Source organism: Shewanella donghaensis (assembly GCF_007567505.1).
Taxonomy (GTDB): domain Bacteria; phylum Pseudomonadota; class Gammaproteobacteria; order Enterobacterales; family Shewanellaceae; genus Shewanella; species Shewanella donghaensis.
This window is the reverse complement of sequence record NZ_CP041783.1, coordinates 4037001-4094671: the sequence shown is the minus strand read 5'-3', so window position 1 is coordinate 4094671 and position 57671 is coordinate 4037001. Positions and strand designations below refer to the sequence as shown.

Sequence of the window (57671 nt, the reverse complement as noted above, 5' to 3'; positions counted from 1 at the left end):
ATTGATAATGTGCCTCAATTAGGTGGACAAATAAAAACTTGGATTAAAGCGAGAGGGACTGAAGACGGTGCATTAGCAATCCCAACTGGTGACCGTCAGCTAAGTTATGCAGCCAGTGACGATCCCGCGCGAAGATTTATAAGCTTGGTTGATGAACTATACGATCAACATGTGACACTCACTGTTTGCTCTGCTTTTGACGTCGATGAATTATATCAAGGTTCTGCATTAGCTTTTGAGTTTAGACGAACCATTAGCAGGCTCATTGAAATGAAACAATGGCAATCAACTCATCCTAAATAGAAATAGACGCTGACATTTAATAAAGAAGCTGAGACTTGATTCAGGCGCTAATCACAACTTAATAGCAGAAACTGTTATGCCGCAAATTTGATAACATCTTTGAATCTAGCCATGAAGTTCTCAAATGAAGCATTATCTGGGTAATCAAATTGGTATTTGTTATGAAAGAATATGGTTAGAGAAGTACGCCCATCGCTGAGAGTTATCGTGTATCCATCAAAACCTGTTTCGGCATTAAGACCACATAATTGGTAACTCGAGGTGCTACCCACTTCAGCAGGTATTTTTTCGCCCATATCAGTAATCTTATTAAACACTTTCAGCGCTTCATAAATGTCTATTGAATTTTTCATATCCACCTCATAAAAGTATAACAACAACACGCGATGAGTCAGCGTTATCACGACGCTTTCAAAACCATCAATACGGTAAAAAGTCATTAATGGTTCAATGTGGACAGTCTAGAATAATCAAAGAAGAGAACAGTGAGGAGACTCGAATATTTACCAATCAAGTCGTAATAATATGTATCAATTTGAATCAGTTATCGATTGTGATGAGCCAGTTTAACTTCATACATGGCTTTGTCTGCAGCATCTAAGTATTGGCAAATATTCAACGCTTGTTTTGATTTTCTACACGCTATACCTACGCTGTAGGCTAAATCAAATGATTCAGTACTGGTATTGTTATAATTTATTAGTGCACGTTTAAAACGCTCTAAGGCAAATCTAATGTGCCCTTCGGAAGATTGACCAAACAAGACTAAAAACTCGTCACCACCAAATCGCGCAATGACATCAGAATCTCGAAATTCTTGGGTCAATAATGAAGCGAAGGAGACTAATGCTCTATCACCGGCATCATGACCGTATGTGTCATTGATACCTTTAAAGTAATCTAAATCAAAAAACACCAAATTACTGTCAATACCATTTCTATCCCAAGTTGAAAGTGCTTGTTTAGCTAACTGTTCAAAACCTCTGCGATTTGAAATACCCGTTAATTCATCAAGCGTTGTTTGCTGTATTGAAGTTAATTCCGACACAACCATCAGCGCCAAGTCTTCCAAAGCGATTTTATCTTCTTCAGAAAAATCACGCGGGTTCTCATCAATAAGACACAATGTGCCCACTCGCATACCATCGGGCATGGTCAGAGGATGTCCTGCATAAAATCGAATAAAAGGCGCTTCTGTTACTAAAGGATTATCACTAAACCTTTCATCTAATAAGGTGTCATTAACGACGAAAACTTGAGGGTTATGAATGGCGTGACCACAAAATGATATATCTCTTGGAGTTTCACTCGCCACTAATCCTTCACAAGACTTGAACCATTGACGGTTCTCATCTACCAAACTCACCAAACAAATAGAGACTGAAAATAATCGCTTAGCCAAACGCGTTATGCGATCAAAGCGCTCTTCTGCTGCAGTATCTAAAACATTTAGACCTCGCAAGGTTTCCAAGCGAGTCTTGTCGTTATTATGAATAGGTGCGTTCAACATATGATTAGCTTTGTTCCCCAAATAAACGTTTAAGTCTGACTAGATAAAAGTAACTTACATAACTAGTTACTTTTGGAGCTAGCCACTTTTAAAACAAGTGACTTTTATAACAAATACATTAATGTTTTATTGTTAGACTTTCAGACTAGCAGGTAAATCAGGGGATCACACAATAAATAGCTTTATATTAGCCGTAAGTTTCATCCCCCCCCTACTTCTACATCATTCATTAACACCTAAGATATGTTGGTAAATATTAATGATTTCACTGACGTTTCTCATTGCCATTTCAGCATCAATTTCACCTTTTTTACGCTGTAATGTCAGACGATGATTCTCATCTCGAAGCCAGCAATACGTCTGCGTGAGATGTTGAGCTGTCATCATAGGTAAGATTTCAAGCTCTGCTAACACTTGAAAAATTCGCACGTTATCAGACCAAATGGACAGTTCATGATTGGTATTTGCATATGCGAGTACCAGATATTGTGCAATAAACTCAATATCTGCAATACCACCAGCACTTTGTTTTAAATCAAATTTATCTTTAGTGACTTTTAATAGGTGATCTCGCATTTTAGTTCGCATATCACGCACTAACTTAGCTAATTCAGGTAGCTTGCGTTCATGGGATAAGATTTCAGTTCTAATCTCACTAAAGCGTGCTGCGAGTTGATGATCGCCATAGACAAAGCGTGATCGAACCAACGCTTGATGCTCCCAATTCCAGGCTTCTTCGCGCTGATATTCTCTATATTGCTCTATCTCACTAACCAATAATCCAGAAGCGCCTGAAGGCCTTAAGCGCATATCAACTTCATATAACTCACCCGAAGTGGTACGAGTGGCAAATAAGTGCACAATTCGTTGGGCCAGCTTTAAATAAAAATGACCATTATCGATTGGTCTTTTACCATCAGTGGCACCTGGTCCTTGGTGATTATGCAAAAACACTAAATCTAAATCGGAGCCATAACCGAGTTCAATGCCACCTAATTTGCCATAACCAATAATCGCAAAGCCCATTTTCTCAGGGCTCGTACCTTCCGGTGTTCCATGCCTAGAGGCCACTTGATGCCATGCTTGTAAAACGACTTGCTCAATAATGGCTTCTGCAAGGAAAGTTAAGTGATCGCTTACCTCCATTACAGGTAATACCCCTGTGACATCAGCCGCCGCAATTTTTAATTGCTGAGACAACTTAAATTGACGCAACGCTTCCATTTGCTGTTCCATATCATCTTCAGGAACACGTAGAAGGTATTGCCTCAACTCACTTGGATAATCATCAATAGAGGTTGTATCGTAGAGCTGTGATGGGTCAATCAACTCATCTAATAGCATCGGGAAGTTAGCTAACTCTTCTGCAATCCATGGGCTTGCACAACAGAGGCTTATGAGTTGCTGACGAGCACCTGGATTTTCACACAGTAATTCAAGATAAGTCGTGCGGGTTAGAATTTTATCTAACACCCCTGATACTGCTTTAAATGCATCACTGGGAATGGGTTGGTCTAATAATTCAGCCAATAATTTAGGCATGAGTTTTTCGAGTGTTTCACGCCCTCTTGGGCCAATAGAGCGTTTTAAGAAATTTGATCGCCAGTCATATAATGTCGGCCATAAATTATCGTCATCAACAAGGTGTTCAGCAAACAAGGCCAGGGCATTTTCTTCATCAGTAATATGCCATAACTGGCTGGTCCAATGATCCGAAGAATCTTGCTCATGATCACCGCCCACAGTGTCATTGAAATGACGATGAATATTAGCCATAGCTTGCGCAATTTTACTGCGTAAGACTTGCTCATCAGTCTCATGCATGGCATGACATAAACGTCGCCAGTCAGTTGAATTATCCGGCAATGTTTGGGTTTGTTTGTCATCAATAGCTTGCAACAGATTTTCTACTCGGCGCAGCAGAATATAGCTATGTTTTAATTCATCAACGGCAAGATACTCTAGCTGACCCAGGTTATATAAAGTATCAATAGCCCCGAACAAGCTTTGTTGTCGTAATGAAGGCTCTCGCCCACCACGAATTAACTGAAAGCTTTGCACCACAAACTCCACTTCACGAATGCCGCCTGCGCCTAACTTAATATTGTCAGTTAATTTTCTGCGTCTTACTTCTTGAGCAATAAGTTGCTTCATTTTTCGAAGTGAGTCGATCGCAGAAAAGTCGATATATCGGCGATAAACAAAAGGTCTCAATAAATCATGTAAATCATCGCTAAATTGTGTCCACGGCCCCAGCACGCGAGCTTTGACCATGGCATAACGTTCCCAATCTCGGCCTTGCTCTTGATAGTAATCCTCAAGACCACTAAAACTCACCACTAAAGGACCACTTTCGCCATAAGGTCGTAAACGCATATCAACGCGAAAAACAAAACCGTCAACGGTAATTTGATCTAACAAACAAATGAGGCGTTGCCCCATTTTGATAAAAAATTGCTGATTAGCTTGAGCACGGCGACCACCAATAGTCTCGCCATGTTCAGGGAAGGTAAAAATAAGATCAATATCAGAAGAAAAATTGAGCTCGCGGCCACCCAATTTACCCATACCAAGAATGAGTAACGGCTGTGGATTACCTTCTTCATCAGTAGGCGTGCCTATTTGTTGGCACATATCAGTATAAAGCCAATCACGCGCAGCGATAACTAACGCTTCCGCCAAAGCTGATAAATCCAATAATGAACTTTGCACATCTGAATAATTTAAAAAGTCTCGCCAAGCGATGCGCACCATTTGGAAGTTACGAAAATTTCTGAGCGTTTTTTTAACCGAATCTTCAGTCGTTAAGACAGATAACAGCCGCTTTAATTCATCTGAAAATAACTGTCTATCGACCTCGGTTAATAGGCCATTGAATAACAATTCGATCCACTCAGGGTTGCGACACAATTGCTCTGCAACATAATCACTCAATCCTAAGACCGATTTTAATTCGTTTTGCTGTGCTTTATTTAGTTTTTCGGTGACTTCAGGCCATGTATCACATAGCCTTAACCAGTAACGTTCTGCTATTTCGACGAGTTCTGCAGATAAGACGTTGTTACTTTGGCTGTGCATGTTTATACGATCCCTTTGGCATTTTACATAAGACATATTAATTACAATTCGACATATTATGTCAAGATGTGCTATATAATTAAAAGTACTACATTATTAATTGTTAATCATATTGTATATACGATTAAGACTACTATATCCTTTGCGACAGAAATACCAAACCATATAAGTATTTAGTCAGTTAAACGCAGATATTTATGCGGTTTGATATTATATTTGTATATGCATCTCATACTATTTGGAGAACACATGGCTGGCATGCTTCCTCGTGTCCTTGCTGTATTTTCAACTTTGATATTGTGCATCACTTTATCAGGCTGTGGTGATGACAGACCTGAAAAGATTGCCCAATACCAACAGTTGTCACAGCAGCGATTGTCTCAACTCGATTCCATGTTAAAAACGGGTGAGCTTCGTAACGCGACATTATTGACACAATACACTCGCTTACTTAAAAGCAGTAAACCTGATTTAGTGCCGTTACTGGATGAGCTCGCACGCGATGCGACGTCGAGTGGGCCTATGTATCAGTCATTGAAGCGCAGAACCAGTGAACTTGCTGATTCAGCTAATTTCGTCGACTTAGACCAGCAACTTGAAGAAGCACAAAATATTTACCAAGCAGCGGATTCAAGCCTGTTCAACGACATGCTTTCTGATCCTGTTAACGTGGTAGCGGATTTATCTGGCGGCCAACTAGCGAGAGTCAACTCTATTAGCCGCGAAGCTGCAGCTTTAGCCAATGGCAGCGAAGATTTTGGCGCTGGCAGTCAATTGGTGGGTAACCCTGCTTACGGTGGCTGGCAAACCAACTCAAGCGGAATGTCTATCTGGGCATGGTACGGAATGTACTCTATGTTCTCAAATGTGATGAATCCAGTTCGCTATGACCGTTGGTCAAATAATCGGGGCTACAGCTATTACAATGATGTCGGCCGTTATCGCTATACTTCACCAAAGCAAGCGAGTTCGCAAAACCGTACATTTGAAAACACCAAAAAAGCCTATAATTCTCAAGGTAAGCAGTTTAATAGCCCGTACTCAAAATCACGTACCGGTTCAACCAGTTTATCGAGACAAAGTACTTCTGCGCCTAAAGCAAGTACTGCCGGTACTAGAACAGCAAGTAGTTCGAGTAAGTTTCGCTCAAATTATTCGAAAGACAGTAGTTTCCGTAATTCATCAAACCGCACTACACGCGGTGTACGCCGAGGCAAATAAGGAATAACCATGACATTTTTCAATGACTTCGGGCTCACTTTAGATCTAGCGATTATTTTAGCTATTGATCTTACCATCGCTGTAATTCTGCTTGCGTTAATGCGCTACTTGCAGGGTTGGAGTGTCAGAGTAAACAGCCGTGCAGAACTCGCTGAACGTGATAACTTCGCATTTGGTATAAGTACTGCGGGTGCTGTTTTAGCTTTGGGTATTGTACTTACTGGTGCGATAACGGGTGAAGCTGCTAACTCTTATCTTGTAGAAGCAATAGGCATGACAGCTTATGGCTTATTTGGCCTAATTTTAATTAAGTTTGGTCGTATACTTCACGACAAAATCGCATTAAATGAAGTCGACAAAAATAGCCAAATTATCAATGGCAATATGTCTATCGCTATTGTTGATGCTGCAGCAGCTATCGCTACCGCTATTATCATTCGTTCTGTATTAATGTGGGCTGAAGATCTTACCTTTGACACCTTTATCGCCATTTTTACTGCATTCTTAATTTCGCAGTTAATGTTGGTGTTATTAACCCGATTCCGTGAGCATCAATATGCAAAACGTAATCAAGGTGACTCAATGCAAAAGGCTTTAGAGCAAGGCCAAATTGCAATTGCCATTCGTCACAGTGGTTATATGATTGCAATGGCATTTACCTTTAATGCTGCTAGTCACTTTATCATTTATGACCCAACTGCTTACTTCATGAATATTGTTGGCTGGTTAACCTTCTCTGTCATTATGCTAATTGCATTATCAATGTTGTTATTCATCGTGAAGAAACTGGTATTGGCACAAATTAACCTTACTGACGAAGTAGAGAAGCAACACAATGTTGGTGTCGCTGCAGTTGAATTAGCAATTAGTGTGGGTATAGCACTAATTTTAGCGGCATTAATGGCATAAACAGATGAATAATACTTTGCTTGAACAGGGCCAGGAGGGCTGCGACAAGCAAAGTAGCTCTTCTCAAAATAGCGCTCTACCCCCACACAAAAAACGCAGCCTAGCTTGGTTTGATGATGCCCTATTATTGGGCATTATGGCTTTACTGGCTGGTTGCGGTCTTATTTACGAATACCTACTTTCTCATTATGCAGGCCGCATACTCGGCGCTTTAGAAGCTGCCATATACACCATGATTGGCATTATGATTGTGTCCATGGGTATAGGTGCTTTTGCAGCGCGTAAAATTCGCTGTGCTTTTACCGGCTTTGCGATGCTTGAATTAATCGTCGCTTTTTGTGGTTCGTTGGCCATCTTAATTACCGCTGCTGTTATTGGTTTTGGACAACAGCTACCGTTAATTATTGCAAACACCCTAGGACTACCACCTGACCATCTACCTGATGGTGGATTTATTGGGGTATTACAGAATTTAAGTGAATATCTTCCCTACGTATGGGGCGTAATTCTTGGCTTAATGATCGGGATGGAAATCCCCTTGATTGCACGCGTACGACAATCATTATCAGAAGAACACTTAATGCATAATGCTGGCACCATCTATGGTGCTGATTACATTGGTGCTGGTGCTGGTGCTGCTATCTGGGTGCTATTTATGCTATCGCTGGATATTCAGTTAGCAGCCGCGCTCACCGCCAGTGTGAACCTGTTAGCGGGTTTTGTGTTTATTTGGCGCTTCTGGCAGCAAATTCGATGGGCTAAGCTCATTCTTGTAGGGCACTTTATTGCCACAGGTGTATTAGTGCTACTGGCGCTTCACGGTCCAAATTGGGAACAAAATTTTAATAATCTACTGTATAAAGATAAAGTCGTTTACACAGAAGCCACCCGCTTTCAGCAATTAACCTTTACCGAACGTCTTCGTGGTAAAGGGCAGCCACCGGTGTATTCACTGTATATTAATGGCCGCTTACAGTTCTCCAGCATTGATGAGCACATTTATCATAGCTTTTTAGTCCACCCAACAATTGCAGCAAGTGCAAGGCACGACAATGTGCTTATTATTGGCGGCGGCGATGGCTTAGGGCTTAAACAGGTTTTTAAATGGGATCCCAAATCGGTCACCTTAATGGACTTGGATGAAAAACTGGTGGATTTGTTTAGAGAGCCCCATGAGAACATGCCAACACATGTTAGCAATGCCATGTTAGAGCTTAATGGTGATGCGTTAAATGATCCTAGAGTTAAGCTTGTTTATGATGATGCCTTTAATGGCGTTGATAAACTGATTACCGATAATCAAAAATTTGATGTCATCATTGTGGATTTACCCGATCCCAGCCACCCTGATTTAAATAAGTTATATTCAGATTTATTTTATCGAAAACTGGCTGAATTACTCAGTGCAGATGGCGCAATGACGGTGCAATCGACTTCACCTTATCATGCACAAAATGCCTTTATTTCTGTGGGGAAAACCATAGAAGCGGCGGGATTTGCAGTAGAGCAGTATCACCACAATGTACCGAGCTTTGGTGAATGGGGTTGGTCTATCGCCACCTTATCAGGACTGAATGCCAAACAGCGGCTTGCTCATAACGAAAAACTGCCCATCGATGAGCAATGGTTAACACCAGGTTTAATTCATGGTGCATTTGAATTTCCAGGCACATTTTATAATGATGAAGAAAGTATCAACATTAATAAAATTGGCTCATTACAGCTTTACCATTACCACCTCGCTTCTTGGTCTGAGAATCAAGGGATGAATCTTTTTTAATCTAATAAAAATAGCCTTGACATATTATGTCGAAATGCTATCTTTGAAACCTAAGACATAATATGTCAACAAGGACAAATATGAATATCCATAAGATTGCTAACCATTTGACAGAACTTGCTGACCAAAGCCACACAGGTTTGAAGTTTGATTGTTTTCCGATTGATGGCGAAGTTGAAGTACTACAAGTCAACGTAGCTGGACGTGAAGAGTTACCGGTTTTTGTATCAGTAACAGACAATCAAATCTTATGTATTAGCTATTTGTGGGATGAAGGTGAAGTTAAACCTGAAACTCGCACCCAAATGTTTGAAACAATGCTTGAGCTAAACATTCCGATGCCATTGTCATCTTTTGCAAAAATTGATGATAAATATGTGGTTTACGGTGCGTTATCAGTCACCTCAAGTATGGAAGAGATTGAACAAGAATTATCAGTATTGTCTGATAACTGTTTAGAAGTCATCGACGAACTTGTCGAATTTTTGAAGTAAGGAGCCAATTATGGGCATTTTGAATAAAATTTTAACGGCATTTCGTGGCGGCGCAAACGAAGTAGGCCAGAACATTGTAGATGCAAACTCAACACGTATTTTTGAACAAGAAATTCGTGATGCAGAAAAGCATTTAACTAAAGCTAAACGTGAGCTAACTGACGTGATGGCGAAAGAAATGCAAGCCAGTCGTGAAATCGACCGTCTTAAGCGCAGCATCACCGAGCACGAAGGTTATGCCACTCAAGCACTTGAAAAAGATAACGAAGCATTAGCAATTGAAGTTGCAGAAAAAATTGCTCAGTTAGATCAAGAGCTCGCTGAAAACGAAACAGCAAACTCTAGCTACTCTGCACATGCTTTACGCTTAAAAGATTTAGTGAAGAAAACTGAGCGTCAACTGACTGATTATCAACGTCAGCTAAGCATGGTTAAAACCACTGAAAGCGTACAAAAAGCGACTGCGACTATTACCGATTCATTTGCTTCAAGTAACTCTAAGTTAATGAATGCAAAAGATTCACTAGAGCGTATCAAAGCACGTCAGCAACAGTTTGATGATCGCCTACAAGCGTCTGAAACATTAGCTGATGAAAATAGCGATAAGTCTTTACACGCTAAGCTAGCTGAAGCGGGTATTGGTGAGCAAAAGTCTAGCGCTAATGCAGTTTTAGAGCGTCTTAAAGCGAAAAAAGGTTAATTGGCCATGGGATTTCTACGCGGCCTATTCGGCAAGAAAGAAGCCCCTAAACGTCAGCTTGACCATGTGAACAAGCTACTCAAGGGAGATATGATCTCCCTTGATGATAGTTTTGCCTTACCTGAGCAACTGCGTGGGCAACAACTTAAAGTTGAAGCTATTCATACTTATGAGTACGAACGTTCTCAACAATGTGAATGGTTACTTCGCGGTCATAGTGGCACAGCAATATTCATGTCATACATTGAAGAAGATGATGCCTATTTAAGCTTCTCTATCAAAGTAAATCGTGATGTGGTCGAGCAAGTTTTTGATCTTGATGCCTTCTCGCAACTATTTGAAGAACCTGGTAACGCAGAATTGAAAACGCTGCCGCTATCAAATGAATTAGATAGTGAATATGCCCGCTGGTTAAGCGATGCCTATCATCAAGTCGAATTTGCCGCTTTTGGTTTTTTTCATCGTCAAGATTATCGTGGTCAAAAGCCACCACAAGATGAAAACAACCAACAAAGAGGCGATGGTTTTGAAAGTTACTCTTTAGTTGATAACGACGAAAGCCATGCTGTGGACGTTGAAGTCTACGAAGGCGGTGATACAGAAGTGATGTTTACACTATATCGCCCTTTAACTGACATTAGAGAATTCTGGCCAGCAAGCTAAATCGTTGCCGTTTTAGGAGTTAAATCGTACATGACTAAAGGTAAAACGTTACCCGAAACATGGATAAAGAACCAACAAGCGGCAAAAGCAACGCAAGTTGCTTTTGATTTGGATGAAAAGTTTCAATACCAAATCCGTAAAGCCGCGCTTGATGCTGGTGTAAGTCCATCAGACCAAATACGTTCAATACTCGGTTTAACTGTCACAAAACGTCCTAAAAGGCCAAGATTAACGGTATCTTTAAACCAGGATGATTACGTCATTCTCGCACAAAGATATGGGCTAAAGTCAGATGCACAACTTGAAATCAAAAAACGTGTTCTAGATGATTTAGTGCAGTTTGTTGACGAGTAGCTAAGACAGATAATAAAAACACGCTATCACCAGCGTGTTTTTTTATAGCTAAAATTCCCCCATTGTTATCATTTAAGTTTTTCTATATCACTTAGCCCATTTAATATTAACTATTTACCCGTTGCTGTTGGATTGATAGCATCACTGCAATGCTTTTTCGCAAAACGGATTTGTAAAATGATAAATAAAAAACGCTGGTCGCTTAAATCCTTAAATGGCCCAAGCCCTTTTGAATTGGCGATGATGGTGTTATCTCTTTTCTCTGTACTTTTGGTTATTATTCTTACCTTCAGTAAAGTCGATGAAGAGACAAGGCGACTATTATTATTTATCGACACCAGTATTTGTCTGCTATTCATGTCTCGCTTCTTTTACGAACTCTTTAAAGCCCCAAATAAGAAGTTTTACCTAAAACATCATTGGATTGATTTCGTTGCCAGTATTCCCGCAATTGAAGCACTGCGTATTGCCCGCGTATTCCAGATATTGCGCGTGATAAGACTCATACGTTCGACTCGAACATTACTCTTGCCGCTATTAAGACAAAGTAAACAAACGACCTTGGCAGGTTTATTAATGGCAATGGTATTAATTTTATCTACTGCGTCAGTAATCATTTTACTGGTTGAGGCTGGCGCTGAAGGCGCCAATATTCAAACTGCAGAACAAGCAATTTGGTGGGCTTTAGTGACAATATCAACCGTAGGTTATGGTGACTATTACCCAGTAAGCACTGTCGGCCATATTATTGGGGCAATTGTCATTGTCAGCGGAGTGAGCTTTTTCGGTGTGATTTCAGGCTATATGGCCTCGGTATTTGTCGCACCAGATAGTACCGAACGTTCAGAAAAAGAACTTCGTGTAGAACGAAATGATGCACATCAAGAATTGATTAAGTCGACTCTAGAGCAGGCCATAGAGCGAATGGAACAAAATCAACAACAAATGGAAAAGAATCAACTACAGATGCTCTCTGAAATTTCCAGTCTGAAACAACAGCTCAATGATAAAAAATAGTCATTGATTGAGGTTCAGTTAAAAAATAAAAAGCCTATCGATTGATAGGCTTTCTACTATCTATCGCGGCATAAGCAATGACAGCCCAAGCAATCACTGACTTACAACAGCGAGTACGATTACCAGTAAGGTTGGTTTTTTAACGCGCTTTTACGCGAATGTTCCATGGCAAACAACAAACTAGCCTCTTTGTCTTCAAGCCAACCGCCAATTTCCATTTCAGCTTGTTTAGTCAGCTTAGCCAACAGTTGATAGCAGCCTAATGTTTGAATCCCTAAAGCCAAATCCTGCCAAGGCGCTCTAAACTCTTCTCGATCTTCTGCTTCATAAAGCTCCCCATAAGCAAAACCGACTAAGATACTTTCATCTAACCCCTGAGCGACTTTTTGGTAATCAAGACTTCCCATAGACGCACTCTTAGGCATTAAATCAACAATGCGCTGCCAAGAATCTTGTTGTAAATGGTTGGCAAACAAAGCTAATTCAGGGTAATCAACCAAGCGATGTGATCCGCTTGAGGTCTTTAATAGCAAATCCACTAAAGACAACTGTAGCTGCCCATATTCTGGTAATAACCACAAACCTTCTAAATCATTATCAGCGACTAATTTAGCAGTGCTGAGTTTCGCTAATGATCTAATTTTTGCTTTATCCGATAATTTACCTAATAAACTGCGTTGATCATCAATAATCAAACTCAAGCTTTGCAGCGACTCGATGAACTGCAACTTACGCTCTAACGAATCAAAGTAGCCAACTACGTCTGAATTCAATAATCCAAATTGAGATAAGGTTAATCTTAGTAATCTGACACAGGCTCGAAGCTGCATCCATAATTGTGCTTGCTGAGTAACATCATCGGTTTCAAGTATTAAAGACTCAATAACTTGCCAACGTTCAATGCCTGTTTCTAACAATACTTCTAATGTCTTGGATAAACTCTTATCCGCAGGCAGACGAATATAATCGATTGATTTTAAAGTTTGAGTTTGTAAATAGCCTGACAATAAATACCCACGTTGGGCTTTGCTGGCTTTACCTAATCGGACAGGAACATGACGGGCAACTTCAATGGCAAGTTCCAGTAATGCAGAGGTTTCACCCGCTAAAAGTTCAAATTCGACTTCGCATATGGGCTCAATATGACCATCGGCGACAACCTCTCCTGTATCAAATGCAATTTCAACCAAACTTTCGCCGATATATACATGCCATGACTCACGGGTAAAATTGGTTTCAAAAATACAGGTTATTGACGATTGAATAGCATCAAGATCAGTTTCCGCAGGCCAAATCTCATTGGGGAATAAACTCAAGTTGGGCACATTTTGTTCAATCGGCACATTATATTCAGGCCTAGAGTGAATGCCGCCTATAACTTTTCCTGCGGTTTTAATGGTTTGCTCGATGAATGTTTCACCATCTCTCACACGCAAACCCATTAACATCTGCCTCAATTGCAATTTAGGTGTATCAAAATATTTATTTGATAACCTCGATGCCTTTTGAGGAGTCGCCCCATCCAATTTATTCAGTGTTTCCACTAATAAATCATAATATTGTGACTGCATAAATAACTTAAGTTCTATCTCTGCGTCCATTGACTTATTGCTCGCCTTGTCATCTAATCTTCATTAATGCGTCATAATTAATTCATAATGTCACATTACTGTAATAATAATCCCTTAGGATTGCGCTACTCAGTTCTATATACTGAGCTGTATCAACTGTAGATAAATTTAAAAACACAGTTTCTTTCAGTGGACGCTTGAGGTAACATGCGCCCGCTTTTCCAAATTTGGAATCATTAAATAGGTTAACCGCAATGCCAGTAAACTCTATTTTAGGAGTGTTTGCAAAATCACCCCTTAAGCCCTTAGAACAGCATATCGATAAAGTACACGAATGTGCAGTACTTCTAGTACCATTCTTTGACGCAACCACCTCAGGTGACTGGGATGAAGCCGTCAAAGTTCGTAAGCAAATTAGCTTACTTGAAAATGAGGCAGACACGCTTAAGCGTGAAATTCGCCTTACCCTTCCTAGTGGGTTGTTTATGCCAGTAGAGCGAACTGACTTGCTTGAGTTATTAACTCAACAAGACAAGATTGCTAACATGGCTAAAGACATCTCCGGCCGTATTATTGGTCGCCAATTAGTTTTCCCTCAACCAGTACAAGCACCGTTTAATGCTTACCTCAAACGTTGTTTAGATGCTGTCTCTCTTGCTAAGCAAGCAATTAACGAACTCGACGACCTTCTAGAAACAGGTTTTAGAGGACGAGAAGTCGAATTAGTCGCCAAGATGATCAATGAATTAGATCTGATTGAAGCTGATTCAGATGATCTGCAGATCCAAGTACGTCGTTTACTACTAAGCTTGGAAACAGATTTGAATCCTATCGATGTCATGTTTATGTACAAGATTATTGAATGGGTTGGAGGCTTGGCAGATTTAGCCGAGCGAGTAGGTTCACGCCTAGAGCTAATGTTAGCTCGCAGTTCATAACTAAAAGGTTATCAAGGAAACAACATGGTTGATGTATTAGTCACCAATGGCCCAATGCTTATTGGTATTGCGGCTGTATTTGGATTTTTGATGGCATGGGGTATTGGCGCAAATGATGTCGCTAATGCTATGGGGACCTCTGTAGGTTCTAACGCCATTACTATTAAACAAGCTATTATCATTGCAATGATCTTCGAATTCGCTGGTGCATACCTAGCGGGTGGTGAAGTGACCAGTACGATCCGCAAAGGTATCATTGATGCTAGCTATTTTGTCGATTCACCTGAACTACTCGTCTACGGGATGATTGGCTCACTCTTAGCTGCAGGCATCTGGTTAGTCGCTGCTTCAGCATTAGGTTGGCCTGTATCTACTACTCACTCTATTATCGGTGCCATTGTTGGTTTCGCGGCTGTAGGTGTTGGCGTAGATTCTGTAGCGTGGGGCAAAGTACTAGGTATTATCGGCTCTTGGGTCGTAACTCCGGCAATATCAGGCTTTATCGCCTTTATGATATTCCAAAGTGTCCAAAAGCTTATTTTTAATACTGATGATCCATTAGCAAATGCTAAGCGTTATGTGCCTTTTTATATGGCATTAGCAGGCTTTGTTATGTCGCTAGTGACTATCACCAAAGGCCTTAAACACGTTGGTATTCATGTATCAACACTGGAAGCTTATGGTTTAGCTTTTGCTGTTGCTGTTGCTGTCGGTTTCTTCGGAAAAATAGCAATCGTGCGCTTAAACATGAGCACCGATGTTAATCGTCAAACCGAATATGCTAATGTCGAAAAAGTGTTTGCTATCTTAATGGTAGTTACAGCTTGTTGTATGGCATTCGCTCACGGTTCAAATGATGTAGCTAACGCAATTGGTCCATTAGCAGCAGTAGTCTCAGTTGTTAACAGTGGTGGTGAGATTGAATCTAAAGCGGCTTTAGCATGGTGGATTTTACCACTAGGTGCTGTCGGTATCGTTTTAGGTCTGGCTATCTTTGGTAAGCGCGTAATGCAAACCATTGGTAAAAACATCACTCACCTAACGCCTAGTCGTGGTTTTGCAGCAGAGCTTGCAGCAGCATCAACGGTTGTCATTGCGTCTGGTACTGGTCTGCCAATTTCTACAACTCAAACCCTTGTGGGTGCAGTTTTAGGTGTGGGAATGGCGCGTGGTATTGCGGCAATTAATATCGGTGTGGTTCGTAACATCGTTATTTCTTGGGTTGTGACATTACCGGCTGGTGCAGCGTTATCGATTCTGTTCTTCTTCACCATTAAAGGTGTATTTAGCTGAGCAAATACTGCCTAGTTAACCAAAGCCGAACATGAAAATGTTCGGCTTTTTTGTGGTTGTAGCAAAATAGTCCCCCAACAACATCATTATTTATCACCTCAATTTAATCAAAATTTAGCACTATCCTATTATTAGGGTAAAATTAATCAGTAATATCGCTTATTTAAATAAGACTTTGACGTTCTTCCTTGCAATCAAGACCCGAAATAAATAGCATGACGGATAGTTCTAATGGTATGGAAAAATAACGTGTTAAGAATCTTCACAATCGTAGTATTACTACTGGTCTCAAAAGGCGTCATGGCGCAACCTACGCACTTCATCACTGATGATGTATTTGTCTATATTCATGGTGGCCCAGGCACACAATTCCGAATTTTAGGCAGCATAGAAGCTGGTCAAACCATCACTTTACTGAATGAAACTCAAAATGATTACAGTAAAATTCGCGATCATAAAAATCGTGAAGGCTGGGTTAAGTCAGATTTAGTTGAAAAAGGCACCAGTATTCGCAATCGCTTACCGATTGTTGAAGCTGAACTGGCTAAAACAAAGCAAACACTGGCACAGCTGGATCAAAGTTCAGACTCCGTCGCGCAGCAACTGACTACAGCTAATCGTCAGATATCTTCGCTTGAATCAGAACTAGCGACAGCTTCACAGCAACGTGATCGTGCGAATCAAGAATTAAAAGCCATTCAAGACAATGCCCAATCTAAAATGTGGCAACAGGGTGCGTTGATTGCTGGCTTAGGTGCGTTAATTGGTATATTCCTTGTTTACCTACCAAGACCGCAACGTAAGAAGAAAAGCCGCTGGATGTAATCCTATGCGTGTTAACTCTCTATTCACTAGATAGTCTTAGCTATTTTTAGTTAACCTAACCTAGGCTCAGTAATCTAAACTAGCCTTAGTGAATCGAATCTAGAAATAGCAAAACCAAAGCCAATGCCACTCGCATTGGCTTTGTTGTTTTTGCTTTACAAAAACACAACTAGACCACCACAAAAAACCAACCTCACCATCTGCGATAGTTCAAAAAAACGTCTACGATTTAAATTACTGTCACAGTGAATACTAAATCTTGCTCGATATCACATTTTGATCGTATACTCGCCTCGAATTTTCGTACATTGTATACAAAATAAAAAATACTATAATAAACATCTTGTTTACAAAAACCAGTAAACAGCTCAAGACGGAATGAAAATTATGTTTAAAGCCAGTGAAATACTAAACGGTCATTACAACAATGCTAGCTTAAGTGAGTTATTCTCAGCCATAACGAATAACTACATCGTTGATGAAGAACAATACCTATCAGAGCTTATAGAGTTAGTTCCTACATCTGATGCTTATATTAAGCAGGTAACAGATAGAGCCCATGAGCTCATCTTAAAAGTACGTCAATTTGAGAAAAAAGGTCTAACGATTGGTATTGATGCCTTTCTGCAGCAGTACAGTCTTGAAACCCATGAAGGCATTATTTTGATGTGTCTGGCTGAAGCTTTATTGCGGATACCTGATTCAGCCACGGCTGATGCATTGATCGAAGATAAGCTTTCTGGTGCGAAATTTGATCTTCACATTAAGAAAAGCAGTTCAGTACTTGTGAATGCTTCAACTTGGGGATTAATGCTTACCGGTAAAATCATCAAGCTAGATAAAAATTTAAACGGTAAACCAAGTAGCTTACTCAACCGCTTGATTAATCGTGCTGGTGAGCCAGTCATTCGCCAAGCAATGAATACTGCGATGAAAATTATGGGTAAACAGTTTGTGTTGGGACAAACTGTTAAAGAAGCCCTTAAAAACAGTGTATCGAAACGTCAGCAAGGCTATACCCATAGCTATGACATGTTAGGTGAAGCTGCATACACCAGCAGTGATGCGCTTAAATATTACAACGAATATAGCCAAGCAATTCGTGATTTAGGCGCTCAGAAGTATGATGAGACCACCTCATTGCGACCTACCATTTCAATTAAGTTATCAGCCCTGCATCCTCGTTATGAAGTGGCTAACGAAGACCGTGTTTTAACTGAGTTATATGACACTGTTATCAAACTTATTGTTCAAGCACGTGAGTTAAATATTGGTATTTCTATCGATGCCGAAGAAATGGATCGCCTTGAGTTATCGCTAAAGTTGTTCCAAAAGCTGTTTAACGCGAACGAAACTAAAGGCTGGGGTTTACTGGGTATTGTGGTTCAAGCCTACTCAAAGCGTGCCCTGCCCGTTTTATGCTGGTTAACTAAGTTATCAAGAGAGCAAGGTGATGAAATACCAGTAAGGCTGGTAAAAGGCGCTTATTGGGATAGTGAACTCAAATGGGCTCAACAAGGCGGTGAAGGTGGCTACCCACTTTATACCCGTAAAGCCGGCACTGATGTTTCATACCTTGCTTGCGCTTACTACTTACTCTCAGATGCTACCACCGGTGCAATATACCCGCAGTTTGCAACTCATAACGCGCAAACAGTGGCGAGTATTACCGCTATGTCGGGTACGCGTAACTATGAGTTCCAGCGCTTACATGGCATGGGCGAAGAGTTATACGACACTATGCTTGCTGAAAGTGGCGCTAAATTAGTTCGTATTTACGCCCCGGTAGGTGCCCATAAAGATTTACTGCCTTACCTTGTCAGACGTCTACTAGAAAATGGCGCTAATACCTCTTTTGTTCACAAACTTGTAGACCCTAAAACACCAATTGAAAGTTTAGTGGTTCATCCATTAACCACACTTAAATCGTATAAAAATTTAGCCAATAACAAAATCGTTCTACCAGAAGATATTTTTGGTGTAGAACGTAAAAACTCTAAAGGGTTAAACATGAACATTATTTCAGAGTCTGAACCATTTTTTGCCGGAGTCGACCAATTTAAAGATACGCAATGGACAGCAGGCCCATTAGTTAATGGCGAAACCTTAACCGGTGAATTGGTTGACATTGTCAGTCCATACGATACGACGAAAAAAGTCGGTCAGGTTGCCTTTGCTAACAACCAAGCCATTGAAGCTGCTATAAGCACTGCAGATTCATCATTTCACAGTTGGAGCCATACCCCAGTAGAACAGCGCGCAGCTGCATTACAAAAGCTCGCAGATTTACTTGAAGAGAACCGTGAAGAACTTATCGCCCTTTGCACAAGAGAAGCAGGTAAAAGCTTACAAGATGGTATTGATGAAGTAAGAGAAGCGGTCGACTTCTGTCGCTACTATGCCATTCAAGCTAAAAAGATGATGGCTAAACCGACGTTACTTCCTGGGCCTACTGGCGAATTAAACGAACTGTTTATTCAAGGGCGCGGCATTTTTGTTTGTATTAGCCCGTGGAATTTCCCGCTTGCCATCTTTATCGGTCAAGTCACAGCGGCACTTGCTGCAGGTAACACTGTGGTAGCTAAACCTGCAGAGCAAACATCATTAGTCGGTTATCGCGCTGTACAACTGGCTCACGAAGCTGGGATCCCTGCAGATGTATTACAGTTTTTACCCGGTACTGGTGCAACTGTAGGTGCAGCAATTACAGCAGATGAACGTATTGGCGGTGTTTGTTTTACAGGCTCAACTGTCACCGCAAAACTGATTAATCGCACCCTAGCTAATCGAGAAGGCGCTATCATTCCGCTTATCGCTGAGACTGGCGGTCAAAATGCCATGATTGTCGACTCAACATCGCAAGCTGAGCAAGTGGTTGCTGACGTTGTATCATCATCATTTACTAGCGCAGGTCAACGTTGCTCTGCATTACGAGTATTGTTTTTACAAGAAGACATTGCAGACCGAGTTTTGGATGTTATGAAAGGGGCTATGGAGCAACTCACCATTGGTGACCCAAGCTTTATTAAAACAGATGTCGGCCCAGTGATTGATGCCGCAGCTAAAGCGAATTTAAATGCCCACATCGACCATATTTCTCAAGTCGGTAAATTGATCAATAAAATTGATTTACCTGCAGGTACTGAAAATGGTCACTTTGTCGCACCTACGGCCGTATTAATTGATTCGATTAAGGTGCTTGAGAAAGAACATTTCGGCCCAATCTTGCATGTTATCCGCTATAAAGCGGCTAATTTAGCTGCCGTGATTGAAGAGATTAACAGTACTGGGTTTGGTCTTACACTGGGTATTCATAGCCGCAATGAAGGCCATGCGATCTCACTGGCGGATAAAGTTAATGTCGGTAACGTTTATATCAATCGTAACCAAATTGGTGCTGTTGTTGGCGTGCAGCCTTTCGGTGGTCAAGGTTTATCAGGAACCGGCCCTAAAGCAGGCGGTCCTCATTATTTAACTCGCTTTATTACTGAAAAAACACGCACCAATAATATTACCGCTATTGGCGGTAATGCGACCTTGTTGTCATTAGGCGATTCGGACGAATAATCTTTAGCTGGTAAAAGAAAGTAGCCCGTGGCTCATACTGTTTATGCTTTAGTGATATTCAGGATATGGGTTGCGGGCTTTTTATTGAACTGGTTTAGCTGATAAAGAGTTAGCTAACGTTTTTTAATTTTAAAAACATCTCTAAAAACCATTTGTATCGCTATCGATTAAACAGTCCATTTCGCTTTAGGCCGCGATGAACATTTTTACACAACTTGGCAAATTTATCTAAATCACCCAAGCTCGGTGTATTGTTATTTTCAAGCGATGACTGCCAATAAGCCACTTCACTGTCTACTATCTCTAATAGCTTTTTAGGACAACCGATACAGGTGTTGTTGGGTCCACATAATGCTAGCTCTGGGTTATCTAATGGAAAATTTTGCTTAACTTGATCGATAAGCTGCTGCATTGCAGTATTTCTATCAGGCTTCATGTTCGGCAACGATCCTATAGAAAAAGATTTATAGTATTAGAGCATCTTCTTAAGGTCAAAAAACGAGCCAGAAAGCGCCAAAAGTTAACAGTGTGTATGTCGTACGGGGTAATTTATGTGACCAGCATTAACCACTTAAGTAAAAACACCTTTGGAAGCAAAGAAGTCTAGACGTCTATATTGACAGAAAATTGTATATCTCCTATGCTTGCCTCAATTGGATAAGTCATCATAATACAACTGGCAAATACAATGGATTGCTAATTAACTCGTTGTCTATTGATGTAGAACGAATAACAATAATTAAATTGAATAAGACAATAAGAGAGACGAACTTGACGACACAAACAAATAAACCGGCCACAAGCCCTGCCTCCTTTGTTGCTTTATTGCCACTTTTTGCTTTTCTAGCATTATTCATTGGCGCTGGGGTCTATTTTCAAAGCCAGGGGGTAGATTTTGCCTTCTATCAACTACCAAGTGTTATCGCTATTTTACCTGCGATTATTTTGGCGCTGTTACTTTCTAAGCAAAAGCTAAATCAATCTATCGATACATTCATCGCCGGTATTGGCCACAGCAATATCATTGCTATGTGTCTTATTTATCTATTAGCGGGTGCCTTTGCTTCTGTAGCAAAAGCAACCGGTGGTGTTGATGCCACTGTGGCTCTAGGTCTATCGATGATCCCATCGACCTTATTGCTACCAGGTTTTTTCGTCATAGCCGCTTTCATTGCAACAGCAATGGGCACATCAATGGGCACAATTGCTGCTGTAGCACCTATTGCCTTGGGCGTAGCTGACCAGGCACAAATTGATTATGCATTAATGGCTGGCGCCGTGATGTCGGGTGCTTTGTTTGGTGATAACTTATCGATTATTTCTGATACCACCATTGCCGCAACTCGTACTCAGGGCTGTGAAATGAAAGACAAGTTCCGAGAGAACTTAATCTTTGCCTTACCTGCATCAGCAATCACATTGGTTCTTTTTGCTTTCGCAGGTCAAGGACAAGCTGAAGTCGTTGCACAAGAAATCGACTTTGTGAAAGTCATTCCTTACCTTACGATTCTGTTCTTAGCGGTATCGGGTGTTAACGTATTTGTGGTGTTAACCGTAGGTATTTTATTAGCGGGTACTACCGGCTTATTTACTGTCGATTACAGCGTGATTCAGTTTGGCCAAGATATCTATACCGGTTTTACCAACATGCAAGAGATCTTCATTTTGTCGATGTTAGTAGGTGGTTTAGCCGCATTGATGACACAACAAGGTGGTTTAGCCTTTGTGAGTCAAAAGATTGAATCACTGATTACTCGCTTCTCTAAAGCCAAAGGCGGTACTTCACCTCGCGCTGCTGAGTTAGGCATTGCCAGTATCGTCGCAGCGACGAATACCTGTGTAGCCAATAACACAGTATCCATTGTTGTTGTCGGTGATATCGCTAAAGACCTTGCTCAAAAACACGGTGTTGAGCCAAAACGATCAGCCAGTATTTTAGATATATTTGCCTGTATTATTCAGGGACTTATTCCCCACGGCGCCCAAGCATTATTAATCGCTTCGACTTTTGCTATTAGCCCTATCGCTGCTATTTCAAATGCTTGGTACTGTATGATCCTTGCTGTAGTCGCTATATCAATTGTGATTTTGCGTAAACGCAGCTAATTAAATAAACATCAAAATAGTTAAAACCTGATATACGCTAGATAATGGCTATCGATATCAGGTTTATTTTTTGGTAAATATTTCATCTAAAAAATGATAATCTGTAGCTAACATTCTTTCTATATGCGCGACATGACTCAGTTGAACCAGTCAAATAAACATTACGATTTACATTTAATGATTATTTTCATGTCGTTAGCGACTGCAGTAATTAGCGGGCTTGGAATTGGAGCCTCTTTAGTTGCTGAAGTGTCTCGTCTAGGCGTTAGCCCATTGAGTATCCGAGCTGATACCTTAGGCGATTATATGACGTCACCATTAGCCATTGTTTATAACATGTCGCTCGTTGTCGGTGGTGCTTGTTTACTGTTAGCAATGCTAGCCCGTTATTATGTATTTGATGATTTTTATAGCCGTATTATTACCATCACAGGTGCAGCTCTTGGCGGCTTAATTATCCTTATTGGTATTTTCCCAATCAACTTTTTAGAACAACACCGTTTTTTCTCGACCGGTTATTTAATCTGTACCTTCATGCTGCATTGCTTTTGTTTTATTGATTACTTTCGTAAGAATAGTTCTCTATCTACCTCCCTTTTTGGCTTAACCGTTGTTGGCTTAGTTTTTTCTGTCGCCTTAATGTATTTACTCAATTGGACAACACTAGATTTTGATCCCTGCACCCATGCGGTCAATGATATCTGTTGGGTTTCTTTAGTTATGTGGATCCTGACACAAACCAATATCTTATGGTGTGTTGTGCTAGCGCTCAATATGAGAGATATGATCAGCGTTCAGCAAAAGTATTTCTCTCAGCTATCATTAGCGGAAAGCTAACATTGCCCTCTAAAATGCGTTTAGAACAATATTTAGCTCATTGTGGTATTTGCTCTCGTCGCCAAGCACAAAGATTGATTGCAGCCGGTAGAGTTAGCTTAAATGGTCAAGTCGCATCTGCGCTCGATAGAGTTTTCTCAAACGAAATTAATCCCAACATTTTACTTGATGGTGAAGCCATAGCTCCAGTGGAGGCCAAAGAATATTGGTTGTACCACAAGCCCGTGGGTATTGATTGTCGTTTACTACCCGATTTACCAGCCAGCCTAGTCCATCTACTCCCTGCATCTCCAAGACTTTATCCCGCGGGTCGATTAGACAAAGACTCGCGCGGATTATTATTACTCACTAACGACGGTGCCCTGACTCATAGATTAATGCACCCTGAATTTGGCCATGAGAAAGTTTATCGGGTAACCGTAAACAAACCTTTAGACGCAAACTTTGTGGCATTGATGAGCCAAGGTGTGAGCTACCGAAATGTCACCACTAAGCCTTGCACTGTATCGATCGTCAGCGACAGTCAGTTTGAAATAACCTTAACCCAGGGGCTCAATCGTCAAATCCGCAGAATGGCTCAAGCGCTTGGCTATCATGTGGTTGATTTACAGCGTATTAGCATGATGAATTGTCAGCTAAGTGATTTACCAGAAACAAAAATGCGGCCTCTAGAGGCCGCAGAATTAGCAACGTTAAAGCACTTACTTAAATTGTAAGTGCCACTCACATTATTTTACGATTTCCATCTCTTCTAACAAGTTTTCTGCATTGTCTAGATACTTCATTACCCAAAGCATATAACGGCTATCAACTTGAATAGAGCGGTTACTTTCAGGATCATAACCCCAGTCACCAATGATACTCTCGTAAACACCATCGAACAGTAAACCTACCAATTCTGCACGACCATTTAAGGTTGGAGAACCAGAGTTACCACCAGTGGTATCTAAGGTCGATAAGAAGTTAACAGGGACTGAATCCAATGATTTTACGTAGTAATCGCCGTATTGCTTTTGCTTAATAAGCTCAAGCTGTTTGGCTGGGGCATCAAACGGATCTGCGCCAGTATCTTTAGCAGCAATACCTTCAAGACGGGTGAATGGTACAGCCACTAAACCATCTTGTGGCGAGTAACCTTTAACGTTACCAATAGTCACGCGTAAGCTTGAGTTAGCATCAGCATAAACGGGCTTACCCAGTTCACGGTTATAAGCAATAATGGCATCCATATATTGTGGACGCACTTTCATTAAGTCACCAGCAAGTTGCTTTTGAGCTTCTTCGCGTTTCATAGTCTCGTTGAAGGTTTTTACAGCATATTGAATAAACGGATCTTTCGACTTATTAAACTCTGCTACCGACTTATTCATCCAGGCTAAACGGACTTCTTTATCTGACAGTTTGGTATTGGCATACATGCTATCAAGGGTTTTCATCAGTTTAGCTTCATCGAAGTTTTTACCAATTGAAAACACTTTGTCAAAATCAGCTAAACGCTCAGAAGTTGGCAGTGCAGCATAACGTGTGATTAAGTCTGCAAGCATGGCTTTATCAACACTAGCAGCATAACGACGGTCAATACGCTCCATGCTTGATGTGAACTGAGTCATGTCACGATCTTGGTAACCTGGTTCGCGTTGCATATCAGGTAAAGCTTTTTCATGGGCTAAGCGATAAAGACGCTCAGAGGTACTCATCATGGTTGAGTAACCCATGTAGCTAAGCAATAAATCACGTTCTTGGCCTTGTTGGTCTTTACCAATAAGCTTATCTAACTGCGCTAATGTTTCACCATATTTGGCTTTACGCTTTTTATCAGCATTGATCCATTTTGCCAATTTTTGCTCTAGACCTTTACGATCATCTAGCATCGGTGACTTACCGTAGAATTCAATCATGGAAGTGAAGTTTTTAGCATAATTGGCTAAACCAGCAATGGCGCTTTCATATTTAATGCGTTCATCACTGCCTTCTGGCGCAGTATCTTTAATGATTTCAATCAAACGTTCGCGCAGCACTTTACCTTCCGGATAAGCCCACTCAAACTGATTTTCAACTTCATTCGCGGTGCGGTAGCGATTGGTACGGCCAGGATAACCAGCGACCATAACAAAATCACCGTCACTTACGCCTTTAGCTGATACTTTAAGGAAGCTTTTAGGTTCATAAGGGACGTTGTCTTTACTGAAATCAGCTGGTTTACCATCCTTGCCTACATAGGCACGATAGAAAGAAAAATCGCCTGTATGGCGAGGCCACATCCAGTTATCAATATCGCCACCATATTTACCCACACTTGCAGCAGGATTGTAAGTTAGGCGTACATCGCGGATTTCCATCTGCTTAACAAGGTAATATTCAAGGCCGCCATGAAAGCTATACACTTTACAACGATAACCATCTTCAGCTTCACATTCGGCAACTAATGATTTCTCTTTTTGCTCAATGCCTTTATAAAAATCATTGCCGACTTTGTTCATTTCGCCGTCTTTAATTTTTGCGGTGACATCGGTGACAGCTTCAGTCACATAAATGCGTGAACCCGGCGTTGCTGGCAGTTCTTCATCATAAGACTTAGCAAGGAAACCGTCTTTTAATAGGTTTTTTTCAGGTGTTGAGTTGTATTGAATTGACCCATAAGCACAGTGATGATTTGTTACTACTAAGCCTTTAGGTGACACAAATGATGCTGTACAGCCACCCAAGCTGATGACGGCATTCATTGGAAACTCGGTTAATTTAGAAATCGATTTTGCATCAATCTCTAGCCCTTTTGCTTTAAGCTCATCTGCCATTGCTGGTAGCTGATACGGTTGCCACATTCCTTCGTCTGCTTGACTGGTAAAACTTGCCAAGATAGCAGCACTTAATAACCACTTATTCATTATTATTATTCCATTTATTATATCGTTAACTAAAAAAGCGCTTTTTAACTTTTCAATTTATGATTACACATCAATCTATAATAATTTATAAATTTTACGTATAAAAAAAGTCAGGCTTATAGCCTGACTTTATCATATTAATTTAGTATAGAAATAGTCCTTGTAAAACTCAGTTACAAAGCATTCCATAAATGCGTACTTATTTGTTGTCAGCCTAGCTTGAAGCTACTATTAGCTGTGCCAAAACAATCAGTAAACCTAATATGCCTGCAATACCTAAAGCAAGTTTTCCACCACTCACTTCATAACAATCAGATTGCTGTTTACGCAGTTTTAACGCCATCGCAATCGGTAGGAAAATAATCATCACTACCAAAGGTATTGCAGCAAAACCTAATACTTGGAAAAAACCATCAGGATAATACAATGCACATAATACTGGTGGTACGAAGGTAATTAACCATGTTTTAGTTCGACCCGCAGCATCATCTCTTGCTCTAGTTAGCTCTGCAACATAATCAAATAGACTCATGGTGACACCCAAGAAAGAGGTCACTAAAGCAAGGTTGGCGAATAAATCAATGAACTGGCTAACGATTTCAGATTGCGCAATCCCTTGTAATGCATTGACTAAAACAGGGAGCGAACCCGCAAAACTGTGTACCGTCTCGCCGCCTAAAGTACCTAATGTCACTAACAGCCAAAGAATGTAGCAAACCAGCGGAATAGTAGAACCAATTAATAGAATTTTTCGAAGAGAAACAGCATCGCCTTCTAAGTAGCGCACGATGGTAGCGATACAAACGTGAAAACCAAATGAGGTAAATACCACAGGAATCGCAGCTAACCAGAGTTGGTCTAGCTTGTCCCCTTCGGCAACATTAGCAGAAAAGTTAGTTAACGAGGCAACAAGATTAACTTCAGGCAATAAGAAAACGACCACCAAAACCAACAAGATAACCATAGCAGTGAACAACACGCGGGAAACTTTATCAATCCACTTAACACCAACAGCGATCAAACCACCGAATATTAAGGTGAATAGTAATACTGACACTTGGTTATTCATATCAACATCAAGCAATGGCTCTAATCGAGACTCAAGTAATGATGAGCCGCCCATCAGATAAACCATTGTCAGAGCATATAACAAACTTAAAAATGAACCACCTTGAATAAGTTGCCCAACCTTACCCAAGGTTTTTCCTGTAATGGCGTGGACATTGTCACCCACACCAGTACGCAAATTAATTTCTAACATCAGTAATGATGTATAAGCTGATAGTCCCCAAATAACTACCAGTAAAAGTATTGCAGGCATAATACCTAGCGCAGCAGTTGCAAGAGGTAAAGCTAACATACCTCCACCAATTGCGGTTCCTGCAACAATGGCGATTGAGCCAAGCATTTTTAAGTTCAAAAGATGAGTCCCGTATAATTATTATTTATTGGTGGTTATGCCAAGTCTTATTGATATGGTCAATTTCGACAGTATCAGAAGGAGATTAGCTCTAGCAAGAGCCTTACGAATTTAAAGGCCTACAAGCGCGTTAATAAACAATTACGCAACAACCTGTTAAATATTTTAACGCAAGAATTTTGCAATGGCGTAGCATTACACCTGTACAGGTAAGGTTTGTCGGTAGTGAACGACTCGAAAGGCTATATTGATTTGGACATCATGTGTAAACCGATTATAAAAAAACTCGTCTAAGAATGAAATGATGAGAATATTGACTATGCAGCTAAACCAGAAAAAGATAAATAAAAAAAGATAAATAAAAAAGGAAGACCTAAGTCTTCCTTTTACATAGTTCACAACAGGTATTTACTTATCTAATACCTTAACAATCAAATTACCGACCATTATGCGTCCAAAAGTGTTTTGATGCGTTGACCATAATCGCTATCAGCTTTTAAGAAATGCTCAACCATTCTAGCTTGCACATCTTCGCTTGCTTGACTAAGTGTACCTGCAATCGTTTCAACCAAACGTTGTTTTTCTTCTTCGCTAAAGATGCGATACAAATTACCAGCCTGAGTATAATCATCTTGATCATAACGGCTATATCGATCTGCTTCACCATCCAGTCTTAATGGCGGCTCTACAAACTGGCTTGGTTCGATTAATGCAGCTGGTGCGGTACTTGGACCATAATTAGCGCTTGAATCAGCACCTGTTTGACTGCCATTATACGGGCATTGTGTACCGGCCATAGCGCCTGCACGTTGATGATGATTTGCCTTAGCAGCATGTGGACAGTTTACAGGTAATTGATTGTAATTAGTCCCGATACGGTAACGTTGCGCATCTGCATAAGAGAACAAACGTGCTTGAAGCATCTTATCTGGTGAAGCACCGACGCCAGGCACCAAATTACTTGGCGCTAAAGCAACCTGTTCTACTTCTGCAAAATAGTTTTCAGGCATACGGTTTAACTCAAGCTCACCGATTTCAATCAGTGGATAATCTGCATGTGGCCAAACTTTAGTTAAATCAAACGGATTAATAGCATAATCGTTTGCATCAGCTTCTGGCATGATTTGCACATTAACAGTCCACTTTGGGAAATTGCCATCAGCTATTGCCGCAACCATATCTCGTTGTGATGAATCAGGATCAACCCCTTTTAAAATATCAGCTTGTTCAGCTGTTAAGTTAACTGCGCCTTGTTGCGATTTAAAATGAAACTTAACCCAGTAACGTTCGCCCTTGGTGTTCCAGAAAGAGAAAGTATGTGAACCGTAACCGTGCATTTGACGATAGTTGGCTGGAATACCGCGATCTGACATTAAAATAGTCACTTGATGCATTGCTTCTGGGTTTAATGACCAGAAATCCCACATTGCTTGTGGATCTTTCAAATTAGTGTGTGGGTTTCTTTTTTGAGTATGAATAAAATCAGGAAATTTAATACCGTCTCTTAAAAAGAAAGTTGGAGTGTTGTTACCCACAATGTCATGGTTACCACGAGCAGTGTAAAAACGTAATCCAAAACCACGAGGATCTCGTTCAGCATCTGCACTACCCATCTCGCCACCTACAGTAGAAAAGCGAATAAAGGTTTCTGTTTGCTTACCAACACCATTGAAATGATCAGCCAAAGTGTATTCACTTAGATCTTTACTTAAAGTGAATGTACCGTATACACCGGTGCCTTTTGCATGCACAACGCGCTCAGGGATTCGCTCACGATTGAAATGAGCTAGTTTTTCAATTAAATGCCAATCTTGTAATAATAATGGACCACGTTCACCGGCAGATAATGAGTTTTGGTCATCAGCAACTGGGGCACCATTCTGGCTGGTTAGGTAATTGGTGTTATTCATTTGTTACTCCTGATTTGTGACGTCTAGCCACTGCTCAATTAAATCAAATACTGTCGCCACGATATGCTCCTGGCTGCTGTGTCTTGTTGATGGAATAATAATAGGATGAAAAAACAAAAAAATAAAACGATTAAAATAGATAATAACAATCTAAAAAAGCGTTTATAAAAACTTAATCTACAACACTATTTCATCCACACATTATTGTTATCTTTTGAAATATACATGACCATAATAAAAAAGAGGTTATTAATTACATATCTTTACTTTGTAATCACTTTCAAGAATGTTTGAACAGCCATTATAAGAAGATCAATGCTAGGAAATTGAAATACAAGGAAAGGCTCTATTGATAAGTATACCTTATTAATCATAGAGCTATATGTAAAAATTGTGCTTGAAACATTTCTATTAAAGGGCGATTTTTACGTAGAGTACTTTCGACTTAATGGCGCTTTGTTCGTAGAGCTTCCTCTGTCGATTAATAGCCCTATTGGATACAAAAAAAGCCAAATGATGGTATCACTTGGCTTTCTATATACAACAGCTATTAAGCTGTAATGAGCGATATTAGCTTCCCTCAGACTTGAACTATGTCTTAACTTCTGGCTCTTTATAAAGTTTTACTAAATAGTAAATATCGATTAATACAATAAAAAAGTTAACCAGCGCAACCGGTAACGCATCAATCGCTAAACCGTAAGCCACAAAAAGTGCTGCACCGATTAGATTCCACCAGCGTAACTTTTTAATGTTTGACATCATCAATGAAATCGCGACAACAACCGACGCTAAATAACCGACCCATTCCCATATTGTTGCAGTTTCCATACAATATCCTTGTAATTAACTTCTTAAGTCAGTGTAGTAAAATTTTAGTTATTTAGCCGTTGTTTTTCGTGCAACCACTGCAGCAGTCATCCGTGAGATACAACAAAGTTCACCAGCACTATTTTTAATTAATACTTCCCAAACTGAGCTACGTTTACCGATATGAACCGGTTTAGCCGTTGCAACTAATTCGCCATTACGTGACGCCTTTAAATGATTGGCGTTGATCTCTTGGCCAACACAGTAAAAATTATTGAAATCAACCACAAAATTGGCAGCGTAACTGGCAACAGTTTCAGCAAGAGCAACATTAGCGCCGCCATGAACGATTCCCAACGGGTTATGAACAGCAGGATCCGCTGGCATTGTTGCGACCATATAATCATTACCGATTTCGGTAATTTTTATCCCAAGGGTTTTCATTAACGTCCCTTTTCCATGGATACCAGAATCCATTTTGGCACAATCTTCAAGAGTCACTTCTCTAAACCAAATACTCATTAATTACGTCCTATAATTTCTAATAAGATCAGTCTACTGCCAAGCAATTTAACTTTAAAGTTTTTCCATAAAAGTTTTCCATAAAAAAAGGGATGGCAAGCCATCCCTTTTAAAACACATTTAACTGTCCCGTCCTGAGATAAGTTGACACTTTGGAGACTTATCTCAGGACGGGACACATCCATACATATAAAAGGGAGCTTATGCTCCCTTTTATATGTATCTAATTAGGCTTACGTAAATTTACCTTATGCAAACTCAAAGTGAGCATGATAAGTCTGCGCCCAACGTAATAACTCCACACGATTTCGTGATTGTGTTTTACGGAAAATAGATGAGATATGCGCTTTTACCGTATGTTCACTAATACAAAGTCGATGAGCAATTTCTTTATTTCTAGCACCGCTTGAAACAAGCTGAATAATCGTTCTTTCTCGATTCGTCAGCATTTGTAACATCGCGACGGTATCTGGTGGAATTTCAGTGTTTGCATCTAGCTTCTGCACTAAACGGCGGAATATTTTACTGATCAATGGACGGTCATACCAAAGCTCATCCGCAACCATCTTACGCAGACCTGTTAACATTAAATCCATACGCTGATCCGCATAGAGTAAGCCCCTTACACCTAATAAAAGTGCAGATTCTTGATCCAGTGAACCTCGCTCTACTTGATAAAGTGCAACGGGCACATGATTCACTAAACGAGAAACAAGCAATGGTATTCCTTTGCTGTCTAAAGCGGCGCCCTTTTGCGCGATAAAATAGAAACAGTTAGCATTTTTCTCAACTTCAAGTTCACTCGCATGTTTAACAGTGCGGGTTTTTAGGCCTATAGATTCTGCGAGAATGGCCAGATGGCAAGGTGCTGCAATTTGATGTAAGAAGACTAATTCATCTATATTCGAATTCATTACTTTTCTCCCTGAAAAGTATCCTTTAACTCTCGAGTAAACGAGTTTCTTCCTGAAAAACTAATAACATATCAATAACAATATGCAATAATAGTATATTTAAACTAGTCCATAAGGGATTTTTATCATTCTAAAGTATTAATTCGTAAATTAATTCCACTTGAATCATATATTCATAGCACATAACATCAGACGATATTAGCTTTTTACAGTTTAAAAAACTTAACTTTACATACTTTTAAGTGATGCTAACTGCTTATTATGCCACTTAGTGAGCAATACTAATGCACTAATACCACCCAAGAGCGCCATAAACATATCTGACTGCGTATCCCAAATATAGCCTTGGGTACCTAAAAATGCTTCAGCGTCTTCACCCGTGCCTATCGCAACCCACCATTCGATCAATTCGTAGAAAGCAGAAAATGCCAGCACAAAGCATACCGATAGGAACTGACACCAATAGCCAGGCTGCAAAACGTGATTCCTTAACATCACTTCCCTAGCAAGTATCACCGGAATAAAGCCTTGTGCAATATGACCGACTTTGTCGTAGTTATTACGATCACTGCCCATGACTTCTGCTAACCAATCAAACCAAGGCACTTCAGCATAAGTGTATTTAGCCCCGACCATAAGAACACAGCAATGTACCAAAATTAATATGTATGCCATCGGTGTTAACGGAAATTTCTTGCGTGTAAGAATGAGTATTGGCAAAGCAATAAGTGCAGGAAGTGCCTCTAACCACCAAGTAAACATATCTTTAGGAGAACTAACAGACCAAAGCAGCACTGCGGCGAAAATCACAACCCATATAATTTTCTTATTCAAACTAAATTCCTCTTAGATGATATTGTTCTAGAATTAGAATATAAACTTTAGCCATCTAGCCCTCTACAATGGCAAAAAAAAATGCTATTTTGGTTGGGCATTAATATCAGCATAACATAAGCATAACTATTGATAAGAGGGTACCCATATCATGGCGAAACACTCGCTTGACAAGGATAAGATAAAAATCCTGCTGTTGGAGGGCGTCCACCAAACTGCAGTCGATGTACTAAAGCGCGCCGGTTACACTAATATTGAATACCACAAAGCGTCTCTTCCTGAAGATGAATTGTTGCGTTCGATTAAAGATGCACACTTTGTTGGCTTACGCTCCCGCACTCAATTAACTGCTGAAGTGTTAAATCATGCTGAGAAATTAGTCGCTGTGGGTTGTTTCTGTATTGGTACAAACCAAGTCGATATTGCCGCCGCAGAGAAATTAGGTGTTCCCGTTTTCAACGCGCCATTTTCTAATACTCGAAGTGTTGCAGAGCTCGTGCTTGGTGAAATAATCATGCTGATGCGTGGTATTCCTCAACGTAATGCACACGCACATCGTGGTGGTTGGTTAAAAAGTGCCAGTGGCAGCTATGAAGTACGCGGTAAAACCTTAGGGGTAATTGGTTACGGCCATATTGGAACCCAATTAGGTATTTTGGCTGAAACCCTCGGCATGCGTGTTGTCTTTTTCGATATAGAAGACAAACTCCCATTAGGGAATGCCAGTCAAATTCACTCAATGGAAACCCTATTGAATGAAGCTGACGTCATCAGCTTACACGTGCCTGAAACAGCACAGACTAAGAATATGATTGGTGCGACTGAATTTGCACAGATGCGAGCTAAAAGCATCTTTATTAATGCATCTCGCGGAACCGTTGTTGATATTGATGCACTTTCTGATGCATTAAAATCAGGTCACCTTGCTGGCGCTGCAATTGATGTATTCCCAGTTGAGCCTAAGTCGAATGATGACGAATTTATTAGCCCGCTTCGAGGCCAAGACAACGTCATTATTACCCCGCATATTGGTGGTAGTACAGCTGAAGCTCAAGAGAATATCGGTATTGAAGTAGCAGGTAAACTTGCTAAATATTCTGATAATGGTTCAACGGTCTCAGCAGTAAACTTCCCTGAAGTCTCTTTACCTCAACATAAAGGCACTTCACGCTTATTGCATGTTCACCATAACCGTCCTGGTGTGTTGATCAAGATTAACCAAGCATTTTCAGAAAAAGGCATTAACATTGCAGCTCAATACCTGCAAACGACTGCTGAAATTGGTTACGTAGTCATGGAAGTTAATTCTAACCAAGCTGAACAGGCTTTGGGTGAATTAAAAGCTATTGAAGGTACCATTCGTACCCGTGTATTGTTTTAATCAACAGTCTAGCTAAACGGCCATCCTATAACGATTTATCGTTACGGTTATCTAGCGCTTAAATTGTGAACTAAAGCTATCTTCATTCAAATGAAGATAGCTTTTTCTTTTGAGCGTTAATGAATTCCGTTACACTCAAAGCCTATCTTTGTTGCTCACCTTAGGGATCATTTTATGACACTCGCAACCACTCAACCTCATTGGGATTACTTAGCCTCGACACCTGACCTACTTGTTTCAAACTTAACCCATTTAGGATTAATTGAAATCACCGGTGAGCAAGGCAAGACTTTTATCCATGGTCAAGTCACTACAGACATCGTTTCATTGACTGAAGCTCAATGGCGCTGGGGTGCTCATTGCGACCCTAAAGGAAAAATGATTGCTAGCTTCAGAACCTATACTATCGCTGATAGCCTATTTGTATTAATGCCGGCCGCTGTATTACCCTTAAGCTTGGCTTCATGGCAAAAATACGCTGTATTTAGTAAAGCTGAACTCACTGACATTAGCGCTAATCAAGTTATTTTAGGCTTCGCTGGCACAAAGGCTGCTGATTTTATTGAGCAACAGTTCGGTCAAATTAGCGAAGAAGTCACCCATATCGATGCCAGTATTATTTTAAAAGATGGCGACCGATTTATGGTTATTTCATCTTCAGAAAAAGCGCAGCAATTAGTTACGGCATCAACGCAACCACTTACCAGTAGCCAACCTTGGCAGGCATTAGAAATTTTATCGGGCTACGCTAATATCGACGACAAGCACAGCAGTGAGTTTGTACCTCAGATGTGTAATTTACAGGCTGTTAACGGCATCAGCTTTGAAAAAGGCTGTTACATGGGTCAGGAGACTATTGCGAGAATGAAGTATCGCGGTGGTAATAAGCGAGCACTGTATATTGTATCGGGTAGCGCTTCTGAAAAAGTGAGTAGTGATACGCAATTAGAACTAGTTACTGATGACGGCTTTTTACGTGCTGGTAAGGTACTTGAATCTGTCGAGCATAATGGTCAGGTTCTTATGACAGCGGTATTGGCAAATGATACCCAAGCTGATGCGAAATTAAGAGTTAAAGATGATTGCCAAAGTGAACTTATTATTGTGCAGTTGCCTTATTCATTAGAAGAAAAAACTTAATACCCATTTGTAAAAATGGTGTAAAAATGGTACAAAAAAAAGGCTGAAAAGATTGTTTATTTCTTTTCAGCCTTTTCGTTTCAAGAAGCCTTTTCATTTAAAAAAAGCTTTAAAGTTAGACAAAAACAAACTTAAAATGTCTCTTCATTTTCTGACTTAATTCGTTTCACGTCTTCTAAAACCGATTTAAACCTTTCAACTAGTTTAGGGTCAAAGTGCTTACCTGATTCACTATCAATAAGTGCGATGGTGTCTTCGACACTCCAAGCCTTCTTGTAAGGTCTTGCTGAGGTCAACGCATCAAACACATCTGCAATAGCAATAATGCGACCTTCTACTGGAATGTCATCGCCGGATATTCCATAAGGGTAGCCAGAACCATCCCACTTTTCGTGATGACTAATGGCAATGCGTTTAGCCATTTGCAATAAGGGATCGTCATGATCGCCAATAATTTCAGCCCCTATCGATGCATGCAGTTGCATTTCTTGCCACTCATCAGCATCTAATTTTCCGGGTTTTCTCAAAATAGAATCTGGGGTGCCTATTTTGCCAATATCATGCATTGGTGCAGCGTTATAGAGTAATTCGCAAAATGTTGGTGTGAAGCCAGCCGCTAAAGCTAATAAACGCGCATAATGGCTCATGCGTATAACATGTAACCCTGTTTCATTATCTTTATATTCTGCAGCTCGACCTAAACGACGAATAATTTCAAAACGCGTATCGTTCAGCTCTTTCGTTCTCAGTGCAACTTGTGATTCAAGTAACCTTTTCTGATCGTACAAACTTAAATGGGTTTTCACCCGCGCTTGCACCACTGCGGGGCTCACAGGCTTGGTAATATAATCCACGGCCCCTAACGCAAATCCTTTTGTTTCATCTTCAGAGTCAGCCAGTGCAGTAACAAAAATAACTGGTATATGACAGGTTAACGGTTCGCTCTTAAGCTTTTTACACACTTCGTAGCCATTCATCCCCGGCATCATCACGTCAAGTAATATGAGATCCGGCGATGCTTTCTCAGCAAGAACAAGTGCTTTAGGGCCATCAATTGCGACCTTAATGTTGTAATCTCCACCAAGAATACCCACCAATATATCAATATTTTCAGGGGTATCATCCACTATCAGCACTGTCGCTTTTTCCATGTTATTTCCTATCTAAATCAAATTTAGTGCGCAACCACTTTGCGTGGTTTATGCAAAACGTTGACGCAGTTGTTGGCTTAATTCCATAGCCTCTTCAAACTGATAACTCTTAATCATTTTTCCAATGGGTTTTAGTTGCAATCTGGTTTGTTCGTTAACCTTGCTTTGCATATCTTCAATGCTGTCTGTTGCGCTGGCATCACCCTCATCTAACATAACGATTAACTTATCCAGTAATTCAGCAAAGTCCTCATTACTGAGTAAATCAACTCCTGTAGATGGCACAGGACTATCTATATCTAGCCATATATCGATAGCATCACAAATGGACTGAACCAAGATATCAATCGCTACGAGATCCGCTTGATACTCAGCTTCGTCAACTAGGTTACTCTCAAGGTCTCGAGCTAAATCTGACAACTTCTGACTCGCCAAATTACCTGATAAGCCCTTTAAGGTATGCGCAAAACGCACTGCATCCTCAAGATTGTTCTCATCAATAGCGTGAGTAATATCGTCAGCGATATGGCGCTTCCCTTCAGTAAAACGGGTTAATATTTTACGATACAATCTAGCTGAGTTTTGAACCAGTTGCAGTCCCCTATCCACATCAATATCAGGATGTTGTGGCCAACTTTCAACATCATTAGCATGGTTAACATCAATTAACTCTACTGAAGCCTCTATGGTATTAAGGCTTAAATACTTCAATAACGTTTGATATAGCAAAGAGACTTCTATGGGCTTAGCCACATGATCGTTCATCCCAACATTGAGACACTTCTCTTTATCACCCGCCATAGCGTTCGCCGTCATAGCAACAATAGGTAAGCCATCAAAAGCTTTGTTCTTTCTTATTTGCTCAGTTGCAGAATAGCCATCCATTACCGGCATTTGGCAATCCATTAGAATGAGATCGAAACTATTATTTAATGCCAGTTTATCTAAGGCTATCTGGCCATTGTCAGCAATCGTTAATTCAATGCCCACTTGCTCTAAAAATTCAGTGGCGACTTCTTGGTTCATGTCATTGTCTTCAACCAATAAAATTTTCTTACCTGATAATTGCAGCAAAACTTCAGCGCTTAAATTGGTGTCTTTAGCTCTTACTGGTATATGACCTTGTTTACCCAGCGCCGACATAATCGCATCAAGTAATCGTGATGCACTTACTGGTTTCGTGATGTAGCCATTGATGCCTAAATTAGAAATACTATCGGTAAACTCGGTTGTAGCATGGGCGGAAACCATAATAGTCAACGGCGGTTTAGCATTTTGGCTAATAATGGTTTCTGCCGTTTGTAAGCCATCTAACCCTGGCATTTTCCAATCAATTAATGCGAGTTCGTATTGATTCGCATGACACATTGATATCGCTTCAGTACCGTCTTTAGCAACCGTCACTTTAAAGCCCATACTAAGAAGCATAGTCTGTAAAATATCTCTTGCTGTGGCATTATCATCAACTACCAGCAATTCCATTCCTTCTAATTCTTGAGCCACTTTGAGTTGCAAGTTATCCGCTTGATGTACATTCACAGTGAAAAAGAATGTACTCCCCACACCACGTTTACTTTCAACGCCGATCTGGCCGCCCATAAGCTCTACTAGCTGCTTACATATCGCTAAACCTAAACCTGTACCGCCGTACTTTCGAGTCGTCGATGTATCAGCCTGACTAAAGGATTTAAATAATTTATTACATTGCTCTGGCGTTAAACCAATACCACTATCCCGAACACTAAACTTAAGTTCTAACTCTTCACCATTTTGCTCAAGTGATTCAATGGAGAGAATAATCTCACCTCGCTCAGTAAACTTAATCGCATTATTCATTAAGTTAATGAGTACCTGGCTCACTCTTAACGGATCGCCCATTAAATGGCTGGGAATATTCGGCGCCACAGAAAATAATAACTCCAGTTGTTTATCTGCGGCTTTTATGGCAAACATGTCGCTTAAATCTTCAAGCATGGTGTCGAGTTGAAAAGGCACGATTTCAATTTCCATTTTTCCGGCTTCAATTTTTGAGAAGTCGAGGATGTCATTAATAATGCCCAATAAGGATTTTGATGCTCGCTCAATTTTCTCCACAAAATTGAGCTGTTTCTTGTTTAAGTCAGTTTGCAAACATAAGTGAGACATCCCAATAATGGCATTCATGGGTGTGCGAATTTCATGGGACATATTGGCTAGAAAGTCACTCTTAGCTTGACTGGCTGCATCAGCTTCATCTTTCGCTTGTTTCAGTTCTGTGGAGACAATTTTAAGACTGGTAATATCCGCCATAGAAATGACCGCAGAAATCACTTTGTCATCGTCATCTTTGAGTGCAGCAAAGGTCATGTCCATCCAGATTTCTTGACCAGATTTGCTAAGCATTCTGGGTTCAACATTGAACGTGTCAAATTCGCCAAGAGTAAACTGTCTGAATTGTGCTTTTACCAATGCTTTATCTTCAGAAGACATAAACTCGAAGAAAAGGTTACCTTCTAAATTTTTTGAGCTCATGCCCATTTTACGGCCAAAATGTTCATTACAATTTATGATTACGCCGTCAGGATTAATATTAACAATGCCCATTTCAGCCGTATTAAGTAAAGCTGATAAGTGTTTCTCACGTTCGGCTAAGGTTGTTTCCGCATTTTTTCTGCTGGTAACATCCATTAAATAGCCATTCCACAACAGCTCATCATTCTTGAGTCGTTGCCCTTTCGCTCCGGCTTGCAACCAAATAGCCTCACCCGATGGATGTAAAAATTTAAATTCTCGGAACCACTGAATTTTTTGAATGTCTTTACCTGATAGATCATCTTTTATGGCTTGGCGATCAGGCTCTATCACTCTATCTAGCAATAAATTAACGTTATCCATCAGCATTTCACGCGGAAAACCGATAATAGAAACACAAGCTTCCGATAAAAAACTAAATGAATTATCTGACTCACTGCGCCATTTCATTTGATAAACCAAGGTGGGTAAAGATTCGGTGATATTTTCGAGTTGCTTTTTAGACGCTTGAATCGTTTCTAACGCTAACTTGCTTTCAGTGACGTCATGTAAACTGCCGTCAAACCATAACGGTTTCCCGGCGTCATCGTAGCTGGCTTTACCCTTTTCATGCACCCACTTAACGCTGCCGTCACGATGATATATACGGTATTCCACATCAAAACTTTGTTGAGATTGAATCGCATCAGTGATGGCATTAAATGTAGCAGAATCATCATCTGGATGGATAATAGTGTTGTATTGCAGCTTATTACTTTCGATAAAATCCTTAGCTGGATAGCCTGCAATGTCAGCAATGTTATTACTGACATATTCCATCACCCAATTCTCACCGATTCGAGTTCGATAAATTGCACCAGGTATATTAGTCACCAAGCCTCTGAAACGACTTTCACTGTCTTTGATTTTGTTAGCTGTGGCTAATTGCTCGGTTAGATCTCTAATGGTTGCGGCTATTTGCCTTTTGCCATCATGGGCGATGGGGAGTAGTGATAAACACACTTCGATTTGTATTTCATCTCCATTGGATTGCAAAGCAACCCAGCCTTCTTTATCGGTGCTGAAGCGCGATAAACCTTGCTCAAGAAACGCCGCTCGCACTGCAGCATGTTTGTCACGAAAGCGCGGTGGAAATAGATGCTCAACATTAAGCGATAATAATGTGTTGCGGTCGTAGCCAAATAAATCCTGACAACGGCTATTGGTAAAAATAATCCCGCCCACTTCATCGACGATCAACATGGCTTGAGGTGATGATTCAATAACGGCATCAGACCAAACTGCTGCAGAAAATTGCTCAGTGACATCAGTAAATAACATTTCTACCGAAATCAGCTCACCAGAATCAGCAACCAATGGCTGCATAAAAACATCTAATCGGCGTATTTTATTATTGGCAGCAAGCATTTCAACTTCATGGGGCGGTACAGTCTCTCCTTGCAGCGCCTTTTCCATATACTCCCAATTCAATTCATTGATTGGGTCACTGGTAAACAGCCGTTGATATTTACGTTGTAATGTCTCAGCATCAACGCCTAGAACTTTCAACACACCTTCACTGACTTGCACAATTTGACCTTGTGGATCCAGCGAACAATAGAAAGACTTATCACTCATACCGTCAATTAAACTAGCAAAACGGCTACCGGTAGAATCCCTTAGCGCTAACTCTCGCTCTTCAAGTAAGCTTGCTAAATGGTTGAATTTTTTCGATAACGTCACAACTTCATAAATATTATACTTCTCAGTCTCCAGTCGATTGAGTTTGCCCTCTCCAAAGGCCAACATGCCATTAGCCAATTCTTCTAACGGTTTATTTAGCCTTTTCGAAGCCAAAATACTGGTTAACAACAATGCGATTGCCAATAGCATTAAGCTGAATGCATTGCGTGAAAAGTTATTTAAAAAATAGCTGTTTAATTCAGTGTTGCTCTTGGCAATAACCACTTGCCAACCGACAACAGGAACATTAGCGACACTGACGAGAAAAGATTCGCCTGAGGTGGTTTCCACCCGCGTTTGACCTGCTATATTTTGAGACATGAAACGGCGAATTTCAGCATTATTGTCGGTTTCAGCAAGCCAGGTTTCGCTACTTCCTTTTAAGTCACTATGTTGTTGATCATAAAAAATAACATTATCATTTTTATCTAAAACCACTAGGTTTTTACTGGGGATACGCATCAAATCTGGCATTGCATTTAACGCGATGTCAGCAGTGACCACGCCATAACGATTACTGACATCTCCAAAAGGATGCGAATAGGTAATCATCAAAATGTTGCCCGCTCCCTCATCAAAATAAGGCTCAGACCAAATACCGTCAACACTAGAGATAGCATCACTCCACCAGCTCCAATTACCATCAGTATAATCATAGGCTTCTTGGCCAATATCCATGACTTTAATTCCGTTATCATCACGGTAGGCATAAGGTGCATAACGAAGTTTGTTTTTTAAAAAATTAGGTCGGTAAGCAATGGTACTGCCAAAAAAATTAGGATTGCGCTTTAATCGATTAATTAATAATGTTTCTACTTTTTCAACATCATCATATATTTCGTCACTATCTACGTAGGTAAGATAATCCGTTAATCCACGAGTCGTACTTTGCACTGAGTCCAGCACAAAATTAAGATGATTAGCAGAAAGGCTCGCTTGTTGTTCTAATCGTTGATAAACGTCTTCTTCATGCTGCAGGTAATTAATCCAGCCGTTAAAACCATAAATCACCGCCATAATAAGAATTAAAGGCAACGCGATATAAGCCAAAATACGGCTTCTAAAACTGTGTAACTTCCGCTTATTTTCATCCATAAATACAAGTCTCATTAACAAAGTCTGATTGTTTAAATTCTTATTAATCAAGTCACATCAGTTATTTTGATTAATTCGCGATAGGTTGGGAAAACAAACACCCTTTAACTTGTCTAAAAAACACCCATCCTTACTATAACGCTTAAGCCTATGATTGCAATTAGCTTTAACTTGAATAGATTTAACGATAATGATCAAAAGTAATTCACAAATTAAAAAATAGAAAATGAATCAACCAGTATCTGTGAAAAATACGAAACATCTCTCTTTCACATTCAGAATTATCAGCCAGACCTAAAGAAAAACTTAATTACTGTTAAAGATAGATCTAACTCATGCTATTTATCGTATGATGATGTTATTACAAGCAATACTAGAGACTGATATGGCAGCTGTTATTACGCAATTATCGCAAGTATCCAAAGGCTTTAATGATGGGGACAGACTGCATCAGGTACTTAACTGCGTCGACTTATCTCTATTTGCGGGTGACACCATTGCCCTTACAGGCCCTAGTGGCACAGGTAAAAGCACCCTGCTTAATATTATTGCTGGTTTTGAGAGAATTGACTCTGGTCAATTACAGCTAATGAACCAACAAGCTGAAAATTGGCAAGATGCCAAATGGAGCAATTTCAGACGCTCAGAGCTCGGCATCGTGTTTCAGCAATTCAACTTACTCACCCCGCTCAATGTCATCGACAATATTCGCTTTGTATTGCAACTCAATAATCAAAAGTGGAGTGCTTGGGGGGATGAGTTAATTGCTCAACTGGGTATCGAAGACATCTTAACCAGACCGGTTGAAACATTATCTGGCGGGCAGCAACAGCGGGTTGCCATTGCCAGAGCGCTAATTCATAAACCGGCATTATTACTGGCTGATGAGCCCACGGGTAATTTAGATGAAGCCGCAGGTCAACAAGTCATGGAATTGATGTGTCAGTTAACCAAAGCTGCAAACACCACAGTATTGATGGTAACCCACAGTGAAACTTGCGCAGGTTATATGAAACGCAGATGGCATTTAGACAAAGGCCATATTCATGAGTAATACGGCTCAAGGCATTACAGCTAAACAATGGTTTTTCTCACTGAGAATATTTATAGCTCACTACCGTCACGCACCATTGCAAGCAGGCGCAATTCTCCTTGGTATCATCCTCGCGGTCACCTTGCTCATAGGGGTAAAATCCACCAATGAGAATGCGGTAAGAAGTTACAGCGAAGCCACTGAACTATTAAGCCAACGCGCAAGTTTGCTTATAACGCCACCAGCAGGGCAAAGATTACTTGATGAACAAGTCTATTTTAGGTTACGTCAAAACGGTATTAGCAATGGTTTAGCGGTATTAAATGGCCTTGCTGCAGATGATAAAGGTCAACGCTGGCAGATCCAAGGCAGTGATTTGTTTGCTGCCATTAGCTTACAAGCTCATACAAATAGCCAGCAAGCTGACACAAAAGCCCCAATCAATATTCCTTTAGAAAAAGTACTCGCCGCTGAAAATGTACTATTAATGAGTCAATCCTTTGCCGTAAAAGTGGCTAAAGATGGTTGGTTTTATTTGCAAAACCCACTAGATAAAACCGCAGCAAGTATCAAACTGGAAGTTATCAGTGTCGATGATGATTATGGCTTAGGCAACGCCATTGTTGCTGATATTTCATTAGCACAAAAATTACTAAACCAACCCAATAAGCTCTCCTACATTGCTCTTTTCGATGATCCTGAACCATTAATTGAGCGCATTAAACAACATGATCTCCTACAGCAACAAGCAACAATAACAGAACAAGACCAAGGCCAAGCTCTGCAAGAGCTGACTCGCAGTTTTCATTTAAACCTTAATGCCATGAGCATGCTGGCCTTTGTTGTGGGTTTATTTATTGCTTATAACGGCGTGCGTTACAGTCTGATGAAAAGGCAAAAACTGTTAGTGCAGTTGCTACAGCTCGGCGTGAATAAGCACAATATTATGTTGGCATTAGTAACTGAGCTGAGTTTGCTCGTGTTCATTGGTTCCGTTGTTGGCTTTATTCTCGGTTTGCAACTGAGCTTGTGGTTACAACCCATGGTCGCAATGACACTAGAGCAATTGTATGGGGCAAGACTCATGCCGGGAAATTGGCAATGGCCATGGTTTGCTCAAGCGCTAATATTAACCTTACTTGCAGGGTTACTAGCCTGTTTACCTCTATATAAGCAATTAACTGAACAACCTTTAGCGCGTGCTGGTAGTAAACATAATCAGGCGACCAGTTTATTAGGCACTCAGCGTTTATTGTTTAGGATAGCTGTTGTGGCACTATTAATATCTGCGGCATTGTTCCCATTTACCCAGCAATATCAGTTTAGTCTCGCCTTAATGGGTATCGTCATTGTCGCTATTCCATTATTACTGCCGTTAACATTGCATCATGTCAGTGGTTTACTTGCCAAGCGTTTTCCTGCGGGATTATGGCAATACATGATTGCTGAAACCAAGGAGCTTATTGGGCCATTATCTCTAGCTATGATGGCGATGTTATTGGCACTTACCGCTAACATTTCAATGAATACCTTAGTGGGCAGTTTTGAAGTTACCTTGAAAACATGGTTAGAAAGTCGCTTACATGCGGATTTATATATGCGGCCTTCAAGCGAGAACATCACCAGTATTCAACACTTCTTAGAGAAAGAGCCCAAAGTCACTGGGGTATATTCACAGTGGACAGTGAATAGCACTTATCAAAATATGCCTGTTGAACTTGTGAGTAGAGATTTACAGTCGACCAAAATAACTAGCTCTTTAAAAGCGCACTCAGATAACTTTTGGGCAGAATTTATTGTCGGTAATCAATTGATGATAAGCGAGCCCATAGCGATTAAGTACAATCTGCAAATCGGCGATTCATTCACATTGCCAATTATGTCGTCAAAAGTATCTTCAGAACCGAGTAAACCTGATACGATTTCCATCGGCGCGATCTTTTTTGACTACGGTAACCCTAAAGGTCAAGTGGTGATCGGTAAGGCGCTTTGGCAACAATTACAACTGCCTAAACAACCTAAAAGTATTGCTGCCAGCTATGATGGCGATATAAACGAGCTGGAACAATCACTGGTTAATAGCAAGCTAATTTCAACAGCACAAATGTATAACCAAGCCAAAATTAAACAGCAAGCCATTGCCATGTTTAAGCAAACTTTTTCAATAACCATGGTGCTTAATAGCCTAACGTTAATGGTCGCGGCGATTGGTTTGTTCAGCGCTTGTTTAATGCTAACCCAAGCACGACAAGCCCCATTAGCCAAACTTTATGCGCTTGGGGTAAGCAAAACTCAATTACGCTTTATGATGTTTATTCAAATGCAATTTATTGTCTTACTCACTTGTTTGGTTGCGCTCCCCACAGGGGCGGTTTTGGGCTATTTATTGATTAACAAAGTCACTTTACAAGCATTCGGTTGGAGCATTGCCATGTTATGGGATTGGCAAGCTTATGGCCGTGTCGTGTTAATCGCACTCTCAACCAGTGCGATAGCTATTGCGATCCCGCTGTATTGGCAGACCCGTAAATCATTAATCCATAACCTTCAACAAGAGGCATTATGATGAATGCTGTAACTCGTAATGGCCTGAATATGAATAAGCTCAATATAAATAAACTCGATATAAATAGACTCGATACAAAGAGTTTGGTGACGTTCAAGCAAATCGCAACATTGCTGTTTATTAGTATTTTTATGCTGGGTTGTACGCCAAATACTATCGATGATCATTCCAGTAATAAAACCAGCATGGGAAATTTATTAACCCAATCTAATGACGTTGAGCAATACGCCAAAGTGCAGCCTAACCACCAACTTCGCTTTCCAGAAGATCATCTCAGCCATGACAAATTTAGGCAAGAATGGTGGTATTTGACCGCTAATATGACCACTGAGCAAGGTGAAAATGTTGGACTTCAATGGACACAATTTCGAATTGCGCTTTCAGCTAAAGAGCCAAAAACTCAAGAAATAACAGTAGATAATGCCTCCGCTGAAAATAGCTGGGCGACTAATCAGATGTTCATGTCACATGCAGCGTTAACATCGGCTTCAAATCACCAGGCGAAAGAGAGATGGTCAAGAGCTCACCCACAACTTGCTCATGTCAGTCCTAATCCTTTGAGAATCCAGCTAGACGACTGGCAATGGCAGAGTGAATCCACAGCGATGTTCCCAGCGATGTTAACGGTTAATACAGAAAACTTTGGCTATCAATTATCATTAACTAGTGACGCACCAATGAACTTACAAGGCGATAACGGCTACAGCATTAAAAGTCCAAATGCTGAAGTAGCCTCTTACTATTACAGTCAGCCATTTATCGATTTAACAGGCACTATCGTCCGTGATGGCGTCTCTGAAATTGTCACAGGTAAGGCCTGGCTTGATAGAGAGTGGAGTTCGCAATTTCTCACTAAAGCGCAACAAGGCTGGGATTGGTTTTCAATTCGTTTAGATGATGGATCAGCCTTGATGTTATTCCAATTAAGAAGTAGTGATAAACATGGCAGTAAGCCATTTTTTAGTGCCAGAAGAATGTTTGAGGATGGAAGCGGTCGTAATATTAATAGCAAGTCACATCCCAATGATATTCAAATAACCCCCCTTGCATGGCAGCAAACAGACTCTGGCAAATACCCGATTCAATGGAAAGTCAGCATCGCCAGTGAAGAAATTGATGTGACTGTGAATGCATTAAACCCCAATAGTAATATGCCCCTGACCATTTCATACTGGGAAGGTCCAATTTCTATATCAGGAAGTCATCAAGGTACAGGCTACATGGAACTAACAGGCTATTAATACAGCCATTAACTCATCTCTTTTTGAAGCGTTAAATTTCGAAAAATTATTAATATTATTCAGCTAAATCGTCTACTTCTTATTAGGCGGTTTTTTCTTACAAATGTCCTATACTTCTGTCTTATATTTTCCTTAAAACATAGTTTATTGAAATGGAGTCCTCTAATTAAGTAATTGAGCAAGTTGCAAAATGAGCAGTAGATCACATTTAAAAATGTGATCTAGCACAATAAATACTCAGTATACTCATTGTGAGGTATACCCACGAAAAATGTGGGGTTTAAACTCGAAGACAATAAAGAAATATATTATATAAAAACAAAGACAGTTTGTTTGCAATACTGTCTACATACATTAAAGAGTGAGGAAACACCATGAGCATAAGCCGTCGCGAGTTTCTAAAAGCCAATGCAGCTACAGCAGCCGCTTCGGCAGTTGGGCTTGCTTTACCAATTAAAATGGTTCAAGCAGAAGAAAAATCTGCAGAAATAAAATGGGACAAAGCACCTTGTCGTTTCTGTGGTGTGGGTTGTAGTGTGTTAGTCGGAACCAAAGGTGGCAAAGTTGTTGCTACTCAAGGTGATCCAGAAAGCCCAGTCAATAAAGGCCTAAACTGTGTTAAGGGCTATTTCCTTTCTAAAATTATGTACGGTAAAGACCGTCTTACTTCTCCATTACTAAGAATGACCGATGGTAAGTACGATAAAGAAGGTGAATTTACCCCAGTAAGCTGGGATGTTGCGCTTGATACCATGGCTGAGAAATGGAAAGCCAGTATCGCCAAGAAAGGTCCTACTTCTGTTGGTATGTTCGGTTCTGGTCAATGGACTATCTGGGAAGGCTACGCAGCATCTAAATTACACAAAGCAGGCTTCCTAACCAACAACATTGATCCTAACGCACGTCATTGTATGGCATCTGCGGTAGGTGGATTTATGCGTACCTTTGGTATTGATGAACCAATGGGTAGCTATGATGATTTTGAAGCTGCTGATCATTTCGTGCTTTGGGGCGCGAACATGGCAGAAATGCATCCTATTCTATGGTCTCGTTTAGCAGACCGTCGTTTAAGCCATGAAGGCAGTAAAGTTCACGTATTATCAACTTTCGAAAACCGTAGTTTCGAATTAGCTGATAATCCTATGGTGTTTAAGCCACAATCAGATTTAGTTCTGTTGAACTTCATTGCAAATTACATCATCGAAAATGATGCTGTAAACAAAGACTTCGTCAGCAAGCACACCAACTTTAGAATGGGTGTGACAGATATTGGTTACGGTTTACGTCCTGAGCATCCACTTGAGCAAAGTGCTAAGAATCCTGGAAGCGGTGGTTCAACGCCAAGTAGTTTTGAAGAGTACGCAAAATTTGTTAGTACTTACACGGTTGAATACGCTTCTGAAATGAGTGGTGTTCCAGTTGAAAACCTTATCGAAATGGCTAAAGCATACGCTGATCCTAACATTAAGGTGATGAGTTTATGGACCATGGGTATTAACCAACATACACGTGGAGTTTGGGCTAACAACATGCTGTACAACATTCATTTGTTGACTGGCAAAATTGCGACCCCTGGTAACAGTCCTTTCTCACTAACAGGTCAACCTTCAGCTTGTGGTACTGCACGTGAAGTGGGTACTTTCTCCCACCGTTTACCTGCAGACATGGTGGTGGCTAACCCTAAGCATCGCGCAATCACTGAAAAGTTATGGCAATTACCAGAAGGCACTATCCCGCCAAAACCGGGTTACCATGCTGTACTTCAAAGCCGTATGCTTAAAGATGGCAAGCTAAACTGTTACTGGACTATGTGTACCAATAACATGCAAGCCGGTCCAAACATCAACGATGAAATTTACCCCGGTTTCCGTAACCCAGAAAACTTCATCGTGGTATCAGATCCATACCCAACGGTTACTGCAACCGCAGCAGATTTGATTTTACCAACAGCAATGTGGGTAGAAAAAGAAGGTGCATATGGTAATGCTGAACGTCGTACTCATATGTGGCATCAACAAGTTTTACCACCAGAAGGTGCTAAATCTGATTTATGGCAATTGATGGAGTTTTCTAAGCGCTTTAAAGTGTCAGAAGTATGGCCTGCTGAACTTATTGCTAAGAAACCTGAATATGCTGATAAGACGCTTTATGAAATCTTATTTGCTAACGGTGTCGTTGATAAGTTCCCAGCATCTGAATGTAAAGGCGATCACAACGATGAAAACGATGCATTCGGTTTCTACGTTCAAAAAGGCCTATTTGAAGAATATGCTCAATTTGGCCGTGGTCATGCTCATGATTTAGCAGACTTTGATACTTACCATGAAAACCGCGGTGCTCGCTGGCCTGTTGTTAATGGTAAAGAAACGGTACGCCGCTTTGTTGAAGGTAGTGACCCGTATGTAAAAGAAGGCGAAGGGTTTAACTTTTACGGTAAGCCAGATGGCCGCGCAGTTATTTTTGCACTGCCATACGAACCTGCAGCAGAAGAGCCGAATGAAGAATACGACCTATGGATGTCTACCGGTCGTGTACTAGAGCATTGGCATACTGCAAGTATGACAGCCCGTGTACCAGAGTTGCATAAATCTTACCCTGATGCACAAGTATTCATGCACCCACAAGATGCGAGCAGTCGCGGACTGAAAAATGGTGATGAAGTGAAAGTGATTTCTCCACGTGGTGAAGTTAAAACACGTATTGAAACCAAAGGCCGTAACAAGCCACCTGTCGGCGTTGTGTTTATGCCATTCTTTGATGCTAGACAGCTGGTCAACAAATTATTACTTGATGCTACTGATCCGTTATCGAAAGAAACTGACTTCAAGAAGTGTCCTGTGAAGATTGTTAAAGCCTAATTTGACTTACGGTGATGCTAAAGGACTTTAGCATCACTGAATCACTATTTTTCTCTATCCATTTTATCAAAACATAGTGGATATGACGGAGTGTAAACAATGAAGAAATTACTTAGCCTTGCTGCGATAGTGCTCAGTCTTAGCGCATGCTCAGGTCAACAAGCACAGCAAACAACTGCACCTGTAAATGTAAAATCACTTGCTGGTGACGTACAAATAACAGACACCATGCCTGCAGATGCTAAAGCGACTTACCCGAGCCGTGGTACATCACTAGAAAGAACATTTGTACATCAACCACCTTTGATCCCACATAGAGATGGTTATGCGATTACGATGAAAAAGAATGGTTGTTTAACCTGTCACAGCACAGAAAAAGCTGCGCGCATGAAAGCGACACCCATCGACAAATCACACGTAAAAGCTGATGGTGAATTTGACGATAAATATTACTTCTGTGTTCAGTGCCATGTTGCACAAGCAGACAATAAAGAAGCATTAGTTGAGAATTACCATACAAACTAAGTTTCGATATTCAAATTAATATCTGTTGCGAAATAAAAAATGCCACTGAATATCAGTGGCATTTTTGTTGCTAGTTAACACGACAAACTAGCTAAGGCTCAAAGTCTACAGCCACTATGGCGTCACAATATTGAACCAGAAGTTATACTCATCAAGCATGCCAAGGAACGAAGTAAATAGAGCTTTATCACCACTAATTTTCACATCACCCTTCTTAATTGCTTCGTCAAAAGTTATTTCTTTTAACTGAATACTATTCATGGTTTCCATACTCATGACTAACGCCACATCAGGGTTTTCAACTTGATATTTACTATGATGTAAAACAGCATTCTCAACCGTTAAGGTGTAGTTCTTTTTAAGGTCAGTGAAATTAATATTGATATCAAATTGCTTACCAGCGGCTTTGGCAGAATCCAATCTAACCGCGAGATAATCAAACAGTAATTCAGGTGTCATAGCTCGAATCGTATCTGGCGTTGCCGTTTGAGTGCCACCTGCTGACGGAATACCATTTCGAAGTTCAAACGCACCTTGAAGGTATACTGAACGCCAAGGACCTGATTCAGATTGATAACCTAATTGTTCGAATGCATCAGCAAGTAGTTCCTTTGCAGCTTCAGATGTTGGATTAGCAAAGACCGCATGCTTCATCACTTCGGCAACCCAACGGTATTCACCATTAGCAAAAGACGTTTTAGCTTTTTTAATCACTTCAGCTTCGCCGCCCATGTATTCCATATACTTTATGGCGACCATTTCTGGAGGCAAATTATCAAGATTAGATGGATTACCGTTATACCAACCCATATAACGTTGGTAAACAGCACGGCTATTATGTTTCAGCGTTCCGTAATAGCCTCTGGTAGCCCAGTTCTGCTCTAATTCATCTGGCAGTGTAATCATTTCAGAAATCTCTTCACCAGTGTAACCTTGGTTCATCAAGCGTACTGATTGATCATGGGTGAACTTATAAATATCACGCTGTTTTTTAAAATAGGGAATGATTTCTTCGCTACCCCATAATGGCCAATGGTGGCTTTGAAACTTAACTTCAGCCTCTTTACCCCAAAGATTGATGGTTTCATCAAGAAAGCTAGACCAAATTAAGGCATCACGAACTTGAGCACCACGTAAGGTCAAGATGTTATGCATGGTATTGGTGGTATTTTCTGCCATCCATAATGCTTTAAATTGTGGGAACCAGGTATTCATTTCAGCTGGCGCTTCAGTGCCTGGTGTCAGTTGGAACTCCATTTCAACGCCATCAATGGTTAACTTAGTCCCCGTCTCTTTAATTTCTGTACTGGGTACAAGTAATCCTGCAAGCCCTGTCGATACAGTCATACCAAGACCACCATTAACGCCGCCTTTAGCATTTCTTGGCAACAATGCACCATACATATAAACCGCTCTACGGCCCATAGCATTACCTGCGATCACATTTTCAGAGACAGCATGTTCAGTGAAATGTTCTGGAGAGATAACTTGTACCTTGCCACTTTTGACATCTTCAGCTGTTGCTAGACCTGTAGCACCACCATAATGATCAATGTGACTATGACTATACACAATAGCCACGACAGGACGTTCACCCATGTGTTTATTGATTAAGTCTAGCGAAGCTTTGGCTGTTTCTGGAGAAATCAATGGATCGAATACAATCCAGCCCTTGTCTCCTTTGATGAAAGTAATATTACTTAAATCAAAGCCACGCACTTGATAAATATTCTCTGTGACTTCAAATAAACCATGTTGCAGCACTAACTGTGTATTACGCCATAAGCTTGGGTTTACCGTATCTGGCGAGGATTTATCATCACTGATATAGGTTTTATATTGCTCAAGATCCCAAACAACATTACCATCGGCATCTTTAATCGTGACCACGTCAGGCTTAGCAATAAAACCACGTTTAGCATTTTCAAAGTCTGTTTTATCGCTAAAAGGCAATGCTTTAAGCACTGCGGCATTGGCTTTTTGGGTATGTTCAGTGGCGGGTTTAGATTGGGTTGCGGCGAAACTATTACATGACACTGCAACGGAAAAAGCTGCAGCCAACAGGTAAAACTGTTTCATATAAACTCCTTTTAAATACGATTAATAAATAAACACATCTTCCTAAGAGTTAAATTAGCTGCTTTTTTGCACAAATACTACCTCTATAAGGTTGAATTTTAATAATTATTATTTCTACTGATAAACTGACAATGATATTAATTTTTCTGATTCGTTAATCCAGCAACATTCGCATTTTAAAGTTATCGAGTGTGATTCCTCGAACGTCAATAGACTGAGCTTTCTCTACATCAAAGCCAAAAGATTCAAAGAATGGCTTTGCTGTAATGCTGACATCAGAATATAACGAAATTAATTGAGCTTGTTTTGCTTGAGTCAAAATCGTCTTCATCAGCCTAGTTCCCACACCTTGACCCTGGTAATCATGGCTACAGAAAAAGTGATCAATGTAGCCATCACTTTGCATATCAGCAAAACCTGCAATAATGCCATCAACTTCTGCAATAAATGGCGCTATTTGTGTAACTCGCTTAGCCCAAGCGGCCTCATCGTATTCAGATGGTGCCCAAGCTTTTACTTGCTCATCTGTATAATGTCTAAGATTAACCGATCTGATTGTGTCGAACTTAAGCTGCCATAGCTCTTTAATGTCTGCGTGAGTGAATGTTCTTATTGTTATCATGTTTGTCCTTTAACTATTAAATATGACGACGAAAGTTCATCGAATTTCAGACATAAAAAAACCGCTGTAAGCATTAAGCTTACAGCGGTTTTTAAAGCTTAGCAGTTAGAAATTACTTCTTAGCTGCAGCTGCTTCACGTTCTTTAACGTCAATGATTACTTTTTCAGCAACACTGTTTGGACATGGTGAGTAGTGAGCGAATTCCATAGAGAATTGGCCACGACCTGATGTCATAGTACGTAGTGAACCGATGTAACCGAACATTTCTGATAACGGTACGTCAGCTTTAATACGAACACCAGTAACACCAGCCATTTGATCTTTGATCATGCCACGACGACGGTTAAGGTCACCAATAACATCACCAACATTGTCATCTGGGCTGAATACGTCAACGTTCATGATTGGCTCAAGAAGTTGTGCACCGGCTTTAGGCATAGACTGACGGAATGCACCTTTAGCAGCGATTTCGAACGCGATAGCTGACGAATCAACTGCGTGGAAAGCACCATCTAAAAGGATTAATTCAACATCTAATACTGGGAAACCAGCAACAGTACCCGTTCCCATCAATGATGCGAAACCTTTCTCAACTGCAGGCCAGAATTCTTTAGGTACGTTACCACCAACAACTTTAGAGCTGAAAGTGAAACCAGTGTTTTGCTCACCAGGCTTGATGATGTAGTCGATCTTACCGAACTGACCAGAACCACCAGACTGTTTCTTATGCGTGTAGCTATCTTCAATTTCTTTCGTGATAGTTTCACGGTAAGCAACTTGAGGTTCACCAACGATTAAGTCAACACCGTAAGTACGCTTAAGGATGTCTACTTTGATGTCTAAGTGAAGCTCACCCATACCTTTAAGGATGGTTTCGCCTGAATCGATATCAGTTTCTACACGGAAAGATGGATCTTCTGCAATCATTTTACCGATAGCGATACCCATTTTCTCAGAACCACCTTTATCTTTCGGAGTTACCGAGATAGAGATAACTGGCTCAGGGAATACCATTGCTTCAAGAGTACAAGGATGCTTAACATCACACAAAGTGTGACCAGTTTGAACATTCTTCATACCAACGATAGCGATGATGTCACCCGCTTGAGCGTAATCTAATTCGTTACGTTCATCAGCTTGCATTTCAACCATACGACCAACACGTTCAGTTTTACCTGTAAACGAGTTAAGGATGGTGTCACCTTTGTTGATCTTACCAGAGTAGATACGTACGAAGGTTAATGCACCAAAACGGTCATCCATGATTTTGAATGCTAACGCTTTGAAAGGCTCATCAACAGAAACTAAAGCGAATTCGCCATTTTCGTTGCCTTCTTCATCAGTAAGAGGTTGTGGATCAACTTCAACTGGATCAGGAAGGTAATCAACAACAGCATCAAGAAGAAGCTGCATACCTTTGTTCTTGAAAGCAGAACCACAGTATGTAGGGAAGAAAGACATGTCACGAGTACCCTTACGGATACAACGCTTAACTTCTTCCATAGATGGCTCTTCGCCTTCCATGTATGCTTCTAATAAATCATCGTCTTGCTCTAAAGCAGTTTCGATTAGCATTTCACGGTATTCTTCTACAAGATCTACCATGTCAGCTGGAATTTCTTCGATTTTGTAATTTTCTGCTTCGCCTGTTTCATCCCATACCCATGCTTTACGAGTAAGTAGATCAACAACACCAGAGAATTCGTCTTCGATACCAATCGGTAAAACCATAACGAGTGGGTTAGCAGCTAGAACATCTTTAGTTTGCTTAACAACACGTAAGAAATCAGCACCCATACGGTCTAATTTGTTTACGAAGATGATACGAGCAACTTCTGATTCGTTAGCATAACGCCAGTTAGTTTCTGACTGAGGCTCAACACCACCAGAACCACAGAATACACCAACACCGCCATCAAGCACTTTAAGTGAACGATATACTTCAACAGTGAAGTCAACGTGACCAGGAGTGTCAATAACGTTAAAACGGTGGTCTTTCCAGAAACAGCTTACTGCTGCTGACTGAATAGTAATACCGCGCTCAGCTTCCTGTTCCATGAAGTCAGTAGTAGATTCACCATCATGAACTTCACCGATCTTATGGATCTTACCGGTTAGTTTTAGGATACGCTCGGTGGTCGTGGTTTTACCCGCGTCAACGTGAGCGAAGATACCAATGTTTCTGTATTTGGATAATTCGGTCATGATTCAACTTTAATGATTAGTTAAGAGGTAGACGGAGTATGTAAAAAGCTAGACACACCGCACATCAGGTTATTTAAGGCGCATATTGTAAGTTGGAACCTGCAATTGCGCAAATAGGACTTGCAATTTTTATCGCATTTTACGCAAATAATTTAGATAAAAATACACATTTCTCATATAAAACAGACAAATAAAAGTTATCGTTTATTTTTCGAACAATTGTGTTTTTTTACGATAAAACGCTTTATATGAGCGTTACCTTACTATGACAGCGTTAATTTTGACTTAATCACCACAAACTCAACAATTTCTAGCACATTTAAACAACCCTACACAAAAGCCAGATTGAAGAATTTCCATAAAAAAATCCCTAAAGAAAGCCTTTAGGGATTTTTAGCACTTAATGAATTAAGTGGAGCTTAATCGTTATTCGCCGTCGATAGGTAGAATAACAAACAATAAGTCACCTTGTGAAACTTGCTGGCCGTTACTATTCAAAATTCGCTCGATACGATATTTTTGATTTTCAGGGTAAAGCACAGCATTTTGACGGTTAAAGCCGGCAAGCGTTACTTGTGAGAACATCTTCATCGCTTCAGTAAGCGCTAAGTTTTGATCTACAGTAACAATGTCACCTTCCTTAACAAAGTCAGGTTCACCTGGCGCTGGAGAGGTATAGAAGATACCTGCACCTTGAGCTAACACTTTAAGCTCATTACTTTCTGCGACACGCAAAGACTCAGTATCTAAACCGACAGTTTCAGCAGCAGCTTCCATTTCAGCAACCAGTGCAGGAACGTCAAGCTCAGCCATTAAACGTGGTAAATAGTTAGTATCGTAAACACCTTGATTGAATGTGCCATCTTTAAGAATTAGCTTCAACAATGGGATGTTAGTTGCAATGCCTTTGATATACGCTTCATCTAAGTAAGCAGACATCTTGGTAATCACATCTTCACGAGACTCACCACGGATAATGATTTGTGCAATTAAGCTATCGTAATATGGTGATACTTCTTTACCGGTTTCAGCAATTGAAATGACTTCAACATCATCTCGAGATGGTAAGTAACACTCTGTAATCTTGCCAGGATGAGGCAACAACTGCAGTACGCCATCGCTATCAAGCGCGGCTTTCTCTGCTGTTACACGTACTTCCATTGCATAGCCTTGATCGACAGGCTGAAGGTCTTCAATTGAACGACCTGCGGCAATATCAAATTGCGCACTCACTATATCAATACCAGATGTGGCTTCAGTCACTGGATGCTCAACTTGAAGACGCGTATTCATTTCCATGAAGTAGACTTCATTGGCATCAAGGTTGTAAATAAATTCAACCGTACCCGCACCCATGTAATCAGTTGCATCACCTAATAAACGTGTGTATTCAAGTACACGTTGCTTAAGCTCTTCTGGCAACATGGTTGAACCAGATTCTTCAATCACTTTCTGGTTATTACGTTGCACTGAACAGTCACGAATACCCAACACTTTGGTGTTACCAAACTTGTCACGCAGTAACTGAACTTCAATATGACGCAATGAAGTGACATATTTCTCAAGGTAAAGGTCGCCATTACCAAATGCTGCTGCAGCTTCGGTTGAGGTTCTTTGGAAAAATCCAATCATGTCTTCAGGTTTAGTCACCACCTGAATACCTTTACCACCACCGCCTTGTACTGCTTTAAGTAGCACTGGGTAACCAATTTCAAGCGCAACGTTTACCGCTTGCTCAGCATTAGTCAAAATACCGTGGCTACCAGGGACTACTGGTACGTTTTGATCTTGTGAAGTTTTAATCGCATTTGATTTGTTACCCATAGTCGTCATTGAATGAACACTAGGACCAACAAAGTTAACGCCATTATTGACACATAATGCAGCAAACTGTGGGCTTTCAGATAAGAAACCAATACCAGGGTGAAGTGCATCTACGTTTTCGTAGTCAGCCACTTTCAACACAGAGTATGCATTAAGGTAACTTTCATCAGAGGTGTTACCACCAATACAAACAAGCTTGTCGTTCACTTTTAACATGTCAGCAGGTACAGAAGTCATATCTGGATCTGATGCTACAAGTACCACGTTAATCTTGTTGTCATGGGCTTTACGGATCAATTTAACCGCAGTACAACCACGAGCATGAATCAGTACTTTATCAATAGGCTGCATTAAAGCGCGAGGATCGTCTTGGACAATTTTCTCTTCAATGGCTTTAACTTCTGGTACTAAACTCGATAAGGCTTTAGTAATAATATCGTTAGCATGCAGCGTAGGCAGTGGCATTAATGGATCAATACCTGAAAGCTGACTATCTAGCGTATCACTGAATGGGTTATGCACTAACCCCGTCATCGCACCCGGTACTTTAGACAAGTAGTTAGATAATGTCGCCGTCGATGGTAAGTATGCAGGCACCACCATTTGACCAGCAAATGGCATATTAGTACCCGATAGGTAATAAGTTTGCACTAAAGGATGCGTCACAAAACTTGCTTGTGCGCCACCAGTACAATCACCAAAACCAAACATTAGTACAGGTAGCTCATTATCACGAACAAAACGCGTAATACGGTCATTCACAACAGCCATTGAGAATAGTGCTGCAGCACCTTCTTTAGTTTGCATACCACCTGAACTGATAAAGCACACAACCGGTAGTTTACGCTTGGCACATTCAATTAATAGTGCGCTGAATTTTTCAGCACTGGCCATATCAAAAGCACCTGCCTGGAATGCAATGTTTGATACTGCAACACCAACACGTAATGTTTGGCCACCATTGTCAAAATCAGCTAAACCAGTGATTAAACCACAAGGACGAATGCCTTTGTCTAAAGCATCTTCAATAGAGAGACGGAAACCAGGGAAGTTTAATTGGTTGGCAGACATCTTATCGCCGTTAAGCTCTTCGAATTCAGTGAAGAACTTACCGATAACATTTTCCCAGCCCATCTTGCCTTGACGTTTTTCATCACGCAGTACTTTTTGGATCAGTAAATCTTGATAACCCATCGTTAGACGGTTCCAGAAATCTTTACGACGGCCAATACGCACAGGATTAATCGCACCTGTGT

The 57671-nt window shown here is 40.5% G+C and carries 41 protein-coding genes (2 of these 41 cut by a window edge); 23 read left to right on the top strand and 18 right to left on the bottom strand.

Annotated elements, in window-relative coordinates; all coding sequences use genetic code 11:
* Positions 1 to 303, top strand: partial view of a cell division protein ZapE gene (zapE, locus tag FPK91_RS17455; RefSeq protein ID WP_144212828.1) — the end only. It extends 846 nt beyond the left edge of the window; only the last 303 of its 1149 coding nucleotides appear in the window; its start codon lies beyond the left edge, outside the window; the stop codon is at positions 301 to 303.
* 74 nt (positions 304 to 377) lie between these two features.
* Here the strand turns inward: zapE and FPK91_RS17450 are convergent, their stop codons facing one another.
* The 3 genes from FPK91_RS17450 to glnE all read right to left on the bottom strand — a co-directional run bounded on the left by FPK91_RS17450 (position 378) and on the right by glnE (position 4897).
* Entirely contained in the window at positions 378 to 656 is a 279-nt protein-coding gene (locus FPK91_RS17450; RefSeq protein ID WP_158638097.1) for a DUF3081 family protein, read from the bottom strand.
* A 191-nt stretch (positions 657 to 847) separates the two neighbouring features.
* Complete coding sequence (locus FPK91_RS17445) at positions 848 to 1813, bottom strand: sensor domain-containing diguanylate cyclase (protein WP_144212824.1); 966 nt, start codon at positions 1811 to 1813, stop codon at positions 848 to 850.
* Positions 1814 to 2035: 222 nt separating this feature from the next.
* Positions 2036 to 4897, bottom strand: a complete 2862-nt coding sequence (gene glnE, locus FPK91_RS17440) for a bifunctional [glutamate--ammonia ligase]-adenylyl-L-tyrosine phosphorylase/[glutamate--ammonia-ligase] adenylyltransferase (RefSeq protein WP_405127371.1) — start codon at positions 4895 to 4897, stop codon at positions 2036 to 2038.
* 243 nt (positions 4898 to 5140) lie between these two features.
* Between glnE and FPK91_RS17435 the strand changes: the two genes are divergently transcribed.
* From FPK91_RS17435 to FPK91_RS17400, 8 genes are all read left to right on the top strand, one after another.
* On the top strand, positions 5141 to 6112 hold the full coding sequence (locus tag FPK91_RS17435; protein ID WP_144212820.1) for a hypothetical protein: 972 nt from the start codon (positions 5141 to 5143) through the stop codon (positions 6110 to 6112).
* Positions 6113 to 6121: 9 nt separating this feature from the next.
* The gene (locus FPK91_RS17430) at positions 6122 to 7021 is read left to right on the top strand and encodes a DUF350 domain-containing protein (protein WP_144212818.1); all 900 of its coding nucleotides are present in this window, start codon (positions 6122 to 6124) and stop codon (positions 7019 to 7021) included.
* A 4-nt stretch (positions 7022 to 7025) separates the two neighbouring features.
* Positions 7026 to 8801, top strand: a complete 1776-nt coding sequence (locus FPK91_RS17425) for a polyamine aminopropyltransferase (RefSeq protein ID WP_144212816.1) — start codon at positions 7026 to 7028, stop codon at positions 8799 to 8801.
* A gap of 80 nt (positions 8802 to 8881) precedes the next feature.
* Positions 8882 to 9295 carry a YjfI family protein gene (locus FPK91_RS17420; protein WP_144212814.1) on the top strand — a complete coding sequence of 138 codons (414 nt, stop codon included), beginning with the start codon at positions 8882 to 8884 and terminating at the stop codon, positions 9293 to 9295.
* Positions 9296 to 9305: 10 nt separating this feature from the next.
* On the top strand, positions 9306 to 9995 hold the full coding sequence (locus tag FPK91_RS17415) for a PspA/IM30 family protein (protein WP_144212812.1): 690 nt from the start codon (positions 9306 to 9308) through the stop codon (positions 9993 to 9995).
* Positions 9996 to 10001: 6 nt separating this feature from the next.
* Positions 10002 to 10658 carry a hypothetical protein gene (locus FPK91_RS17410; RefSeq protein ID WP_144212810.1) on the top strand — a complete coding sequence of 219 codons (657 nt, stop codon included), beginning with the start codon at positions 10002 to 10004 and terminating at the stop codon, positions 10656 to 10658.
* A gap of 30 nt (positions 10659 to 10688) precedes the next feature.
* A complete protein-coding gene (locus FPK91_RS17405) occupies positions 10689 to 11012 on the top strand; it encodes a hypothetical protein (protein WP_144212808.1) in 324 nt (107 codons plus the stop codon).
* A gap of 177 nt (positions 11013 to 11189) precedes the next feature.
* Entirely contained in the window at positions 11190 to 12029 is an 840-nt protein-coding gene (locus FPK91_RS17400) for an ion transporter (protein ID WP_144212806.1), read from the top strand.
* A 119-nt stretch (positions 12030 to 12148) separates the two neighbouring features.
* Here FPK91_RS17400 and FPK91_RS17395 read toward each other — a convergent pair whose 3' ends face one another.
* The gene (locus FPK91_RS17395) at positions 12149 to 13630 is read right to left on the bottom strand and encodes a CYTH domain-containing protein (RefSeq protein ID WP_144212804.1); all 1482 of its coding nucleotides are present in this window, start codon (positions 13628 to 13630) and stop codon (positions 12149 to 12151) included.
* Positions 13631 to 13854: 224 nt separating this feature from the next.
* Between FPK91_RS17395 and FPK91_RS17390 the strand changes: the two genes are divergently transcribed.
* From FPK91_RS17390 to putA, 4 genes are all read left to right on the top strand, one after another.
* Complete coding sequence (locus FPK91_RS17390; RefSeq protein WP_144212802.1) at positions 13855 to 14538, top strand: TIGR00153 family protein; 684 nt, start codon at positions 13855 to 13857, stop codon at positions 14536 to 14538.
* Between the two features lie 24 nt (positions 14539 to 14562).
* Positions 14563 to 15831, top strand: a complete 1269-nt coding sequence (locus tag FPK91_RS17385; protein ID WP_144212800.1) for an inorganic phosphate transporter — start codon at positions 14563 to 14565, stop codon at positions 15829 to 15831.
* 249 nt (positions 15832 to 16080) lie between these two features.
* A complete protein-coding gene (locus FPK91_RS17380) occupies positions 16081 to 16656 on the top strand; it encodes a TIGR04211 family SH3 domain-containing protein (protein ID WP_144212798.1) in 576 nt (191 codons plus the stop codon).
* A 387-nt stretch (positions 16657 to 17043) separates the two neighbouring features.
* Positions 17044 to 20223 (top strand): bifunctional proline dehydrogenase/L-glutamate gamma-semialdehyde dehydrogenase PutA, encoded by a 3180-nt coding sequence (gene putA, locus FPK91_RS17375; protein WP_144212796.1) that lies wholly within the window; start codon positions 17044 to 17046, stop codon positions 20221 to 20223.
* A gap of 160 nt (positions 20224 to 20383) precedes the next feature.
* Here putA and FPK91_RS17370 read toward each other — a convergent pair whose 3' ends face one another.
* Complete coding sequence (locus FPK91_RS17370) at positions 20384 to 20659, bottom strand: hypothetical protein (RefSeq protein ID WP_144212794.1); 276 nt, start codon at positions 20657 to 20659, stop codon at positions 20384 to 20386.
* Between the two features lie 335 nt (positions 20660 to 20994).
* Between FPK91_RS17370 and FPK91_RS17365 the strand changes: the two genes are divergently transcribed.
* From FPK91_RS17365 to FPK91_RS17355, 3 genes are all read left to right on the top strand, one after another.
* A complete protein-coding gene (locus FPK91_RS17365; protein WP_264371768.1) occupies positions 20995 to 22329 on the top strand; it encodes a Na+/H+ antiporter NhaC family protein in 1335 nt (444 codons plus the stop codon).
* 132 nt (positions 22330 to 22461) lie between these two features.
* Complete coding sequence (locus FPK91_RS17360; protein ID WP_144212790.1) at positions 22462 to 23166, top strand: hypothetical protein; 705 nt, start codon at positions 22462 to 22464, stop codon at positions 23164 to 23166.
* A gap of 14 nt (positions 23167 to 23180) precedes the next feature.
* A complete protein-coding gene (locus FPK91_RS17355; RefSeq protein WP_144214533.1) occupies positions 23181 to 23882 on the top strand; it encodes a pseudouridine synthase in 702 nt (233 codons plus the stop codon).
* 12 nt (positions 23883 to 23894) lie between these two features.
* Here the strand turns inward: FPK91_RS17355 and FPK91_RS17350 are convergent, their stop codons facing one another.
* The 7 genes from FPK91_RS17350 to FPK91_RS17320 form a co-directional block, all read right to left on the bottom strand.
* Positions 23895 to 26051: a S46 family peptidase gene (locus tag FPK91_RS17350; protein ID WP_144212788.1), complete on the bottom strand. Its 2157-nt coding sequence runs from the start codon at positions 26049 to 26051 to the stop codon at positions 23895 to 23897.
* 214 nt (positions 26052 to 26265) lie between these two features.
* A complete protein-coding gene (locus tag FPK91_RS17345) occupies positions 26266 to 27471 on the bottom strand; it encodes an amino acid permease (protein WP_144212786.1) in 1206 nt (401 codons plus the stop codon).
* A gap of 446 nt (positions 27472 to 27917) precedes the next feature.
* Complete coding sequence (gene katB, locus FPK91_RS17340) at positions 27918 to 29381, bottom strand: catalase KatB (protein ID WP_144212784.1); 1464 nt, start codon at positions 29379 to 29381, stop codon at positions 27918 to 27920.
* Between the two features lie 591 nt (positions 29382 to 29972).
* A complete protein-coding gene (locus tag FPK91_RS17335; RefSeq protein WP_144212782.1) occupies positions 29973 to 30212 on the bottom strand; it encodes a YgjV family protein in 240 nt (79 codons plus the stop codon).
* A gap of 48 nt (positions 30213 to 30260) precedes the next feature.
* Positions 30261 to 30713: a PaaI family thioesterase gene (locus FPK91_RS17330; RefSeq protein ID WP_144212780.1), complete on the bottom strand. Its 453-nt coding sequence runs from the start codon at positions 30711 to 30713 to the stop codon at positions 30261 to 30263.
* A gap of 248 nt (positions 30714 to 30961) precedes the next feature.
* Positions 30962 to 31627 carry a helix-turn-helix transcriptional regulator gene (locus tag FPK91_RS17325; protein WP_144212778.1) on the bottom strand — a complete coding sequence of 222 codons (666 nt, stop codon included), beginning with the start codon at positions 31625 to 31627 and terminating at the stop codon, positions 30962 to 30964.
* A 228-nt stretch (positions 31628 to 31855) separates the two neighbouring features.
* A complete protein-coding gene (locus tag FPK91_RS17320) occupies positions 31856 to 32461 on the bottom strand; it encodes a DUF2238 domain-containing protein (protein WP_144212776.1) in 606 nt (201 codons plus the stop codon).
* Between the two features lie 151 nt (positions 32462 to 32612).
* Between FPK91_RS17320 and serA the strand changes: the two genes are divergently transcribed.
* On the top strand, positions 32613 to 33842 hold the full coding sequence (serA, locus tag FPK91_RS17315) for a phosphoglycerate dehydrogenase (protein ID WP_144212774.1): 1230 nt from the start codon (positions 32613 to 32615) through the stop codon (positions 33840 to 33842).
* Positions 33843 to 34016: 174 nt separating this feature from the next.
* Entirely contained in the window at positions 34017 to 34982 is a 966-nt protein-coding gene (ygfZ, locus tag FPK91_RS17310; protein ID WP_144212772.1) for a tRNA-modifying protein YgfZ, read from the top strand.
* Between the two features lie 131 nt (positions 34983 to 35113).
* Here the strand turns inward: ygfZ and FPK91_RS17305 are convergent, their stop codons facing one another.
* Together FPK91_RS17305 and FPK91_RS17300 are read right to left on the bottom strand one after the other, a co-directional pair.
* Entirely contained in the window at positions 35114 to 36133 is a 1020-nt protein-coding gene (locus FPK91_RS17305) for a response regulator (protein ID WP_144212770.1), read from the bottom strand.
* Between the two features lie 48 nt (positions 36134 to 36181).
* Positions 36182 to 41461, bottom strand: a complete 5280-nt coding sequence (locus FPK91_RS17300; RefSeq protein WP_144212768.1) for a PAS domain S-box protein — start codon at positions 41459 to 41461, stop codon at positions 36182 to 36184.
* 385 nt (positions 41462 to 41846) lie between these two features.
* Between FPK91_RS17300 and FPK91_RS17295 the strand changes: the two genes are divergently transcribed.
* The 5 genes from FPK91_RS17295 to FPK91_RS17275 all read left to right on the top strand — a co-directional run bounded on the left by FPK91_RS17295 (position 41847) and on the right by FPK91_RS17275 (position 49684).
* A complete protein-coding gene (locus tag FPK91_RS17295; protein ID WP_144214531.1) occupies positions 41847 to 42515 on the top strand; it encodes an ABC transporter ATP-binding protein in 669 nt (222 codons plus the stop codon).
* Positions 42508 to 45060 (top strand): ABC transporter permease, encoded by a 2553-nt coding sequence (locus FPK91_RS17290; protein WP_144212766.1) that lies wholly within the window; start codon positions 42508 to 42510, stop codon positions 45058 to 45060. The genes FPK91_RS17295 and FPK91_RS17290 overlap by 8 nt, the downstream gene beginning before the upstream one ends.
* 131 nt (positions 45061 to 45191) lie before the next feature.
* A complete protein-coding gene (locus FPK91_RS17285; protein WP_405127369.1) occupies positions 45192 to 46301 on the top strand; it encodes a lipocalin-like domain-containing protein in 1110 nt (369 codons plus the stop codon).
* A gap of 374 nt (positions 46302 to 46675) precedes the next feature.
* Positions 46676 to 49159, top strand: coding sequence for a nitrate reductase catalytic subunit NapA (napA, locus tag FPK91_RS17280; protein ID WP_144212764.1), 2484 nt, complete (start codon positions 46676 to 46678; stop codon positions 49157 to 49159).
* A 99-nt stretch (positions 49160 to 49258) separates the two neighbouring features.
* Positions 49259 to 49684, top strand: coding sequence for a nitrate reductase cytochrome c-type subunit (locus FPK91_RS17275; RefSeq protein ID WP_144212762.1), 426 nt, complete (start codon positions 49259 to 49261; stop codon positions 49682 to 49684).
* Positions 49685 to 49798: 114 nt separating this feature from the next.
* On the opposite strand, the gene FPK91_RS17270 is transcribed toward FPK91_RS17275, so the two are convergent.
* The 4 genes from FPK91_RS17270 to FPK91_RS17255 all read right to left on the bottom strand — a co-directional run.
* Positions 49799 to 51763, bottom strand: a complete 1965-nt coding sequence (locus FPK91_RS17270) for an alkyl/aryl-sulfatase (RefSeq protein ID WP_144212760.1) — start codon at positions 51761 to 51763, stop codon at positions 49799 to 49801.
* 154 nt (positions 51764 to 51917) lie between these two features.
* Positions 51918 to 52385: a GNAT family N-acetyltransferase gene (locus FPK91_RS17265; protein ID WP_144212758.1), complete on the bottom strand. Its 468-nt coding sequence runs from the start codon at positions 52383 to 52385 to the stop codon at positions 51918 to 51920.
* Positions 52386 to 52497: 112 nt separating this feature from the next.
* On the bottom strand, positions 52498 to 54591 hold the full coding sequence (fusA, locus tag FPK91_RS17260; RefSeq protein WP_144212756.1) for an elongation factor G: 2094 nt from the start codon (positions 54589 to 54591) through the stop codon (positions 52498 to 52500).
* Between the two features lie 426 nt (positions 54592 to 55017).
* On the bottom strand, positions 55018 to 57671 hold the 3' portion of the coding sequence (locus tag FPK91_RS17255; protein ID WP_144212754.1) for an ATP-binding protein. 1903 nt of this gene lie beyond the right edge of the window; only the last 2654 of its 4557 coding nucleotides appear in the window; the start codon falls outside the window, past its right edge — the gene reads right to left on this strand; the stop codon is at positions 55018 to 55020.

What these genes read in the sequence shown, in the direction of transcription:
- FPK91_RS17430 (WP_144212818.1), top strand. Translation starts at nt 6,122, where the DNA reads ATGACATTTTTCAATGACTTCGGGCTCACTTTAGATCTAGCGATTATT.
- FPK91_RS17445 (WP_144212824.1), bottom strand. Translation starts at nt 1,813, where the DNA reads ATGTTGAACGCACCTATTCATAATAACGACAAGACTCGCTTGGAAACC.
- FPK91_RS17285 (WP_405127369.1), top strand. Translation starts at nt 45,192, where the DNA reads ATGCTGGGTTGTACGCCAAATACTATCGATGATCATTCCAGTAATAAA.
- katB (WP_144212784.1), bottom strand. Translation starts at nt 29,381, where the DNA reads ATGAATAACACCAATTACCTAACCAGCCAGAATGGTGCCCCAGTTGCT.
- FPK91_RS17415 (WP_144212812.1), top strand. Translation starts at nt 9,306, where the DNA reads ATGGGCATTTTGAATAAAATTTTAACGGCATTTCGTGGCGGCGCAAAC.
- FPK91_RS17300 (WP_144212768.1), bottom strand. Translation starts at nt 41,461, where the DNA reads ATGGATGAAAATAAGCGGAAGTTACACAGTTTTAGAAGCCGTATTTTG.
- FPK91_RS17295 (WP_144214531.1), top strand. Translation starts at nt 41,847, where the DNA reads ATGGCAGCTGTTATTACGCAATTATCGCAAGTATCCAAAGGCTTTAAT.
- FPK91_RS17425 (WP_144212816.1), top strand. Translation starts at nt 7,026, where the DNA reads ATGAATAATACTTTGCTTGAACAGGGCCAGGAGGGCTGCGACAAGCAA.
- FPK91_RS17330 (WP_144212780.1), bottom strand. Translation starts at nt 30,713, where the DNA reads ATGAGTATTTGGTTTAGAGAAGTGACTCTTGAAGATTGTGCCAAAATG.
- serA (WP_144212774.1), top strand. Translation starts at nt 32,613, where the DNA reads ATGGCGAAACACTCGCTTGACAAGGATAAGATAAAAATCCTGCTGTTG.
- FPK91_RS17355 (WP_144214533.1), top strand. Translation starts at nt 23,181, where the DNA reads ATGCGTTTAGAACAATATTTAGCTCATTGTGGTATTTGCTCTCGTCGC.
- FPK91_RS17450 (WP_158638097.1), bottom strand. Translation starts at nt 656, where the DNA reads ATGAAAAATTCAATAGACATTTATGAAGCGCTGAAAGTGTTTAATAAG.
- FPK91_RS17265 (WP_144212758.1), bottom strand. Translation starts at nt 52,385, where the DNA reads ATGATAACAATAAGAACATTCACTCACGCAGACATTAAAGAGCTATGG.
- napA (WP_144212764.1), top strand. Translation starts at nt 46,676, where the DNA reads ATGAGCATAAGCCGTCGCGAGTTTCTAAAAGCCAATGCAGCTACAGCA.
- FPK91_RS17420 (WP_144212814.1), top strand. Translation starts at nt 8,882, where the DNA reads ATGAATATCCATAAGATTGCTAACCATTTGACAGAACTTGCTGACCAA.
- FPK91_RS17390 (WP_144212802.1), top strand. Translation starts at nt 13,855, where the DNA reads ATGCCAGTAAACTCTATTTTAGGAGTGTTTGCAAAATCACCCCTTAAG.
- FPK91_RS17290 (WP_144212766.1), top strand. Translation starts at nt 42,508, where the DNA reads ATGAGTAATACGGCTCAAGGCATTACAGCTAAACAATGGTTTTTCTCA.
- FPK91_RS17270 (WP_144212760.1), bottom strand. Translation starts at nt 51,763, where the DNA reads ATGAAACAGTTTTACCTGTTGGCTGCAGCTTTTTCCGTTGCAGTGTCA.
- FPK91_RS17350 (WP_144212788.1), bottom strand. Translation starts at nt 26,051, where the DNA reads ATGAATAAGTGGTTATTAAGTGCTGCTATCTTGGCAAGTTTTACCAGT.
- FPK91_RS17325 (WP_144212778.1), bottom strand. Translation starts at nt 31,627, where the DNA reads ATGAATTCGAATATAGATGAATTAGTCTTCTTACATCAAATTGCAGCA.
- fusA (WP_144212756.1), bottom strand. Translation starts at nt 54,591, where the DNA reads ATGACCGAATTATCCAAATACAGAAACATTGGTATCTTCGCTCACGTT.
- FPK91_RS17385 (WP_144212800.1), top strand. Translation starts at nt 14,563, where the DNA reads ATGGTTGATGTATTAGTCACCAATGGCCCAATGCTTATTGGTATTGCG.
- FPK91_RS17435 (WP_144212820.1), top strand. Translation starts at nt 5,141, where the DNA reads ATGGCTGGCATGCTTCCTCGTGTCCTTGCTGTATTTTCAACTTTGATA.
- FPK91_RS17335 (WP_144212782.1), bottom strand. Translation starts at nt 30,212, where the DNA reads ATGGAAACTGCAACAATATGGGAATGGGTCGGTTATTTAGCGTCGGTT.
- FPK91_RS17370 (WP_144212794.1), bottom strand. Translation starts at nt 20,659, where the DNA reads ATGAAGCCTGATAGAAATACTGCAATGCAGCAGCTTATCGATCAAGTT.
- FPK91_RS17360 (WP_144212790.1), top strand. Translation starts at nt 22,462, where the DNA reads ATGACTCAGTTGAACCAGTCAAATAAACATTACGATTTACATTTAATG.
- FPK91_RS17305 (WP_144212770.1), bottom strand. Translation starts at nt 36,133, where the DNA reads ATGGAAAAAGCGACAGTGCTGATAGTGGATGATACCCCTGAAAATATT.
- FPK91_RS17400 (WP_144212806.1), top strand. Translation starts at nt 11,190, where the DNA reads ATGATAAATAAAAAACGCTGGTCGCTTAAATCCTTAAATGGCCCAAGC.
- FPK91_RS17410 (WP_144212810.1), top strand. Translation starts at nt 10,002, where the DNA reads ATGGGATTTCTACGCGGCCTATTCGGCAAGAAAGAAGCCCCTAAACGT.
- putA (WP_144212796.1), top strand. Translation starts at nt 17,044, where the DNA reads ATGTTTAAAGCCAGTGAAATACTAAACGGTCATTACAACAATGCTAGC.
- FPK91_RS17405 (WP_144212808.1), top strand. Translation starts at nt 10,689, where the DNA reads ATGACTAAAGGTAAAACGTTACCCGAAACATGGATAAAGAACCAACAA.
- FPK91_RS17395 (WP_144212804.1), bottom strand. Translation starts at nt 13,630, where the DNA reads ATGGACGCAGAGATAGAACTTAAGTTATTTATGCAGTCACAATATTAT.
- FPK91_RS17275 (WP_144212762.1), top strand. Translation starts at nt 49,259, where the DNA reads ATGAAGAAATTACTTAGCCTTGCTGCGATAGTGCTCAGTCTTAGCGCA.
- ygfZ (WP_144212772.1), top strand. Translation starts at nt 34,017, where the DNA reads ATGACACTCGCAACCACTCAACCTCATTGGGATTACTTAGCCTCGACA.